This window comes from Microbacterium luteum (assembly GCF_015277875.1).
In the GTDB taxonomy this organism is placed as follows: Bacteria; Actinomycetota; Actinomycetes; order Actinomycetales; family Microbacteriaceae; genus Microbacterium; species Microbacterium luteum.
The window spans coordinates 343,679-399,819 of sequence record NZ_CP063814.1 but is presented as its reverse complement, the minus strand read 5'-3'; the positions used below and the strand labels follow the sequence as shown (position 1 = coordinate 399,819).

Below are 56,141 nucleotides of genomic sequence, written 5' to 3'. Positions count from 1 at the left end.
GGCGACACCTTCCACATGCTCCTCGAACGCCACGAAGTCCCGGATGGCCCGCGGGTCGAGTGGTGCGAGTATTGTCACATCCGCCAGCCGCGGTTCGTCGGCTTCGGAAACGTCGACCAACTGCTCCCCGACCGTCAGTGCGGCATGCAGTCCGGCGGCCAGCAGCCCTGCCGTGGTCACGCCATCAGGGAACGCGATGACGCGGTCCTCGTGCACGATTCCCTCCGCGGCCGCACCGCCGTGCTCCCATCGCGCGATACGCACGTCAGTCCTCCACGATCGCGACGGCGCGAGTCCAGCCGGCGGAGGCGCCGCGCACCTTAGTGGGAAAGCACGCCACGGTGAAGCCGGCATCCGGAAGGTCTTCGAGGTTCTGCAGCTTCTCGATCTGGCAGTAGCCGACGTCTGTTCCGGCCTTGTGCCCCTCCCACACGATCGATGGATCCCCGGTCTCCTCGAACAGCTTCCGGTTGATCGAGACGGGCAGATCCCAGCCCCAGGCGTCGGTCCCGACGACTCGGATCCCGCGGTCGGTGAGGTGCAGCGTCGCCTCACGGCCGAAGCCGATGCCGGTGTCGATGTAGTCGTCGCGCCCATACGCCGCAGAGGCAACGGTGTGCATCAGCACGATGTCGAACGGCGCCAGCTCATGGCCGGCGCGCTCGAGAGCCTCATCGATGTCGGCCGGTGTCACGAGGTGTCCGTTCGGGAGGTGGCGCAGGTCGAGCTTGACCCCGGGCCGGTAGAACCAGTCCAGCGGCACTTCGTCGATCGTCCATGCCTTCTCCCCGCCGTTCATGGTGGGGTGATAGTGCCACGGGGCATCCACATGGGTTCCGGCGTGCGTGGTGATGGTGACGGTCTCAGCGGCGAGCCCCTGCCCGTCGGGCAGTTGATCGGGTCGGATGCCGTACATGGCGTGCATGTCGGCGAGGCCGGCGATGTGATCCTTGTATTCGATCTTCGGCCGCAGGAACGGCGGGTCTACGGGGATAACGTCGTCCAACGGCATCGACAGATCGATGATGCGCATGCAGGCTCCTTCGCTCAGCGTGTCACCATCCTTCGCCGTCCGGTGTCTTCGCGACACCGGGCGGCGCGGATGCTTGGCATCGGCGAACACTAGATCCGGCTCTCGCCGCCGTCCACGAGGAGCGTCTGCCCCGTCATGAAGGCCGCGTCGTCGGAGGCTGCGAACGAGACGACGGCGGCGATGTCGCTCGGCTCGCCGGTGCGCGGAACAGCCTGACGCGACCGCACCGTCTCGAAGTGCTCCGGCGGCACGTCGTGCAGCGCATGCTTCGTCGCCGTCAGACCAGGGGCGACGGCGTTCACCGTGATGCCATCGGGCCCGAGTTCGGTCGCCAACGCACGCACCATGCCGGTGAGTGCGCCCTTGCTGGCTATGTAGTGCGTCATCCCCGGCGGCGGGGCGAACTGGCTCGACGACGTGATCATCACGATTCGTCCCCAGCCTGCGTCCTGCATGTCGGTCAGTGCTGCACGGACGACGTTGAATGCGCCGTCGACGTTCACGCGGAACGTGCGCGCCCACGACTCGGGATCGAGCCGCCCGAACGGAGAGATCACCTGATACGCCGCGCAGTGCACGACGATCGACACCGGGCCGGCCTCGGCGCGCACCCGCTCGATGGCGGATGCTACGGCCGACGGATCGGTGATGTCGCAGATCAGGTCGATGGTCCCTTCTCGGGGGCCTTCGGGTTCGATCACGTCCAGACTCGCCACGACGAGTCCGTCCGCGCGCAGTTGTAGCCGTATTGCTCCTGCGCCAGATCCATGAAGTGCAGGTGCGCTCGGTACTCGCCGTAGCCGATCTTCCCGCCCTCGCGGACGAGCTCCTGCATGACCCGGTAGCCGTCGGCCGTCGCTTCGACATCGTCGATGTCGAAGGTGATGCCGGCGACGCTGCACAGTGAGCGCTCATTGATGATGATGAGGTCAGCCGTGTGATCGAGGCCGTTGCGTTCGAACTGCGCCTTTAGCCACATCTGCATGTCGTACACCTGCCGACCCGACAGAGGCGCCACAGGTGCGAAGCTCATGTGCCCGCCGTGATGGCCGCCGCGCCATCCGGCCATCGTGTTCCAGTCCAGGTTCGGCACACCCGCGTAGACCCGGTCGGACGGGTCGGGCAGGTCCGCCCACTCGTCGCGGCCGGTCGTGGTATGCCGGATCACGGCGCCGGGGATCGCCCCGAATGCCTCGATGGCCTTGCGGAGCTTGATCTGCGCGATCTCCGGGTCGTCGTACAGCGCGAAGCGCAGGTGCCAGCGGCCGATGCCGATCTTCGCAGCGATCTCATCGATCACCTCGTCGGGGATCACGCCGTCAGTCGGCGCGTACCAGTGCTCGCGCGGCGCGATGGTGCTGGCGATCAGCAGGGTGTTGAGGATGCAGGGCACGCCGTCGATCGTCCCGTCCAGACGCAGGCGCCTGAGTGCGTCGACGAGCGGGATGAGATCCTCGTCGCGCGCCACATCGACGTGCACGTGGGTGATGGCCTCGGGCTTCGGCATCAACCACACCCCGAGCTTCGTGACGATCCCGAAGTTGCCCTGGAAGAACAGCGGCTCGATGGTCGGGCCGAGGCTGCGCCGGTAGAGGTTCCAGCTGGCGTTGCCCTCCATCGCGCCCATTCCGGTTCGCAGCAGTTCGCCGTCCGCGGTGACGACCTCCAGACCGCAGATGTTCCGCCAGTCCTTGCCATACGGCAGATAGGTCAGTCCGTTGTCCTGCTGGTTTCCGCCCATCGATCCCCAGCCGATGTCGGGAACGCTCACCATGAGCTCGGCGCCGGCGGCCTCGATCGCATCGTAGATGTCTTGGAAACTCGCTCCCGGCTCGATGAGCGCCACCCCGAGCTCGGTGTCGATCTCGATCACGCGGTTCATCCGGCGGAAGTTCACGGTGATGCCGCCCGAGACCCGTGGCGCGGCTCCCCCGTAGCCGTTGTTGCGCCCCTGCCCCTGCGCCCACAGCGGTACGCCGTGGCGAGCGGCGATGCCCACGATGTTCTGCACGTGCTCGCTGCTGCGGGGGAACACCACGCCGGCCGCGGCGAACGCGTCCCAGTCCAGGGGTTGGTACGGGTCGCGGAACTCGCCGCCGTCGCCGGTCATCACCTGGTCGACGCCGACGACTCCGGCGATCTCTGCCAGCGCCGCCTGTACAGCGCGTGAATCAGTTTCGGTACGGACAACGGGCAGGAAGTCCGGGGTCGCCGTAGTCATCTCTCTCCTTCGAGGCTTGGTGGCAAAACCATAGTGTTCGTTATGGTTCATCCGACACCCGCCTGCCCGTGGGGGCAACACCACATCTCCGATGCGAGGTATCGTCCGCCGGGGGCCGTCGCCGGCTGACTATCGTTGAGTCATGCCCGTCGACGATCTGCGCCCCCCGCAGCAGGAGCGCACGCACCTCGCGTGGGAGCGCATCCTCGACGCCGGCGTCGAGATCCTCGAGGAGCATGGGTATGCGGGCTTCACGATTGCCGCGATCTGCGCCCGCGCGCATGTGAGCGCACCGACGATTTACGCTCGTGCGCGCAACAAAGAGGTGCTGTTCGCCGCCGTCTTCGAGCACGGGTTCGAACCGATCCGCCGCCAGCAGGGCGAGGCGCTGGCCTCCGCAGGAAACTCGGACTCACCCGAGGACGCCATCCGCACAGCCGTGCTCGCGATCGCGACGACCTCCCTCGCCAACGATCTCTTCCTGCGCACCATCGTGCTGCGCGCCGAGGACGACGACGAAGTCGCCCGGATTACGCGAACGGCGCGCATGGAAGTCGCCGCCCGGTTCCGTGAACTGGTGCTGCGGCATCCGGAACACCTTCGCGATGCGTCGCCTGAGCGCATCGACGCATGTTTTCGCGTGGTGTTCGCCGCGCTGATGTCGCGCGTCGCCCACCGGCGCGCTCTCGACATCGGCCCCGAGGTCGACGATGAGCGATTCATCACCGACCTTCAGGACATCGCCGTACGAGCGCTGCTGCTCGAACGCAGGCTTGATCGATCAGGTATAACCCTTCATACTTGATGTATGAAGACAGCCATCTCCGTCCCCGACGGCGACTTCGAGCGCTTCGAACGCACTGCGCGAAAGCATGGCATGAACCGGTCGGAGTTCTACCGCCTCGCAGCCCACAAACTCGCCGATGCGCTGGAAGGGGAAAGCGAGCTCACCGCGATCGCCGACGCTGTCATCGGTCGCAGCGGGCAACCGGTCGCAGACGAGGACTTCCTGCGGGCCTCGGAGCGCACCATCGCGGATACCGAATGGTGATCGCGCGCGGCGATGTCGTCTGGGTCGATTTCGGTCACCCCCGAGGATCGGAACCTGCCAAGGCGCGCCCGGCGGTCGTCGTTCAGGAGGATTGGCTGCTGGCGTCGACGATCGCCACTGCCGTCGTCGTGCCGTTGACGTCGAACGTCGCGTTGGAGGCATTCCCCGGCAACGTCCTGCTTCCCGCCGAAGCGTCCGGGCTGGAGAAGCATTCGGTGGCCGTGGTCTCCCAGGTCGGCCCGGTGAGCCGACAGTTCATCGATCCGTACCCGGCGGGCCGGGTGCCCGCCTATCTGCTGAAGGAGATCGCGACGGGCATCCGGCTCGTGCTGGGCGTGTGAGCTCAGGCCGGGTTGCGTCCGACGAAGAACTCGCTGAAAGGATCCGTCGTCGGCTCGAATCCCGACGCGAGCAGCCCCTGCTTGAGCGTGTTCATCTGAGCGTCGTGGATGCGTTGCGTCGGCAGCCGCAGCGGGCCCCCGTTGTAGCCGCGCAGCCATCCCTGGAACTTCCACAGCTGTCGGTCGATGAAATGCCCGCCGTTGAGCTGCTGCGCCATGGCGCCCTTCGCCTTGCGAGCCGGGTGCATCTTCCAGTACAGCTCGGTCACCTCGTCGAATTTGCCCGCCTGCAGCAGACGCATCGCCTCGGGGATCGTCGGTCCCCAGAACTCGTGGTCGCTGGTGGCCGACAGCTGCAGCGGAATGAGCTGTCCGAGCGGGAGCAGCTCGCCCTCGATCGGGCAGGAGATGACGACCTCCTCGCCGAAGAGGCGATGAGCCTCGACGATGCCCATGATGCTCGGGAATCCGCCCTCGGCCTTGATGACCGCGATGTTGGGGATGTCGTCCAGCATCCGGCGGATGAGACGCGCGGGGATGTCGGACGGATGGATGCGGCTGCTGAAGCCCCACAGGAACATGGGGAACAGGATCACGGCGAGGTTCGTCGCATCGCAAACGGCCTTGGTGTAGTCGTAGATCTCCTGCTCGGACTGCGGGTAGAAGTTCGGCGGGTACGACAGCAGCACGAGCTCGGCGCCGGCCGCCTCGGCGCCCTTGACCGCCTCGATGTTCTGCTCGAGCGTGCTCCAGCTGCCGTGGTGCACGATCACGACGTCGCCCTTCGCCTCGTCCTTCATGATCTCCATGAAGTCGAGGTACTCGGGCAGGGTGATGTTCACCTCGGAGACGGCGAGGGATCCGAGGAAGCCGTGCTCCTTGGCGAGCCGTACGTCATGGCGGATGCCCTTCTCATTGATGGCGGTGAGGTCGGTCGTGAAGGACGGAATCGTGCAGTTCACCGCTCCGACGAGGCGCTCACGCGCCCAGTCGCGGGCCTCTGCTCTCGTGTACTCAGCCATGGTCTCTCTTTCGTGTCACTTGCGGATGGTCAGGATGCCGACGGGCAGCGGCGTGCCACGCCCCTGTTCGACGGCGAGGTCGTACAGCAGCTCGGCCAGGACGATGTCCTGGAAGCCGCTGCCGGTGGACTTGTAGATCGCGATGCCCTGCGGAGGCCTGGTCGCTCGCCCGCCCAGCAGGTCGTGCAACGAGATGGTGACGGCATCCGGGTCGAAGCCCGCTTCGCGCGCCACGATCATGTCTCCGCTGTCGTGCAGCACCTCCGCGAGGGCGTCGGCGACGATGAAGCCGGCTCGGCCGATGAGCGCGGGATCGAGCTCGCGCTGCGAGGGCGTGGTGGACCCCACCGAGACGACGGTGGCATCGTCGGCCACCCATTCGGACATCACGGTGGGCGTCTCGTCGCGTGAGCGTGCCGCCGCCAGAACCAGATCGGCGCCCTCAACCGCTTCGCGGGCGGAGCCCACCGCGATGACGTCGATGCCGAGCTCTTCGCTCAGCTCTGCGGCGAACCGCTCGCGGTTGGCGGGCGTCGGACTCGAAACCCGCGCCGCCGTGATCTCCGCGATGCGCGATGCGGCGCGCAACTGAGCCCGGGCTTCGAATCCCGATCCGACGACCGCGACGGTGATCGGCCGGGCGGGAAGCAGCGCGGTCAGTGCCGCGGCGGCTGTTGCGGCTGTGCGCAGGCCCGTGATGCGGTTGCCGTCGATCAGGGCCGCCAGACGCGAGTCCTGCTGGTCGAAGAGCGTGATGAGGTAGCTCGCCAGCCCGTTGCGCATCGACGCGGCGATCGTCTTCGATCCGGCGAACTTGGCGCCGGGAGGGGCGGAGGGCATGACCCGCTGCCAGCCTGCGGCGGTCGTGGCGACGGCGCGTTCCGGTGTTGACGATGGCACATCCTCGCGCGTGTACGCCTCGCGCAGCGCGGCGATCACGTGGTCCCAGTCGGCGAGCGCTGCGACATCCTCGTCCGTGAGGAACAGCGTCGCGGGTTCTGCTCGGAATCCGTCATCGGTCATGGGGGATCTCCATCCGGGTCTCGGCGACGACATCCGCGAGGAGGCCGTTGGGCAGGGTTCGGTCTCCGCCGCGCATCGCGATGCAGCTCTCCCACAGGTGCCGGCGCGTGGCGTCGCAGGCCGCGGAGGCGTCGCGTCGTGCACACGCTTCGAGGATCTCGGCGTGGAAAGCCTCGGCGGTTCCGTCGTTCACATCGACGTGCATGCGGATGCGGTCGGCTTCGTCCTGAAGGACCGCGATCAGGCGCGACAGGGTCGGCGAATCGGCGGCGTTGTAGATCACGGCGTGGAACTGGCGGTTCAGCGTGTTGAACGACTCGGCGTCCGAGTGCGGTCGCTCGAGGATCCGGCTGTGGATCCGTCGCATGCGCTCGATGTCGTCGTCGCTGAGCCGCGGCACTCCGAGGAGTGCGGCACGGCCCTCGAGGTCGATCCGCAGCGCGGTGATCTCCTCGAGGCGGTTCGGGTCGATTCCGGTGACGACGGTGCCGCGGTACGGCTGGCGGGTGACCAGTCCGAGTGCCTCGAGCTGCAGGATCGCCTCCCGCACCGGCGTCGGGCTGACGCCGAGCTCCGCGCACAGCTCGTTGATCTCGACGCGTGCACCGGCGGCGAGATCACCGGACACGATCCGGTCGCGGAGGACACGGACGACTTGGTCAGTCATCCGTCGGGGCTGCAATGCGGTCATGGCCCCATGTTGATCGAATATCAAATGTCGAACCAGCCTGTCCGAGCCATGCCAGTCATCGACATCCGCGATGGATCGGGCACGCCGCTGCGGCGTACGCTCACCGAGACGCCCGTTCACTCGAAGAGGAGCATCCCATGGCCATCGCGACGATCAATCCCTTCACCGGTAAGACCGAGCAGACGTTCGACGCCCATTCCGAAGAAGAGGTGGAGCGCCGCATCGCCGCGGCGCAGGACGCTTTCGAGGCGCTGCGGAGCACCACGTTCGCGCAGCGGTCCGAGTGGATGCTCGCAGCGGCGCAGCTCCTCGAAGACGACGTCGACGAACTCGGACGCCTCATCACCCTGGAGATGGGCCGGCCCATCAAGGCCGCCCGCGCCGAGGTGCTCAAGTCCGCCAAGGGCCTGCGCTACTACGCCGACCACGCCGAAGAGTTCCTCTCCCCCGAGCCGCTCGCCGACCCCTCCGCAGTCGGCGCCTCGGTCGCCGGCACGCGCTATGCGCCGATCGGGATCGTGCTGGCCGTCATGCCCTGGAACTACCCCCTGTGGCAGGTGCTGCGTTTCGCCGGCCCCGCGCTGATGGCCGGCAACACGGGTCTGCTCAAGCACGCGTCGAACGTCCCCCAGGCCGCCCTGTACCTCGACACGCTGTTCGAGCGCGCCGGGTTCCCCGTCGGCGCGTTCCACACGCTGCTCATCCCCGCATCCCGCGTCGAGGGCGTGCTGCGCGACCCGCGAGTCAAGGCGACCACGCTGACCGGCTCGGAGCCGGCCGGCCGGTCGCTGGCCTCGATCGCCGGCTCCGAGGTCAAACACGTGGTACTGGAGCTCGGCGGCTCGGACCCCTTCGTCGTTCTGGCCAGCGCCGACATCGAGCGCGCCGCCACCGTCGCGGTCACCGCGCGCAATCAGAACAACGGCCAGTCGTGCATCGCCGCGAAGCGCTTCATCGTGCACGCCGACGTCTACGACGAGTTCACGCGGCGGTTCGCCGAGAAGGTAGCGGCGCTGAAGGTGGGCGATCCGTTCGACGAGTCGATCGACGTCGGCCCGGTGGCGACCGCATCCGGGCGCGACGAGCTGGCGGAGCAGGTGCAGGATGCCGTCGGCAAGGGTGCACAGGTGCTCGCCGGTGGCCGTGTGCCCGAGCACGACGGATGGTTCTACGAGCCGACCGTGCTCGCCGGGATCACACCCGAGATGCGGCTCTACCTCGAGGAGGCGTTCGGTCCGGTGGCATCCGTCTACCGTGCGGAGAGCCGGGAGGACGCGCTGCGCCTGGCCAACGGCACGACGTTTGGTCTGAGCTCGTCCGTATGGACGAACGACGCCGATGAGGAGGAGTGGTTCGTGACGAACCTCGACGCCGGCGCCGTGTTCGTCAACGGCATGACGGCCTCATATCCCGAGCTTCCCTTCGGCGGGGTGAAGGACTCCGGTGTCGGCCGCGAGCTCGCCGCAGCCGGCATCCGCGAGTTCTGCAACCTCAAGACGGTGTGGAAGGCCTGAGAGCTCCGGCTCAGCACGAGAGTCGCGCCGGGACAGTCGAGATGCTCGCTGTCCCGGCGCGACTCTTCGGATCCTCCGGGTCGGATCTCAGGGGGTGATGACGATCTTGCCCGGAGCGTGCGCGGACTCCAACGCCTGGAACGCCGGAACAGCCTCGTCGAGCGTGAACGTGCGGGCGACGGGGAAGACGAGGCGACCCGCTGCGATGTCTTCGGCGAGACGGGCCAGGTTGCTCGCTGTGCGCGCTTCGCGCTCCACGTTCTGCACGCCCAGTTCTTCGATGGCGTCATACGCGGCGATGGCGACCATCCGTTCGACGGGCACCACGAGCTCCACGCCGGCGTCGAGCGCGTCACGTCCGTGGCAGTCGTAGACGACGGTGACCGACCCCAGCGCTCGCACGCGGTCGGCGAGCCCGTCGCCGTAGGATACCGATTCCACGCCGACAGATCGCAGCAGCCCGTGGTTGCGCTCGGACGCCGTTCCGATCACCCTCGCGCCCGCCCGGACGGCGAGCTGCGCGACGACCAGTCCGACCGCACCGGCTGCGCCGCCGACCAGCACTGTGTCACCGGCGCCGACAGGAACTGTCGCCAGAACCGAGACGGCGGTGAGACCGGCGACATTGAGCCCGCCGGCCGCTTCCACCTGCAAGCCGGCCGGGCACCGGGCGAGATCGGACGCCTTCGCGACGGCCAGCTCCGCGACGGAGCCCGCAGCGCGGCCCAGCACATCGTCGCCGACCGAGACCGGCGTACCATCCCAGTACTGCGCGTCCGCCCCCGTCGACACCACGAACCCCGCGACATCCGAACCGATGCGACGCGGGAACGGCGCATCGGAGGGGATGAACCCGCTGCGGAGCTTCGCATCGAACGGGTTCAGGCCGGCAGCCCGCACCCGAACGACGACTTCGCCCGCGCCGGGTTCCGGATTCGGAACCTCGACCAGGCTAAGCACCTCCGGCCCTCCGGTCCGCTGATATTTCACTGCCCTCATGCTGTCAACCTTCACTCGCTGTACTGCCGAGCGATCTGCTCCGGCTCCAGCTGCACTGCCCAGCCTTCGATGGTCCCGGAGTTCTCGTACTCCTCGATCTGCAGGATCCGCCGGCCGTGATCGACGACGTGGGCGAGCCCCGTCGTGACGAAGGCGTACGTCGTGAGCCACGCGGACTGCTCGTAGGCGTCTCCGCCCAGCACGAGGACGTTGGCGTCGAGGATGCTGCGCGTGGAGATCGCCACGTTGGGCGTCGTGGCGGGAACCGCGCGCGCGCCGTTGACCTTGTTCGCCGCGACGACGCCGGCGGCGGGCTCCTCGACGACGAGGACGGCGAAGGCGTCGGTGCCGGCATCCTGATCGTCGATCACCGCTCGTCCGACGCGGATGGCGTACACCGGGTAGTCGTCACCGGGATCAACCTCGTCGGCTCCGTGCCAGACGACGTCGAAGCCTGCGGCCTCGGCACGCTGGTGCAGTGCGCGGCCGAGTTCGTGGCCGCCATGATCGGCGGCGAGGTGGATGCGTGTCATGATTCCTCAACTCCTCGTTGATTCGGTGATGATTTGCTGCGGCGCGGGGCGGAACAGCAGCCACCCCGCCCACGCCACGACGGTGCCCAGGACGACCACAGCGGCCAGCGGCACCAGATCGCTCCCGCCGCCGAGGACGACCAGCGGGGCGACGATGCCCGCCACGACGAACTGAATGGCCCCGACGAGCGCGAGTGCGGTTCCGGCGACGGCACGCAGCCCCTGGACGGCGACCGCGAGCGCAGGGCCGATGTAGAGCCCGCAGGCGACGGCCAAGCAGAAGAATCCTGGCAGGATCAACCAGACCAATCGGACTCCGCCGAAGCCGGCGATGGCGACGAGGATCGCGCCGATGGAGAGCACGGACAGACCCAACCCGAGTATGCGGTGGTCGCTCCATCTGCCGGACAGACGCGCCGTGACCAGACCGCTGAGAATCAGACCGACCCCGTTCACGGCGAACGTGATGGCGAAGCCGGCGGGCGAGAAGCCCAGACCGGTCTGCAGCACGTGCGACGCTGCTGCGATGTAGCCGAAGCTGGCGGCGAACGCGGCCCACACCGTGACGGCTCCGCACCAGAATGCTCGGGATCGCGCGGCGGTCGCGACCGACCGCGGCACGGCGCGGAGTCCTCCCCGCACCCGGCGCTCAGCAGGAAGCGACTCCGGAACGGCGACGATCAAAGCGATGAACGTCAGCGCTGCGACGATCGCGACGCCGACGAAGATCCCCCGCCAGCCCCAGAGCGCCATGAGCAGCACACCGGCGACCGGGGCGACAACGGGCCCCACTGCCATCAGCGTGCCCAGCAACGCGAAGCCCCGCGTCAGTTCGCGCCCGACGGCGATATCCGAGATCACGGCGCGTCCCACCGTGGAGCCGGTCGCCGCGCCGCAGCCCATGAGGAAGCAACCCAGGATCAGCAGCCACAGTTGCGGCGCAAGCGCACAGGCCGACGCGAAAAGCGCCATCGCCGCGCTGCCTGCCAGCAGAGGGTGACGGCGCCCTACGGCATCCGAGATCGGGCCCGAGAACAATTGGCCGACGGCCATGCCGATCGTCACCGCGCTGAGCGCGAGCTGAGCGCGGTCTGCCGGTTCGCCGAATTCTCGGGCGATGGTCGGCAACGCGGGCAGGAAGACATCCGTCGATAGGGGCCCGAGCATCGCCAGCGTACCGACAGCCAGCAGGAGCCCTGCAGACAGGCCTCGCCCACTCCTCAGCACTGCCGGCGCCGATGTCTCACTCACCACGATCGCGTATCGCTCGTCGCCGCTCAGAGGGGCGGTGCGACGAACAGACCCTTGTCGATGTCGTTGAACGATTCACGGGCTACGAGTTCGCTCATCTCCGCCGCCGTCCCCCACTGATCCTGAGTGGAGAGCTGGCTGGTATCCATCCGCGAGGGGTGCCAGGTGTCCTCGTCGAGAACCGCCAATTCGGTGGTGTACTCGATCGTGTTGCCGGCCGGGGACAGGAAGTAGGCGAAGGTGTTGTCGCCGGCATTGTGCCGGCCGGGACCCCAGATCATGCGGGTTCCGGCGCGGAGGATCTTGCCCGAGCCGCGCATCCACTCCTCGATGCCGCGCATCTCGAACGAGAGGTGATGCAGGGAGTGGTGCGGGCCCTGCGCGATAGCGATCGAATGATGATTGCGATTGCAGCGGAGGAAGTGCATCAGATCGACGCCGTCCGGTCGCACGAGCGAGTCGGAGATCGTGAAGTCGAGATGATCGATGTACCACTGCGTGCTGGTGTTCAGATCACCGGAATTGAACACCACGTGCGAGAGCTTCACAGGGATGGGTTCGCGCTCACGGATCTTGCGGGATTCACGCAGATCGTAGTCCGTGGAGAACTCCAGCACACGCCCGTCGCCGTCGAAGACGCGGAACCCGTAGCCGCCCCCGGGCTGAGTCAGCTCCTGCGGTTCGTGGACGAACTGCACGTTCTCGTCGTGCAGTCTCGCGGCGAGCTTGTGCAGGTCTTCGCGGTTCTTCGTGGCGAAGCCGACGAGGTCGATGCGCTTCTCGTCATCGCGCAACCGCAGGATGAACGGTTCCGGAGAGCCCTCGGCTGCGAGGTGGACGACGCCCTCCTCGCTCTGCACGGCGGTGAGTCCCCAGTGCTTGATGAAGAAGTTCTTCTCCTCTTCGAAGTTGGGCACGGCCAGTGCCGCGTAACGCAGATGAGAGACCAGTCGCTCAGTCATCATCGACCTTTCCTCAGAGACGATAGGACGCGCCCGAAGCGACGCGATTCCCCGAGAGTACGTCCGCCTCAGGGACACGACCACGCCGCGAACCGAATACCATGCATCATGTGGCAGGCGGCGAACCCGATCTGAACCTTCTCGTCGCCCTTCGGGCTCTTCTCGAAGAGGCGAACGTGACGCGCGCCGGTGAGCGCATCGGCATGGGGCAATCGACGATGTCATCAGCGCTCTCCCGGCTCCGTGCGGTGTTCCAGGACGAACTGCTGGTCCGCATCGGCCGCGATTACGAGCTCACGCCTCTGGCTCGGCAGATCCTGCCGCAGGTGCAGCTGACGCTCCCCCTCATCGCGCAGGCCCTCAACAAGGAGGAGCGGTTCCATCCGGAGATCACGCGTCGCCGGTTCAGCATCCAGATGACCGACTACGCGTCGATCGAGCTGCGCCCCCTCTTCGGCATCGCAGCGGCCGCCGCAGGAGGAGTCTCATTCGATCTACAACGTCTGCCGACCGAGCCGACCGATGCCGATCGCGACCTCCTCGGTCACGATTTCATCGTCGCGGTGCCGGGGATCGGCATCGAAGCGGAGAGCATCGAACTCTTCCGCGACCACTATGTGGTGATCGCGGACCGCGCGAATCCCGTGATCTCAGGCGGCGCGATCTCGATCGACGATTTCCTGCGCAGCCCGCACATCCGCTGCGACTTCGGCCGCGCGCACGTAACGCCCGTGGAGCGGCGCATCCGCGAGCTGGATCTGCTCACCAACGTTCGGGTCACCACGTCGACCCTGCTCTCGATCCCGCTCATCGTCTCCGGCACCGACCTCATCGGCGTCGTGCCGAGCCGGCTCGTCGATCGCGTCGGCGGCCCCACCGCAACGGTCGCGGTGCCCACGCCATTCCCGCTGGTCGAACTGATCGAGCGGCTGTGGTGGCATCCGGCCCACACGCACGACGCCGCCCACACCTGGTTCCGCCGGCTCGTGGCCGAGGTCGTCCGCTCCGACGCGGTCTCCGCCTGACTCCGCGATAGCAGGCATCGTCACCGCCGTGTGGCGGCGAGTCGCAGCACCCCTTTAGCGTCGACTCACAGGATGTGAGGGCGCGAACCGTCGCCCGATGGATGTGAAGAGGCATCTGTGAGGAGAGTGGCAACGATGTCGGTCGACAAGGTGCTCATCGTCGGTGGAGGATTCACCGGCCTGACCGCGGCAATCGCCCTGGCGCAGCGCAACGTGCAGGTGACGCTCGTGGACAAGGCACCCGCCTGGGCGCGGGTCGGCCATGGGCTGACGATCCAGGGGAACGCGCTGCGGGTGTTCCGAGAGATCGGAGTTCTGGACGATGTGCTCGCCAAGGGTTTTCCTGAAGACGACGGTGTGACGCTGTACTTCGCGGACGGGCGAACCATGGCCCACCTGAACACGCCGCGCACCGGAGGTGACGATCTGCCCCCGACCATCGGAGCGCTGCGCCCTGACATCCACGAGACCCTCGTCGCGAAGGCCGAGGAGCTCGGCGTCGAGATCCGTCTCGGCACGGAGCTATCCTCGTTCGAGAACAGCGCCGAGTCGGCGACGTCACTGCTCAGCGATGGCACCACCGAGACGTGGGACCTCATCATCGTCGCCGAGGGCATCAAGTCGCAGACCCGCGCCAAGCTCGGCATCGTCGAGGATCGCGCACCCAGCGGGCTGGGCATCTGGCGCGCGGTCACCGATCGCAAGCCGGAGATGCTCGGCGGCATCGCCTTCCCCGACTCTGACGACGGCGGCGCCTACAAGGTGGGATACACGCCGGTGAGCGACACCCAGTGCTACGTGTTCGTGCTGTGCCGACCGCAGCGGGTCGACAACGGCCTGCCCGGCTGGCAAGAGGTCCGCCGCTTGATGCAGAACTTCCACGGCGACTTCGACTGGTTGCGGGAGTCGATCGATGAGAAAACATTCCTGAACTTCCAAGAGATCGAGTGGATCTTCGTCGAGGGCCCGTGGCACCGCGGGCGCGTGCTGGCCCTCGGCGAAGCCGTGCATGCCGTGCCACCGCTGATCGCACAGGGTGCGGCGCTGTGCCTCGAAGACGCACTGCTGCTCGCCGAGCACATCACCGAGGACGGCGACCTGGAGACGCAACTCACCGAGTTCCACGACCGGCGTGTGCCGCGGGTGAAGGGTGTCGTCGACGCATCGCTGCAGCTCGCGCATTGGGAGCAGAACCCCGGTTCACCGGATTCCGACCCCGGGCGGGTCATGAACGAATCGCTTCTCGCCCTGGTGGCCGCGCCGTGAACGCCGCCAACGCGTTCCGCGTACCGCGGCGCATCGTCACAGGCCACGATGAGCACGGCGTATCCGTCGTCATCAGCGATGGCCCGGTGCCGGTCACCAAGGAGCTCCCCGATGACGGCGTGACGTTCCACGAGGTGTGGCTGACGCAGACGGCGCCCGCCGAGATCCACGCCGGCCCGGAGGATCCGACGGCGGGAGCCGTCACCGTACCGCCGCCGACGCACGGCACGCGTATCCGCATCAACGAGTTCCTTCCCGGTCATCTCGATGATCGCGGGCTGCAGTCGCCCGTGCACCGGACTGAATCGATCGACTACGGCGTCATCCTCGAGGGCGAGATCACGCTCATCCTCGACGACAGCGAAGTCACCGCTCGGGCGGGAGACATCGTCGTCCAGCGCGGCACCGACCACGCATGGGCGAATCGAGGCGACGTGATGGCGCGAGTCGCGTTCATCCTCGTCGGCGGCGACTACCAGGACGATGTCCTCCGAGTGCTTCCCGACGACGTCCGGGACGGCATCATGCGCCATGGACCGCGCGACTGAGAAGGGACGCAGCATGCACATCGATCACATCGGGCTGTCCGTGGGCGACCTCGACGCCCAGCTCGCCTGGTACCAGAAGGCGTTCGGCTTCGAGTCCGCCAACCCGTTCGCCGTGGAGGCGCTCGGGCTGCGCGGGGCGTTCCTCCTCGGCCCGGATAGCGTGGCCGTCGAACTGCTCGAACGTCACGGTTCGACGCACCGCCCGCCGTCAGCGTCGGCTCCTGACGAGTTGCTGTCGCAGGGATGGGGCCACCTCTGCTTCCGCGTGGACGACATCGGATCCGTGTTCGAACGGCTCGTCGCCGCGGGTGCTGGGGTGATCAACGCGCCAGCCCCTTCGCCGGAGCCCGGAGTCCGCTTCGCGTACCTCACCGATCCTGAGGGCAACTTCATCGAGCTCGTGGATCGCGATCGGCCGGTGGGCGCGTGAGCGAGGTATCCCTTCCCGGCCTCTCGGGTGAGCTGTTCGTCGTGACCGGGGGTGCTGGCGGACAGGGCGCCGAGGAAGCACTGCTGCTCGCCCGCAACGGTGCACACGTGATCGCCGCCGACGTCCGGGATGCTGCACCCGAACTGCTCGCATCCGCTGCAGACCTGCCGGGCACGGTCGAGTACCGGCGCCTCGATGTCACGTCCGAAGACGAGTGGGCCTCCCTCGCCGCATCCCTCGCCGGACGCCGCGTGAAGGGCCTCGTCAACAACGCGGGGGTCACCCAGCGCACGAGGATCGGCGACGTCGTGCGCAGCGACTGGGATCGGGTGCTCGCGATCAACGTGACCGGTCCGATGCTCGGCATCCAGGCGCTGCTCCCCCTCATGCCCGAGGGCGCCTCGATCGTCAACATCGGGTCGGCAGCCGGTGTGACCGGCCACTACACGGCTGCGTACACGACCAGCAAATGGGCGATCCGCGGGCTCTCGCACTCGTGTGCGACCGAGCTCGGCCCGCGCGGCATCCGGGTCAATCTCGTCCACCCCGGCTACATCCACACCGAGATGACGGCGAGCGCGCCCTCCGCATTCCTCGATGCGAACATCGCGGTCTCTCCGCTGCACCGGGGCGGACAGCCGCAGGAGGTCGCGAACGTCGTGGTCTTCCTGCTCTCGGATGCCGCCTCGTACGTCACCGGCGCCGAGGTCGGTGTCGACGGCGGCCAGCTCCTGTCGGGAGTGGCGACTTTCCTGTCGGACGCCGTCCGGCCCCAGCAGCAGGCAGACCAGTCCTAGGAGGACACATGGACAACCAGAGGTTCAACGACTACATCGCGCGATTCAACCGGCGAGACGACACCGCCTTCGACGATTACCTTGCCGAGGACGTGCACGTGAAGAACGGCACGCTGGAGTACACCGGCGTTCAGGGAATGAAGGACCATTACGCGAAGATCTGGCCCACGTTCACTGAAGCGCTCGAACCCACCGACTTCGTCGGCTCAGACGCGAACGTCGCGATCCGCATGGTGACCTACTTCACCGCCGATCGCGACGATCCGGATTCCCTGTTCGGCCCTGTGGTGCACGGCGACCGATTCGAATTCCGCGGTGTCATCTCCTACCGGCTGAACGCGGAAGACAAATTCTCCGACATCCTCGTGGCATACAACTCGTTTACGAGCATCCGCGTCGACGGAACCGTCACCGAACTCGGCATCCCGCACTGATCACAAGCCCCGAGGAGCCCCATGTTCATGTACTTCCCCACCAACTACGTCTGGAGCATGTCGGTGGTCGCCACGCTCAACAACGGCGGCTACATCGACGAGGTCGACCGGGCGTGCAAGCCCGTCCTGCTCGCATCTCAGAACGGCGACGACGCCGGCACCGAAGAGCTGTACGCGTCGTGGTCGGCCGTAGCGGACCGGCTCATCGCGAAGGCACAGGACGACGCGGCGCGCGGCCGTCGCATCGGCGCGGGCGAGACGTACTACCGCGCATCGCTGTACACGTCGCAGGCCGAGCGGCTGCAGTCGCCGAAATGGGAGGGACGGAACGCCGCATATCAGAAATCGATCGACCTGCTGCTCAAGCACGTCGAGCTGTCGAGCGTGCCGTTGACCGCAGTCGACATCCCCTACGCACCGGCGGACGAGGGCGTGGACTCCGCCCTGCCGGCCTACTTCTATCGCGCCCGGGGAGAAGGCCCGCATCCCGTCGTCATCCAGTGGAACGGCCTGGATTCGACCAAGGAGATGATGTACTACTCGCAGTTCCCGCAGATGCTCGCCGAGCGCGGCGTATCGACCCTCATGGTCGATACGCCCGGGTCCGGCGAAGCGCTGCGCCTTCGCGGTCTGACCGCCCGTCATGACACCGAGGTGTGGGCCGGCGCGATCATCGACTGGCTCGAGGCGAACACGGCCGATCTGGGCATCGACCCGGAGCAGATCGGCATCGTCGGCTGGTCGCTCGGCGGCTACTACGCGCCGCGCGCGCTCGCGTTCGAGAAGCGGCTCAAGCTGGGCGTCGCCTGGGGCGCCAACCACAACTGGGCCGAAGTCCAGGAGGGGCGCCGTCAGCGCGAGGGTGAGAACCCCGTGCCGCACTATTGGGACCACGTCTTCTGGGTATGGGGGGCGACCGACATGGACGACTTCATCGAGAAGACGAAGGGGATGCACCTGAACGGCGTCGCCTCTGAGATCACCGCGCCCGTGCTGATCACGCACGGCGTCGGAGACCGTCAGATCAACGTCAAGTACGCGCACCAGAGTTACGAGGAGGCCGTGAACAGTCCCAAGCGCGAACTGCGGCTGTTCGACGACCCCGAGGGCGGCACGGAGCACATCTCGATCGACAACATGCCCTACGTCGCCGGCATCATCGCCGACTGGGTGGCCGAGACGTTCGCCGAAGGCGCGTGAGGCGGCGAGACGGATGACGCGACGCGCCGTGAATCCCGCAACTCTCCTGTCACCTCCTGGACCGTACTCTCAGGTGGTGCGCTCGACCGACGTGGCATTCGTCTCAGGACAAGTCGGCGCCGGGATTGACGGCGAGCTTGTCGGCCCCGGCATCGTGGAGCAGACCGTCCAGGCGGTGTCGAACATCGGCTCGGCGCTGACCGCGGTGGGGCTCGAACTGGCGGATGTCGTCAAGCTGACGATCTTCTTGGCATACGCGGACGACTTGGACGACCTCGTGCCATACATGGATGCGGCGTTCCCTGCGCTGTTCACGAAGGGGCTTCCCGCCAGCTCGCTCGTCTTCGTCAATCGGCTCTTCGACCCGTCACTGCGCATCGAGATCGAGGCGATCGCGCACCGGTAAGTCGTAAATCGCTGGCGGGCGCTCCCGACGTGCCAGTCAACCGAGCACCGAGCCTCCGCCGTCGACTACGAGGTTCACCCCCGTGATCCACGTCGCCTCGTCGGAGGCCAGGAAGACCGCCGCGTTCACGATGTCGTCCGGTCGACCGACGCGGCGGAGCGGGATGCGATCCCAGGTCTCCTTGATCGCTGGGGGCGGATTGTCTACGAGGAACTTGGTCGCGGGGGTCTCGATGAAACCCGGCGAGATGCACACGGCGCGGATGCCGTGCGGGCCGCCTTCGACGGCGAGTTGCTGAGTGAGGTTGATGACGCCGGCCTTCGCGGCGCCGTGCACGTTCTGCGGCATGAACTCCACCCCGCGAGTGCCTGCGATCGAGCCGATGTTCACGATCGTGCCGCCGCGACGCTTGAGGTGCTTCCAGGCCGCGCGGACGGCGTAGAAGACGATGCTCAGTTCGCCGCGCACGTTGAGCTCCCAGTCGTCCACCGCGAGTTCGTCGATGGGCGCGAAGCGCTGGATGCCGGCGTTGTTGTAGAGGATGTCGATGCCGCCGTAAACGGCCGCCGCGTCGTCGATCCAGCGTGCGGTCGTTTCGGCGTCGCTGAGATCGACGGGAGCATGGCCGGTGATCTCGCCGCCTTCGCCGCGGACGATCCGCACCGTCTCCTCGAGGCCTTCGGCATTCACGTCGCATCCGACGACCCTCGCACCCTCTGCCGCGAAGCGGCGCGCGGCTTCTCGGCCCATGCCACCGCCGATGCCGGTGATGACGGCGATCTTGTCCTGCAGGCGTCCCATGCTTCTCCTCCTCGAGTCTCTCCATCATCGCGAAAACGAACCATGCGAACCGTCCCGACGGCAGATGTCTGGTATCAATCCTGTGGTGTGCTGCGGAATCAGTGGCCTGCCTAGTCTCGGTCCAAGGCGGAGCGATCCACCCGCATGACTCTTGAGGAGATCGATGATGGCCCGAAAGCTGACCTTCGACGGACGCCTGGTGCTGCCTTCCGACTCCGATTGGGAGGATGCCCGCGTCGGTCGCGTCTTCAACGGTCGGCGTCCCGACCGCCAGCCCGCTGCGGTGTTGATCGCCAAGTCGGTCGACGACGTGCAGAAGGGCGTCCGCCTCGCGAACGAGAACGGATGGACGGTCGCCATCCGTTCGGGCGGGCACTCCTGGGCCGCGTGGAGCGTGCGGGACGGCGGGCTGCTCATCGACCTTGGCGCGTTGCGCGAGATATCACTCGACGAGGCGAGTGGAATCGTTTCGGCCGGTCCAGCCACGAAGGGCGGCGACGAGTTGTCGCCCTATCTGGAGGAGCGCGGCCGGTTCTTCAACGGAGGTCACTGCCCGTCGGTGGGCATCGGCGGATTCCTGTTGCAGGGCGGACAGGGCTGGAACCAGCGGGGCTGGGGATGGGCGGCGGAGTCGGTCGTCGCCGTGGACGTCGTCACCGCCGATGGCGATCTCGTCCGCTGCGATGCGGACCAGAACACCGATCTCTACTGGGCTGCACGCGGCGCGGGTCCGGCCTTCCCGGGGATCGTCGTCCGATTCCACCTCGACACGCGCCCGCTCTTCAGGCATCTCGCCCACACAGTTCAGGCCTACGAACTCGAGGACTTCACCGAGGTGATGACCTGGCTCTACGAGGCACATCACCGCATCCCGGACAACGTCGAGATCGTCGCGATCTCGACACCGGTACCTCTTCCCGACGGGACGGAGCGCCGCGTCTTCCTGGTCACGGGTGCGAGTTTCGACGACGATGAGCTGCACGCCCGCGCATCCCTCGCGGAATTCAACACGTGCCCGGTCATCGACCGGGCACTCTTCGTGCAGGACGCCGCCCCGTCGACGCTCGCCGAGCATCGCGCGCAGCAGGAGCTGCAGAATCCCGAGCACTGGCAGTACATCTGCGACAACGCCTGGATCGACGCAGAGAACTCTCTGGAAGGCGTTGCCGCGATGGTCGAGGGAATCCGACCGTTGTTCACGACGAACCCGACCGAGAAGGGCTTCGCGATCTGGATGAGCAACGCCCCTCGCCGGCCGCTGCCGGACATGGCGTTCTCGCTACACACGGATGCCTACGTCGCCGCCTACACCGTGTACGAGGATCCCGCCGAGTTCGCGCGCAACCGCGCCTGGGTGGACGAGGTGTTCGCACACGCTCAGCCGGTGACGGCAGGCCAGTACCTGGGCGACAGCGACATGACCAATCGTCAGCTGCGGTTCATGGCGCCGGAGAACTGGGAGAGACTGCAGCAGATCATCGCAGAGCGGGACCCGGAGGGCCGCTTCCACCGCTACCTCGCGGCTGACCACGCGACGCTCAACGTCAACCACTGGGAGCTCAGCAAAGCGTGAGCCACGCTAAGACCGGTGCTAACACCCCCGGCGCAGCGGCAACCCCGTCTCGCGGACGACGAGCGACAGCGCACCACCGTCGGGAACGGCATCCGAGCGGCTCATGCTGAAATACGCGGCGAGGATGTGACGTTGCGTGGCGATCCTCGCAGCGCCGACGTCGCCATCCCGGCAGGCTTCGATGATCGCTCGATGGTGGGGGTCGGCGAGTCCGTCGGCAGCGGGGAAGTGCAGCCGCATCCGATCCGCTTCAGCGTTGAGTCCCTCGATGAGGCGGACGAGCGTCGGTGCGCCTGCGGCGGCATAGAGCACCCCGTGGAACTGCGCATTGAGTTCGTTGAAGATGCCCGACGCATAGCCGGCCTCATGAGCCCGGATTTCGATCGTGTCCTGCAGTTCGGCCATCCGCGCGACACCGGCCTCGTCGATGCGCGCGGCACCCAGTTCTGCAGCGAGGCCCTCCAGTTGGATGCGGAGCGCCGTCACCTCTTCGAGCCGATCAGCATCGACACCGGTCACGATCGTGCCCCGGTACGGTACGCGCTCGACCATCCCCGTGCTGGCCAGCTGGAGAACCGCTTCCCGCACCGGCGTGCGCGAGACGTCGAGTTCGCGTGCCACATGATCGATCTCGATGCGTTCCCCGGGCTGGAGCTCTCCGGCGACGATCCGCGCATGCAGGATTCGGTAAACCTCGTCGGCCACTCGTCGGGCACCGCGCGGTGGTAACAGCGGGGTGCTCACGACGACACTGTAACCGGCCTCGCCCCGGCATGGGCGATCAAGCCGTGGATCTCCGCTCGAAGTGCGAGGAACTCCGGTGTCGCCTTCGTCGCGATCTGATCTCGCGGGGCACCCAGCGGCACAGGCACAGTTGCGGTCACCGTAGCCGGGCTGCCGGAGAGAACGATGACCTTGTCCGAAAGATACACCGACTCGTCGATGTCATGCGTGACGAGCACGATCGTCACGCCCAGCCTGTCGCGCAGATCGAGCATCAGATCCTCGAGGTCTGCCCTGGTCTGCGCATCGACCGAGGCGAACGGCTCATCCATGATCAAGACTTCCGGACGATATGCGAGCGACCGGGCAATGGCAACCCGCTGCTGCATCCCACCGGACATCTGCCAGGGGTACAGCCTGCCCGCATCGGGAAGTCCGACATCGACAAGTGCCTGCTGGATACGTTCTGAACGCTCAGCCTTCGACAGTCGACTGCGCAACAGCGGAAGTTCCACGTTCGCGGCGACCCGCATCCAGGGCATCAGCGACCGGCTGTAGTCCTGGAAGACCACGGCCATCTCCGAGGGCGGCTCTGTGACTTCTCGGCCGTCGAGCAGCACGCGCCCGCCGTCTGCAGGGCCGAGTTGCGCAAGAGCCCGGAGCAGCGTGGTCTTCCCGGCGCCGGACGGCCCGACGATGCAGACGAACTCGCCGGCGGCGGCGGTGAAGGTGACGTCGCGTAGGACCTCCTTCGGACCGAAGCTCTTCTGGAGGTGTTCGACGGACAAGATGATGCGCTGTTGGCTTTGCATGACTTGGGATTGTCCTTTCAGCTGCGCGACAGGCGATGCCAAGCGAGCACGGCGTGCTCGATCCTGGCGAAGATGACATTGAGGAGATAACCGATGATGCCGAGCAGGATCATGCCCGACCACATCTCCGGCAGCGAGAACTGACGCTGGGACTCAAGGATGAAGTAGCCCATACCCCGCGAGGATCCGAGCAGTTCGCTGGCGACCATGAGGACGACGGCGACGGCGAGGCTGGCACGGATGCCGGTGAAGATCTGCGGGCTCGCCGCAGGGAGCACGAGGCGGAAGATCCAGGTTGTCCAGCGCAGACGTGTCGATTTCGCGACATCGACGACCGAGGGGTTGATCGCCCGCACGCCGTCCATCGTGTTGAGCAGGATCGGCCAGATGGCACCGAGCACGATGATCGCGACTCGCATCTCCAGTCCGATGCCGATCAATTGGATCGCGAGCGGGAGCAGTGCCACGGCGGGCAGATAGCGAAGGAACTGCAGCACGGGGCTCACCATCTCGCTCGCGAACTTCGAAAGTCCGAGCGCGACTCCGATCGCGATGCCCAGGACGATTGACACTCCGAGGCCGACGAGGATGGCGACGATGCTCGGCACGACATGCACGGGCACCAGGTCGAAGACCCATAGATCGACGAAGACGCCCAGTATCTGGGAAAGCGGGGGGAAGTAGAACGACTCGGCGTTCTCGGTGGCGACCCACCAGAGGGCGACGGCGATCACAGGGAGGACGAGGGCGAGAGAGCCCCGACGCAGAGTGCGCATCAGTGCACCTCCCCGCGGAACGACGGATGCCAGTGTAGGGCAGCGCGCTCGATCGCGACGAAGATCGCGTTCAGCGCGATTCCGAGCACACCGCTGAGGACGATGTATGCGTACATCTTCGCAATGGCCCCACCGAGCTGGGCGAGAACGATCTGCTGCCCTATCCCGGGAGCCGCGATCACGATCTGGACGCTCAGGGTGAGTAGTAGGCAGATCGCGGCCGCCAGGCGCAGCCCGGTCGCGATGTACGGCGCCGCAGTCGGCAGGATGAGCCGGAGGATGACGTCTGAACGGCGGACTCGAAAAGATCGGAAGACGTCGCGGGCGACCGGATCTACATCCCGGACACCGTAGATCACCTGCAGCAGCACTGCCCAGACAGCGGCGAATGTCGCCAAGATGACCGTGCTCTCCATGCCCGTGCCGAACATGAGGACTACTAGCGGGATCAATGCCAGCGCGGGAATCGTGCGGCAGAAGTCCAGCAGGAAGACCGACATCCGGTAGGCGAGATCGCTGGCGCCGAGGGGGAAACCGAGAACGAGCCCGAGCATCGACGCGAGGATGAAGCTCACTGCCCAGGCGCCGAGCGTGATCGCCACCGGCATCCATACTGAACCGTCGACGAAGACCCCGATGAGGGCCTGAGCGACGTCTACCGGCGTCGGCACGGCACCGAGCGTTCCGGCAGAGGCGGCGATCTGCCACGCGATCACGATGGCGGCGATGAATCCGATCTTCGCGATCAGGTGACCCGATGTCGCAGAGTACGTCGATGTGTTCCGCCGCGCGCGGCCTTTCAATGCGGTCACTGCTGCCACAACAGCTCCGACGCGTCGTAGGACTCGGCGATGAAGCCTTGATCGAGCATCGTGTCCGCGTAGTACTGCAGATCACCGGAGGAGATCGAAGAGTCGAAGACCGGCAGCAGACTCTTGGCGAGGACTTCCGGATCCGTCTCAGTGTACGTGCCCATGATCTCGCGCACAGCATCGGGGTTCTCCGCCGCATAGGCGACGGCCTTCTCGATGGCCCTCACGAAACCGGCCGCGGTATCGGCGTTCTGGGACACGAACGCGTCCGCAGCGATCCAGGTGGTTCCCACTTCGCCCGCCAAGCCGTCGAGGAACGGCTGCCCGATCACCGACAGGCCTGCTTCTTTGACCTGGCTGAGGAACGGATCGACGACGACTGCAGCGTCAACGCGGTCCGACTGAAGAGCCGGCACCATGTCCGGGTAGGAGATCTCCACGAAATCGACGGTCGACGGGTCGACGCCGACCTTTTCTAGGGCGACGCGTGTCGCGAGTTCCGGTGCGGACTTCAGACCGACCACTGCGACAGTCGCGCCGCCGAGATCCGCCATATCGGTGATTCCGCTCCCTGCGGATGCGACCAGAGCGGCGGCGTCCGTCGCCGTCGCGTCCGGGTTGTAGTGGTCGTTGGCGGCGACCACCCGCACAGGCAGACCTTTGGATGCAGCGGTGATGGTGGGCACAGCAGACACGAGAGCGAACTGCAACTCGTCGTTGATCAGCGACGGGATCGCAGCTGCCGCAGCCTGGATCGTCGTCGGGGTGACTTTCAAGCCCTCGTCCTCGAAAAAGCCTTCTTGAATCGCGAGGTACACCGGGGCCGCGTTCGCGATCGGCGTCATGCCGACAGCGATGCTGGTGAGCTCGGCTTCACCATCAGCACTCGACTGGCTGCTACTACCTGCGCATGAGGTCAGCATCAGTGCGGCAGCAGCCACGATGGCTCCGAGACTGAATGGGCGCGAGATCAACATCTGGGTCTCCCTACTTCTTTGGAGGGTCTAATGCGGAAGGATTATCGAATATCCAACGTCCTTCATCCGACTTCGGCAACGCTGCAGATCCGATACCACCCATCGAGAAGCGGCATAGTGCGCAGTCGCGCCGCAGCCGGGAGGGCGCGAAACACAGCTGGGAGAGACATCACATCGGGGCGGCCTTCTTCCCCGCGTCGGGCTCAGGGCCGGGATCCTATTGCTCCTGCCATTTCCACTACCGCCGGGACAGTGATGCCCAGCGTCATCTTGCTCGTGTCGAGCGGCCGGTCCGCCCGGAGACTAGACGATGAGCGTTCGGTCCCCTTGAGGCTGGGGCCTTGATTCGCGTAAGCGGGTTGCCAGCCGTTGGGAGGGCTGGTCAATTCGACAGGCGAATGGAGGCCCCAGTTGAGTTCTCAGCGGAGAAGCGTTGGGCTGAATGTGCACTCTGGAGCGTGGCGGCGGCCGGGATCGATGAACGGGCCGGGGAAGTGATCCGGCGACGATTCGGATATGAACCTGCGGGCGTGGTGTCGTGGGTGATTTGCGCTGCCGCAACCCGCGGCGGCGGCGCACGAGGCCGGTCCGACGGGGTTCGCGTTGGCGAGGCTATTCGCTGCGGCGGGCATCACGTTCCTGGTCGCGGCTCCGTCGAAGCTGCAGCGTACGACCGGTGATCGGGTAAAGGCAATGCTCGGGACGCGTCGCACTTGGCTCGCCTGCTGCGGCTGGACGAGATCGTAGCGGTGCGTGTGCCGTCGCTGGCGCAGGAGACCGCTCGAGATCTGGTTCGTGCGTGGGAAGACAATCGGGGCGAACTGATGGCGGCACGGCACCGGCTGTCGAAGCTGCTGCTGCGGCACGGGATCATGTACGACGGCAAGCGGGCCTGGACGGGTGCCCACGACGCTTGGCTGCGACGTCACCGATTCGAGCAGCCCGCGTCCCACGCCGACTACGAGGCCGTCCAGCAGGTCGGCGCCCGCAAGGACCGGCTCGACACGCTCATCGAACAGACGGCCGCGACCAGCGAATATGCGAATACCGTCACGCGTCTGGGATGTATACGAGGCATATCGACGTTGACCGCGTTTGCATTGGCGGTCGAGATCGGCGACTGGGAGAGATTCACCGGGTCAAGCATCGGCGCGTTCACCGGCCTCATGCCGCCGGAGTACTCATCCGGTCAGTCTCGGGTGCAGGGATTGATTACGAAGACCGGCAACACCCACGCCCGCCGACTGCTGGTCGAAGCAGCCTGGCATCACCGCGAACCTAACGGCCCGGCGCGGTCATGCAGGCCCGGTGGGCGCAAGCATCCCGGATGGCCGTCGCCCGCGGCGATGCCGGCAACCGACGGCCGCATCGCAAGTGGCACGGTCCACCGCCCGCCACAAGTGGAGATTCCCGTGACGGTGTCGGCCGGGTCCTCAAGCTCACGAGACAGTCCTACTACCGGTGGAGAGGCGACCGGGTCCGCGACGCGGACGTGCTCCGCGCGTATCGGATCAACGCGCTCCACGACGACCCGACGTTCGGATACCGCTACCTCGCCGACGAAGCCCGCCGGGCGGGCTGGCGGATGAGCAGGCGCACGGCGTGGAGGCTGTGCTCGCAGGCCGGGATCCTCTCGTCCGCGCAACGCCGGCGGCGCGGGAAGGGGAAGAAGGCCGGCCCTCCTTCCCCGTGATTCAACTGATGCGGTCTTCGGAGACCATCGCCCCATAGACCTCGTCGAAGTGCGCGGCGATCTCTCCCATTGTCAATCCTCGCGCAGTCAGCGACAACCACGATCTGGTCGACTCCGTCGCCGCTTGCGCTTGGGGACGATCACCGGTTCGGACGACCCACCGCGATCCCTCGGGACCTCGATCTCAAACAGCCCGATCGCGGTGAGCACGGTCTTCGTCCGGTTGCCGTTGCGAATCTTCTCACCCAGCGCTGTCCCGCTGTGCTCATTGCCGGAGATGTCAGGGCTCGCCTGCGTGGTTTCCCGGGACGTTCTTCGTGAACTGGCTGAGCAGCCCACCCGGCCCCGTCGGACTCACGCTCTGTTCCTTCGCCTGCGCGGGCAAACGCTCCGCAAGCTCCTTCTGATCGACGATCTCCCCGTCGCCGTTCGCGATCGCCGACTCGGAGAGAATCCCGTCCGCGGCATCAAACTGCCACGGAAACAGCCGAAGCGACGCGTGTACCTGAGTCATCGACAAGTAGAACTCCTGGCAAGTGAGTCCCGCCATCCCGAAATCGTCACGTTCCTCGGGTATACCGGGCTCCGGTGGGGCGAGGCGACCGGGCTGCGGGTCGGTGACGTGGATTTCCTTCGACGGCGGGTGCACGTTCAGGAGAACGCCGTCATGGTCAATGGCACGGTTCGGACAGGAACACCAAAGTCACACGCGAGCCGTTCGGTCCCCTACCCAGACTTCCTCGACTCGCCGATCCGACTCAACGCTCGAGGCAAGAGCTCAGATCAACTCCTTTTTGGAGGTGGCGATGAGCACATGAAGCTCCCCAGCTCACAAGATGGCTGGTTCGCGGCTGCCGTACGAAGGTGCCGGAAAGCGGACCCAGACTTCCCCCAGATCTCTCCGCACGATCTCCGTCACACGGCTGCGAGCCTGGCCATCAGCGCCGGAGCCAAACGTCAAGGCAGTTCAACGAATGCTCGGGCACGCGAGTGCTGCGATGACCCTCGACACCTACGCCGACCTATTCGACGATGATCTCGACTACGTCGCTGAAGCACTCAGCCGCGCCCGCGGCCAGCAGCAGTCGCGGCGGCTCTAGGTGTACTGACCCGGATCGTTGTTGACGTAGGAGAGGCCTCCGGGGTCGAGTTGGAGCTGTCTAGTTCCCCGGCTCTTTCCCACGGAGGCCTCTCATGTCCCACGGTAATGCCCGGCTTGCTCCGGCCGGCAGGTTGATCCTCGTTCAGCGCATCCAGTCCGGGCGTGCGGTCGCGCACGTCGCCGCTGAGATGGGAATCTCACGCACGACCGCGTGGCGGTGGTGGCGCAGGTTCAGAGAGCACGGCTCTGCCGGTCTCGTTGACCGGTCCAGCGTCGCCCATTCCCACCCTCACCGGACGGCGGCGTGCGTCGAGGCGCGCGTGCGAATCATGCGTCACCTCACCCGCCGCGGCCCGGTGTTCATCGCCGACGAGCTCGGATTACAGGCCTCGACGGTGGGGCGGGTGCTGCGCCGCCACCGGGCCCCGCTGCTGCGAGAGCTGGACCCGGTCACCGGGACGGTGATCCGAGCGACGCGGCGGTCTGCGCAGCGTTACGAGCACGACCATCCCGGCGCCCTCATCCACGTTGACGTGAAGAAGCTCGGCCGCATCCCGGACGGCGGCGGCTGGCGTTTGCACGGTCGCAGCGAACGTCCGAAGCACAAGCGGGGCCTGGGCTACGACTACGTCCACACCGTCATCGACGACCACTCCAGAGTCGCTTACGCCGAGATCCACAGCGACGAGAAAGGCGCCACCGCCGCCGGTGTGCTCGACCGCGCCATCGGCTTCTACGCCGATCTCGGGGTCAGAGTCGAACGAGTGATCAGCGACAACGCATTCGCCTACCGGCACTCGACCGCGTTCCGCGCGGTCATCAACGCACACGGGATCACACAGAAGTTCATCCGCCCGCACTGCCCATGGACAAACGGGAAGGTCGAGCGTCTGAACCGCACCCTCGCGGCCGAGTGGGCATACGCCCGCCCTTGGACCTCCAACGATGACCGAGCCGCCGCCTTGACGGCCTGGATCGACCACTACAACCTAGAAAGGCGACACCTCGGCATCGGAGGCAAGTCCCCCATCGACCGAATCAACAACGGTCGAGGTCAGTACATCTAGACTCCGGTCGGCGCACGCATCGCCGAGCACTCAGATCGGTTCACGCAGGGCGCCACAACAGGTGAGCTAACCGTTCCCGACGACGACGAAACCACGTCACGGGAACGGTTTTACTCATTCCTTACCCACATGGCGTCGTCAACGAAAACGAGACCCCCGCCATCCCGGTGTTTTCAAGGGATCTGCGGGGGTCTCAGCTGGCGGTGACGGTGGGATTTGAACCCACGGTAGGGGTGAACCTACACAACATTTCGAGTGTTGCACCTTCGGCCGCTCGGACACGTCACCGCCGACCAGTTTACGACAGGTTCACCTCACTGGCCAATCGAGCCGGCGAGCGACCGGTCCCGCGGGCAACGACGGCTTGCTTCGATGTCGAGAGACCCCCTCCCCACCGCTCACCGAGCCCCGCCATACTGGCCTCATGAGCGTGATCGAGAACTCGAAACTCACCGTCGTCGGCGCGGGCAGTGTCGGTGCGAGCACGGCCTACGCGGCCCTCATCCGAGGGTCCGCCCGACACGTCGCCCTCTACGACATCAACGCCGCCAAGGTCGAAGCGGAAGTGCTCGACCTCGCCCACGGCACGCAGTTCACCGGCTCGAGCGACATCGTCGGCTCCGACGACGTCTCCGTGGTCGAGGGCTCCCAGGTCGTCGTGATCACCGCGGGCGCCAAGCAGAACCCCGGCCAGACGCGCATCGAGCTCGCCGGCGTGAACGCCGGGATCATGCAGAAGATGATGCCGCAGCTGCTCGAGGTCGCCCCCGACGCCGTCTATGTCGTCGTCACCAACCCGTGCGACGTGCTCACGGTGCTCGCGCAGGAGTCCACGGGGCTCCCGTCCGAGCGATTGTTCGCCTCCGGCACCGTTCTCGACACCTCGCGCCTGCGCTGGAAGCTCGCCGAGCGCGCGGGGGTCTCGCGGTCGAGCGTCCACGCCTATATCGTCGGCGAGCACGGTGACACCGAGTTCCCGCTGTGGTCGAAGGCCACCATCGGCACGGTGCCGATCCTCGACTGGGTCACCCCTCGTGGCGACAAGATGACCGTCGACGAACTCGACCAGATCGCCGACGACGTGCGAAACGCCGCCTATAAGGTGATCCAGGGCAAGGGCGCCACCAACTACGCCATCGGCCTGTCCAGCGCCCGCATCGTCGAGGCGATCCTCAACGACGAGCACGCCGTCATGCCCGTCTCCCCCGTCCTGCACGACTTCCACGGCGTCGACGGGGTCGCCCTGTCGGTTCCGTCCGTCGTGAGCGCATCCGGTGCGCGCCCCATCCGCGAGACGACGTTCGCGCCGAACGAACTCGAGCTGTTCCACCGTTCCGCCGAAGCGCTTCGCGACGTGGCGTCGTCGCTGCGCTGATCACACTCCCGGATGCCGTGCCGCGACGAGGTCTGCACTCCCGCCGGCGGTGCGGCATCCGGTGCTCCGTGTGCCGCTGACCGCCCTCAGCCCGCGGAGACCCCGCCGCCGGGGATCGCGCTCAGCAGCTCACGGGTGTAGTCGTGCCGGGGATCGGCGAAGATGTGCTCCGCCGTGCCCTGCTCGAGGATGACCCCGCGACGCATCACCGCGACCTCGTCGGAGATCTGCCGGATGACGCCGAGGTCGTGCGAGATGAACAGGTACGTCAGACCGTGCTCGGCTTGCAGATCCACCAGCAACTGCAGCACCTGCTCCTGCACCGAGACATCGAGCGCCGAGACCGGCTCGTCGAGGATGATCATCTCGGGCCGCAGGGCGAGGGCCCGCGCGATCGCGACCCGCTGACGCTGACCGCCCGAGAGCTGGGCGGGCCGCCGGTCGGCGAGGGCGGGGTCGAGTCGCACGTCGGCCATGAGATCACGCACGGCGGTTGCGCGCTGGGCACGCGATCCCATCCCGAACGCACGGAGCGGCTCGTCGATGATCGCCCCGATCTTCATGCGCGGATCGAGGGAGCCGAAGGGGTTCTGGTAGACGACCTGCAGACGACGGCGCAGCTGTCGAAGCGCCGCGCCCCGCAGCCGGGTGATGTCGGCCCCGTCGAAGAGCACCGTCCCGGCATCCGCATCCACGATCCTCGCGACCATGCGCGCCGTCGTGCTCTTCCCCGACCCGGACTCGCCGACGATCGCGAAGGTCGTTCCCCGCGCGATGGAGAAGTCCAGAGCGTCGGCGGCGACGATCGGAGCGGCCGACGATCCGTACGTCTTCGACAGTCCCGCCACGCGCAGGAACGGCTCCACCGCATCGGCCGCCCGTCGGGCGCCCGATGTCGGCTCGAGCCGGTGACTGCGCAGGCCGGGAGCGGCGGCGACGAGGCGACGGGTGTACTCGTGGGTCGGGTCGGCGAGGACCTCGGCGGAGGTGCCGCGCTCGACGATCTCCCCCTTGTTGACCACGACGATCCGGTCCGCACGGTCGGCGGCGACCCCGAGGTCATGGGTGACCAGCAGCACCGACGTGCCGTGCGCCTCGCGCATCTTCTGCATGCGGTCCAGCACGTGCCGCTGCACGGTGGCATCCAGGGCGCTGGTGGGTTCGTCGGCGATGACGAGCTCGGGGTTGCACGCCCACGCGATGCCGATGAGCACCCGCTGCCGAAGACCGCCGGAGAGCTCGTGCGGGTACTGCCGGGCACGCTGGGCGGGTTCGGGCACGCCGACCTCATCGAGGATCTCGATCGCCCGTGCCGCGGCGGCGGGCGGCGTGAGACCCCCGTGACGACGAATGACCTCGGCGATCTGCTCGCCGATGCGCAGCACGGGATTCAGGCTGTGCGAAGGATCCTGCGGGACGAACCCGATCCGAGCGCCGCGGACGCGACGGAGAGCCCGCTGGGACAGCGACATGATGTCGACGTCGTCGAAGCGGATGTCGCCGCCGACGATCGTCGCCTCCTGCGGAAGAAGCCGCACCAGCGCATGCGCGATGGTGCTCTTGCCCGATCCGGATTCACCGACCACCGCGACGACTTCGCCGCGGGCGATGTCCAGATCGACGCCCCGCAGAGCGGGATTCACACCGGTGGGTGTCGCGTAGTCGACGCGCAGGCCTCGGACAGAGAGCAGAGGTTCGGGGCTCATCGCTCTCCTCCGATGTAGCGGGCGATGCGGTTCACGGCGAGCACGACCACCAAGATGACCACACCCGGGAGGATGCTCAGCCACGGCGCGATCGCCACGAAGTCACGACCCGCCGAGACGAGCGCTCCCCACTCCGGTGCGGGCGGCTGCGCGCCGAAGCCGAGGAAGCTCAGCGCCGAAACGGCGAGGATCGCGACGGCGAGCTCGAGCGCGGCCATCGAGATGATCGGACGGGCGGCATTCGGCAGCACGTGGCGTACGAGGATCGTCGGCCCCCGCACCCCCAGGGTGCGCGCCGCTTCGATGTACTCCTCTGCACGTACCCGGATCACCTGAGCGCGCATGACGCGGGCGAAGGCCCCGGAGGTCCCCAGGCCGACGCCCAGTCCCACCGCAACGGGTCCGAAGCCGAGCGAGGCGACCACGATGAGGGCCAGGAGGATGCCGGGGATCGCGATCACGACGTCGACGAAGCGCATGACGACCGCATCGACGACACCGCGCAGGTAACCGGTGATCAGGCCGATGATCGCACCGAGCGTCACGCCGGCGACGACCGCCAGCCCCGCGGCCGACAGCGACAGCCGGGCGCCGTAGACGACGCGGGAGAAGACATCGCGGGCGAGATGATCCGTGCCGAACAGGTGCTCCCAGCTGGGCGGTGCGAGCCGCATCGCACCCACCGACTCGTACGGGTCGTAGGGGGCGAGGAGTGCAGGTGCTGCCACGGCCAGCGCGGTCAGGGCGAGGAGCAGGATCGAGACGACCATGCCGGGGTAGCGGAGGATCCTCATGAGCGCGCCCCCGTCTCATCCTCCGACCTCGCCGGATCACCGGCGGGCCCACCGAATGCCGCGGGGACGGGGGCCGAGCCGCCGAACGTCGAGGCGACAGGATCACCGTCGACGGGCGCTTCGGCAGCCGGGCGCGCGCCGACCACCTGCGTGCGCGTGCGCGGATCGATCACGCCGTAGAGCGCGTCGACGACGAGGGTGACCACCGCGTAGACGCTCGCGACCACGACCACGACGCCCATCAGCACGTTGATGTCTCGGGCGAGGACGGCATCGACGGTGAGTCGACCGATGCCGTCGCGCGAGAAGACGGTCTCGACCACCGCGGTGCCTCCGGCGAGGTACCCGACCTGCAGGCCGATGATCGTGATGGCGGGGAGCATCGCGTTGCGGAGCACGTGCCGGAAGACGACCGTGGACTGCGACAGCCCCTTGGCGTTGGCGGTGAAGACGAAGGGGCTCGCCCCCGCGTCGAACACCGCGGCGGAGAAGACCTGGAAGAAGATGGCCGCCGTCGGCAGGGCCAGGGTGATGCCGGGCAGGACCACGCTGGCGAATCCGGTCGCGCCGGAGGCGGGGAACCACCCCAGTCCGAACGAGAAGACCGTGATGAGCACGAGGCCGGTGAGGAAGGCCGGGATGGCGATTCCGAGCGGGGGGATCTGCACGATGACGTTGCGCACCCAAGCCGGGCGTGCAACGTAGGCCCAGACGGTGAAGCCGAGGGCGATGAGGAAACCGACGACGAGCGCGAAGCCGGCGAGTGCCGCCGTAGGACCGGCGACACGGAGGATCGTGTCGGTGACCGGGAGGCCGGTCGCGATGGAGACGCCGAGGTCGCCGCGGAAGATTCCGAAGAACCCGACGAGGTACTGCTGCCACAGCGGCCCGTCGAGGCCGTAGCGGGCACGCAGCTCGGCGAGCGCCTCGGGATCGGTGGTGGTCGCGTCCCCGCCACGGACGGCGAGGGCGGCCAGGACAGGGTCGCCGGGCAGCGCGTGGATGAGCAGGAATGCCACGGTGTAGGAAGCCCACACCACGAACAGAGCCTGAGCGATCTTGGGAAGCAGGAACCGTGCGGCGGTCCCCGCCTTCGCTCTCCTGCCCTTCGCGTCCACGCGCTGCACCGGCGATGCCATCAGTCGGAGGTGACGACGGCGTCGTAGAGGTTCAGACGCGAAGCCGAGTCGAAGGTGATGCCCTCGACACCCGCACGCGAGGCGTGCAGCTGCACGGTCTCGAGCGTCGGCATGACGTACGCGCGCTCGGCGACGATCTGCTGGATCTCGTCGACGATCTCCTGGCGTGCGTCGACGTCGGCGGTCTCGCGCTGCTCCTGGAGCAGCGCCTCGAGCTCGGCGTCCTCGACGATGCCCCACCGCGAGGGCGAGTCGACCGACAGCAGCACGCGGAGCACGTCCGGGTCGGTGCGGGTCAGCCCGGCACCGAGCATCTCGTAGTCGCCGGTGGCGATGGCGCCGAAGAAGTCACCCGCGGTGACCATGTTCAGCTGCAGGTCGATGCCGACCTCGCGCAGCTGCTGCTGGGCGGCTTCGAGCACGTCCTGGGCGTAGAAGGCGGTGACCGTGACGGTCAGCGTCTCGCCGTCGCGCTCGTAGATCCCGTCGGATCCCAGCTCCCAGCCGTCGGCCTCGAGGAGCTCGGTCGCACCCTCGGGGTCGTAGGCGAGGGTGTCGCCGAGGTCGGTGAAGCCGGGGGTCGACGAGGTCAGCACGCTCGTGGGGGCGGATCCGCTGACCGAGCCGGCGATGACGTTGATCTGCTCGCGGTCGAGACCCTTGGTCATCGCCTGACGCACGATCTCGTCCGACATGAGACCCTGCGTGGTGTTGACCACGAAGCCGTTGGGCACGCCAGGGTTCGCCTTGGCGTACAGGTTGTACTCGTCGGTGGTGAAGCGGGCCTCGTCGATGTAGGGGAGGTCCTGGATGACGTCGTACTCCCCCGAGGAGAGCCCGCCGGTGCGCACGCTCGCCTCGGTGATGATCGGGAACGTGACGGTCTCGAGGTAGGCCTCGCCCTCGTGGCCGCGCAGCTCCGACGGCCAGTCGTAGCCCTCGCGGCGGTCGATGACGATCGAGTCGTTCACGACGTAGGAGTCCAGCACGAACGGTCCGGAGCCGATCGGGGCGGCGCACCGCTCTTCGGCGGTGGCGGTGGCCGAGGCCTCCGACAGGATGCCGAGCGACATGGTCGTCGCACCCTGCAGGAACGCGACGTTCGGGGTGTCGAACGAGACGATGAACTCGGTGTCGCTGACGACCTCGGTCCCGGTGTAGCCCTCGAGGTAGGCACCGGCGAGCGACGCCGATCCGCCGAGTTCGATGATGGCGTCGAAGTTGGCGGCGACGACGTCGCTGGTGAGCGCGGTGTCGTCGCTGAAGGTCACATCGTCGCGGAGGGTGAAGGTGTACGACGTGAGGTCGTCGCTCACCTCCCAGCTCTCGGCGAGCCACGGCACGATCTCGCCGGTCTCGGGGTCCTGGTCCAGGAGCGAGTCGGTGAGCTGGCGGCCGACGTTCAGCGCGGTGGTGACCGAGGTCTGCTGCGGGTCGATGCAGCCGGCGTCTTCCTTGATGGCGAAGACGACCTCCTGCGCGACGTCGGCGGCGGGGGTGGGCGAGCTGTCCGCGTCGCCGGCGCAGGCCGACAGGGCGACCGCCGCGACGGCGATGCCGGCCGGCGCGACGACCCAGCGGGCCGTTCGGGTTCGGGTGATCACAGGGTTCTCCTTCGGAGTGGGGGGCTACGGAGGTGGTGCGTCAGTCCGGCAGGGAGCCGGCCACGAGCTCACCACGGGCGACGACGGCCACGATGTTCTCGGTGGTCAGGGTGTCGATGTCCTCCCACGGGCGACCGCGGACGACGACGAAGTCGGCGCCGAGACCCGGGAGCAGGCGCCCGGTGGTCTTGCCCATGCGGATCGCGTCCGCGGCGTCGGAGGTTCCGGCACGCAGCGTGCGCTCGGCGCTCCAGGCGAAGCTGCGCGCCATGAGACGCATCTCTTCGAGCTGGTCGCCGAAGGCGATCATGACGCCGTTGGCGTCGGTTCCCAGCACGAAGCGCACACCCGCGGCGGCCGCCCCGACGAAGTTCGCGTCGCGCTCGGCGACGACCGCCTGCGCCTTCTCGCACGCCTCGTCGCTCACGGGGAAGCGACGTTCGGCGATCGCATCGTTGATGAGCAGGGTGGGGGCGACCGGGATGCTCCGCTCGATGAGGGTGTCCCAGTGCCGCTCCTCGATGCCGGTGCCGTGCTCGATGGAATCGACCTCGAATTTCAGCGCGAGGTCGATGCCCTCCGCGTTGTGCGCGTGCGCGGCGACGAGCATGCCGAGCGCGTGCGCCTCGTCGACGGTGGCCGCGATCTCGGCCTCGGTCTGGTTGCGCCACCCGACCTTGTCGCCGACGGAGAGCACGCCGCCGCTGGTGTAGATCTTGATTCCGTCGGTGCCCGAACGGGCCCACTGGCGCACGAGTTTGCGGCATTCGTCGGGCGAGTCCGCGGTCGGCGGACGATGCGGATAGAGGGGCGGCGTGAAGAGGTCGCCGTGTCCGGCGGTCATCCCCACCGGGCAGTGCACGCGGATGCGCGGACCCGGGATGAGCCCGGCCTCGAGAGCGCGCGCGGCGGCCAGCTGCACCGGCGACCCGCCGAGGTCGCGCAGCGTGGTCACGCCCGCAGCAGCCGCGCGACGGGCGTGGGCGACGACGTGGAGCGACCGCTCCTCGGCAGGAGTGATCAGCGGCCAGGTCATCCAGTCGACCGATCCGGAACCGGCGTAGGCGTCGAAGTGCACGTGCGTGTCGACGAGGCCGGGGATCACGCTGTAGGAGGCGTCAGCCCCGGAGTCGGGCTCGCCCACGTCGGAGATCACGCCGCCCTGCCACGACAGAGAGCGCGCACCGCGGTCGGCGTCGCCGTCCCACAGTGAGATCGCTGCGATCCGCTTCTCCGTCTGCGCCACGCGGGGCCCCTCTCCTGCTGCCGTCCTTCGGCACACGAGTGGTCACACTACCCACTGAAGATCACGGAAAGATCAACAAGTTACGTCCCGAGACAGGTTTTACAGGTCGGAAACAAACAAAGAACGCTGATTTTGCGGCCGATGAGGAAAGCTGGGGGCATCCCGACCGACGATCTTGTCGATAAGTCGGGAGTCGAGAGGGGAACACGATGCGCACGGCAGCGCTGGAAACAGGGCGGCGGATCGCGGTCTCGCTCGAGCCGGGGGACGATGTCCTGGGGTCGATCGCGGACGCGTGCTCGCAGTACAGGATCGCACAGGGCGTCATCGTCACCCTCAGCGGAGCCTTCCGCGACGTCGAGCTCATCGCCGCGCAGACGCCGTCGGCCGACCCCGAGCCGCCCCTGCCGTCGAGCGTTCGCATCCCCTACACCGAGGGCATCGGCTCCGGAACGATCACCTCCGACGACGACGGACCAGCCGTGCACGTGCACCTCGCCGTCGGCCGCAAGGACTCCGGAGCACGCGGCTTCGCCGGACACGTGCTCGCAGCCGAAGCGCACTACGTCGTCGAGATCGTCATCGACGAGATCCTGCACCCCCGCATGACGCGCACCGCGACCCCGGCCGCCTTCGGCCTCGCGACCCTCGGCTTCGCTGCAGAGACGGAGGGATCACGATGACCACCTCGCTCCCTCTGCCCTCGTCCCATGGCGACCGTGCCGCGCTACGCGTGCAGCACGAGCTGCTGCGCTTCGTGCGCGAGGCCGCCGACAGCGGCGCCCCGCTGCCCGGAGAGCTCGAGCTGACCGCGCGCCTCGGCTGCACGCGCCAGCAGCTGCGCAACGCGATGTCGTCCCTCGAGGCGCAGGGCATCGTCAGGCGCCGCCAGGGGACCGTCACGACCGTCGATCCCGTGGCCCTGCGCCTCAGCGTGCGCCTCGAGGAGCAGTTCGAGCACACCGATCTGCTCGACCGCCTCGGTTACCGCGCCCGCGTCGAGGTGCTGAGCTCCGGAGCATCCACCCTGCCCCCGCAGGCCGCGGCCCTCATGGAGTACCCCGCAGCGATGCCGGCGATGTGCGCGCGCAAGCGGTGGCACGCCGACGATGCCATCGCGATGGTCGCCGACGACGTCGTGCCGCTGAAGGATGACACAGAGACGCGCGAGGGCGAGTCGATCTTCGACCTCGCCCGGCGCGTGTGGGGCGAGCCGGTGATCTGGGAGGTCAGCACGCCGGGCGTCGCCCTGCTCGATGTCGAGATGGCGTCGATCTTCGCGCTGCCGCCGGGCACGCCGGTCATGACCTTCGAGCTCGTCGGCGTCGGCGCGAGCGGACGCCGCCTGATGTACAGCCTCGAGTACCACAACCCCGCGATCGCGTCGTACTCCATCGTTCGCACCGTGCGTCCACCGTGGCACGGTGCCTGATCTACGACGCGGCGCCTGATCTACGACGCGGCGCCTGATCAACGACGCGGCGCCCGACCAGACGCGCACACGACGTGTCCTCTTGTAGACAAGTCGGGCCACCTGCTCGTCGACTGTGCACGCCACCGGCCGGAAAGTCAGGCAAGCATTTCCGTCGTGTTACATGTTCTCTCGCCGTGGGCTCTCACTTGTCAACAAGTGCTTCTTCTCGGCTAGGGTCGTCAGCGTTCCCCCGAAAGGTCGTCATGCTGCATCCGCTCTCCACCGCCCCCCGGATCGACGAACAGCAGATCCGAGCGCTGCCCAAGGCGGAAGTCCACGTGCACCTGGAGGGCACCTTCTCGCTGATCGACCTGCTCGCGCTCGCGAAGGAGAACGGCATCCCTCTCCCGGGTCCGGCAGCGACCATCTTCGACATCTCGACGCACGACGGATACACCGCTCCCGACGAGACCTCGGGAGGCGGATCCGGCGCCGGAGCGGCGGGCCTCACGGGCTTCCTCCGCTTCCTCGACTGGCAGTGCGGCCTCGTGCGCACGCCGCAGCAGGCCGCTCGCGTCGCCTACGCCTTCGCCGCCCGGCAGACGGCAGCCGGCGTGCGCTACAGCGACGTGATCGTGAACCCGACGCATTGGAATGCGTGGCGGGGCCGCGAAGGGGCCCTCCTGGCCGCACTCGCGGCCGGATTCGACGAGGCTGAGCAAGACGGTCTCTGCCGCGTGGGGATCGCGTACTCGCTCCTGCGCTCCCAGAGCGCGACGGAGGCCGAGGCGATCGTGACGGATCTGACGACCATCCGCCCACACCGGCTGGTCGCGCTGTCCGTCGACGGGGATGAGAAGGTCGCCGGTCGCACGGGCGAGAAGTTCCGCGGCGCGTTCGGGATCGCCGCGCGCGCAGGGCTCCACCGCACCGTTCACGCGGGGGAGTCGAGCGGCCCCGACGGCGTGTGGGACGCGCTCGATCTCCTGCAGGCCGAGCGCATCGACCACGGCGTGCGCGCCATCGAGGACGACGCCCTCCTCGCACGACTGATCGATGACCGCATCAGCCTCGGCGTCTGCCCCCGATCGAACGTGACGCTCGGCATCTACCCCGACTGGGCGTCGCATCCCATCCGGCGTCTCGTCGATGCCGGCGTGCTCGTCACCCTGAACACCGACGACCCCGCCCCGCTCGGCACGACCCTCGACGTCGATTGGGCCGTGACCGCCGACCGCTTCGGATTCGACCTCGCCGACATGGTCGGCTTCGCCCAGCGCTCGATCGACGCGTCCTTCGCCGACGTCGATCTCAAGCGTGATCTCACCACCGAGCTGCTGACCGTGAGCGCCGCACTCCGGTGACCCCGAGCCGGCTGTCGCCATCGTGTCGACCCCCCGCGACACGATGGCGGCAGTCTTCCCCTCAGACTGGATCAGGATGAGCCCCGAGACGAAAGCCCCCGGCACGAGAGCGGAGGAGAGATGACCGACAAGGCGGAGCTTCTTCCGACGACCGCCGAACTCCAGCGACTGCGCGAGGTCGCTGCCGGCCTCGAGGATCCCGATGTCATCGTGCGCGGAGGTCTCGTGCTCTCCCCGGGCACCGAGGAGTGGCTCGAACGCGACATCCTCATCGTGGGGCGGCACATCGCGGCGCTCACGCCGTGGGACCACGTCGCATCCGGCACGAGCGAGGTCGACGCGCGAGGCGCCTGGGTCGCGCCCGGCTTCATCGACGCGCACCTGCACGTCGAATACACCAACCTCACCCCCGGTCAGCTCGCCCGCGTGAGCGTTCCGCGTGGGACGACCACCGTGCTCACCGACCCCAACGCCGCAGCGAACGTCTGGGGCCCGGAGGGCATGGACTATCTGCTCACCACGCGCGCACCGTTCAACATCTTCCAGCAGGTCTCCCCCACCACGCCGGCCTCGACGACGCTCGAGCGCGGCGGCGTCGTCATCCCGGAACAGACCGTGCTCGACCGCCTGCACGACGACGTCACCGCGACTCTGGGTGAGGGCAACCCGTTCGACCTGGGCGAGGTGTCCACCGCCCGCTACCGCGAGGCGCTGATCGCCGGGCGCCGCATCACCGGCCACACCGCGGCGCAGACCCACGAGTCACTCTGGAGCTACCTGGCCGCGGGGGTCGGCGACGATCACAACTCCGCCACCGTCGACGAAGCCCTCGAGCGCACCCGCCTCGGCGCGATGATCACCGTCATGGGCTCGTCTCTCGCCGACAACACCGTGCCGCTGTTCGCCGACCTCGACGCGATCGCGCCGGCGCTGCGACACATGTGCTTCTGCGCCGACGACAAGCACGCGCTCGATCTCAGCACCGAGGGTCACATCGACCACCACGTGCGCCAGGCGATCCGCTTCGGCGTCGATCCCGTGCTCGCCTACCGCATGGCCACCGCTCAGCCGGCGCATTACTACCGGCTCGACCAGGTGGTCGGACTCCTCGCACCGTCGCGCCTGGCCGACCTGCAGATCATCCCCGACCTCGCCGACGTGCGCCCGTCGACGGTGATGGTCGCCGGATCCGTCGTCGCTCGGAACGGGACCGCGAGCTTCGAGGTCGACGACGACGTTCCGGAATGGACGCGCGACAGCATCCGTCTGCCGGAGACGCTCGACGCCGATCTGCTGCGCGTGAGCGCCGACGGACCCCGCGCGCATGTTCGCGCGATGGAGATGTACAACGGATACTTCAAGCGCGCGTTCGACACGGAGCTCGCCGTCGAGGGCGGCAGCGTGCAGTGCGACACCGGCACCGACGTGCTGAAGATCGCCGTGATCGACCGGCACCACGCCGAGCCGCTCGCCGGAGTCGGGTTCGTGCGCGGGTTCGGACTGCGCCGAGGGGCGATCGCCATCTCGATGAACTGCCCGAACATGAACATCGCCGTCGTCGGTGCCGACGACGCCTCGATGCTGCGCGCCGTCGAGGAGATTCGCGCCATGGGCGGCGGATTCGTCACGGTCGACGGCGACGAGGTTCTCGCCCGCGTGGAGCTGCCGGTCGGCGGCATGATGAGCGACGCCCCGTTCGAAGACACCGCCGCCGCCCTCGCGCACGCGCACGCCGTGACCGCGGAGCTCGGATGCCCGATCCCTTCGCCGTACATCATCCTGTCCTTCGTCGGCCTCTACGTCGTGCCCGATCTCGGCGTCACCGAACGCGGACTCGTCGACACCCGCACACAGCAGTTCGTCGACGTGCTGCTTCCCGGTCCCGTCGACGCGTGCGGCCACGTCGACCCCGCACATCCCTGACCCGGAAGGATCCCGATGCTCACCCGCCCCTCCCCCGTCGCCGTCCCCGCCGACGAGCAGCACTGGATCGACACCGTCACGACACTGGCGGCCGACTTCGCCGAGACCGTCGCCGAAGACGACACCGCAGCACGCCTTCCGATCGAGCACCTGCGCGCACTCGCTGACAGCGGCCTCGATGCCGCCTTCCTTCCCGTCAGCCACGGCGGTCAGGGGCTCTCCTACGCCACGCTGGGGCGCATCGTGCAGATCCTCGCCCGGTCCCATCCGGCCGTCGCCACGGTCTGGCTCATGCACATCGGTGCCGCGCATGCCCTGGTGACGGCCTCGCCCGACAAGGCCGCGGCATACTTCGCCGACGAGCTGCGCGCCGGCAGGCGCTTCGCCAACGCGCTCAGCGAGCCCGCCGGCGGCAACCACTTCCTGACCTCGCAGCAGGATGCGACGGCGACCGACGGCGGATGGAGCCTCACCGGCCGCAAGCTGTTCGTCTCCGGCTCGGAGGCCGCCGACCACCTGTTCCTCAACGCGCGCGTCGACGGAGGCCCCGCCTTCTTCGGGGTGACGATCGACGACACGGTTTCCTTCCCGCCGATCGACGAGACCATGGGCATGCGCGCGACCCGCAGCCGCACGATCGTCTTCGACGGCACGCCGCTGCCGGCCGCCCGCCGATGCGGTCCGCCCTCGCCCGAGTACGCCAACCTCATCACCGTCGGGTTCGCCTTCACCTCGCTCGGGATCGCCGAGTCCGCGCTCGACGAGCTGGCCGCAGCCGCCCGCCGGGCAAAGGGCGGCGCGGTGCTCGCCGACCAGCAGTGGGTCAAGCACGAGACCGGCATGGCATGGGCGCAGGTGACCGCCGCGCTCCTCATGGCAGAGCGCACCGCGTGGCTCGCAGACGAGAAGAACCCGGAGGCGATGGCCGCGGCGACCGAGACGAAGATGCTCGCCAACGAGGTGGCCAAGTCCACGGCGGCGCTCGCCTTGCGCATCGGTGGTGGCGGCGCCTATCTCGTGCGCTCGCCCATCCAGCGGATCGTGCGCGACGCGCAGGCCGGCGCGCTCATGGCCTACTCGGTGCCGTTCAGCCAGGAGGTCGTCGGCGCGGCGGCGCTCGCATCCGGAGCGTGACGCCGGGCACCGCGGAGGGCCGATGTCGGAGGGTCCGCGTAGCCTTGCGATGATGGCCACCAGACGCACCACCCAGACCGCCCCGTACCGGTGCACCGAGTGCGGGTGGACGACGATCAAGTGGGTCGGGCGGTGCGGCGAGTGCCAGCAGTGGGGCACCGTCGTCGAGGCCGCCGAGCAGACCGGCATCGTCCGCTCGGTCACCGCCGTCGCCCCGCCGCCGCAGCGAGCTGCGCGTCCGATCACCGACGTCGACACCCGCGACACACCCCGGCGCACGTCCGGCGTGGCGGAGTTCGATCGCGTTCTCGGCGGCGGAGTCGTTCCCGGTGCCGCCATTCTGCTCTCGGGCGAGCCGGGCGTCGGCAAATCGACGCTGCTCCTCGAGGTGGCGGCGCAGTCGGCCCGGGCCGGCCGACGCGTGCTCTACGCGAGCGGCGAGGAGTCCACGGCGCAGGTGCGCCTGCGCGCCGAGCGGACCGGCGCCCTCCACGACCAGCTCTACCTCGCGAGCGAGACCGACCTCGCGACGATCCTCGGACACATCGACGAGGTCTCCCCCGATCTGCTCATCGTCGACTCCGTGCAGACCGTCGCGTCGTCGCTGAGCGACGGGATGGCCGGTCATCCGTCGCAGGTGCGCGAGGTCGCGTCGACCCTGATCCGGGTCGCCAAGGAGCGGCACCTGCCGGTGATCGTCGTCGGTCACGTCACCAAAGACGGATCGATCGCCGGCCCCCGACTGCTCGAGCACCTCGTCGACGTCGTCTGCCACTTCGAGGGCGACCGGCAGACGTCGCTGCGATTCGTGCGCGCCCTGAAGAACCGTTTCGGTCCCACCGACGAGGTGGGATGCTTCGACATGACCGGGGAGGGCATCGAAGAGGTTCCCGACCCCAGCGCACTGTTCCTCGGACACGGCGATCCCGTGCCCGGCACGTGTGTGACGATCGCCCTCGAGGGCCGCCGCGCGCTGCCGGTCGAGGTGCAGGCGCTCACCATCGGCACGGCCGCACCGAACCCGCGCCGCGTGGTCAACGGCGTCGACGGCGCGCGCGTGGCGATGATCCTGGCCGTTCTCGAGAAGCGCGCCCGGCTTCCGCTCTCGCAGCACGACGTCTACGTCTCGACGGTGGGCGGGGTGCGCCTCGTCGAGCCCGCGGCAGACCTCGCCATCGCCGTGGCGATCGCCAACTCGTTGAAAGACCGTGCCCTCGCCCGCGGCACCGCCGCGATCGGAGAACTCACCCTGTCGGGCGAGATCCGGCCGGTCGCCCAAGCGGCCCAGCGCCGCACGGAGGCCACACGTCTGGGCTACACCACCGTCGTGGATGCCGAGCAGCGCACGGTCGCAGCGGCTCTCCGCACGATGGAACGGCACGCAGCGCCCGCGCCGGCAGAGCCGCCGCCGCGGTTCTGACCGCGTGCGTCAGGCGTCGAGGGCGGCGATCAGATCGGACGGCGAGGCCTGCATCGGATGCGGGCCCGCGATGTCGAGGAAGACCGTCGTGATCTCCTTCTCGTGCGCGGCGAGGAAGGCGCGCAGCCACTGCGGCGACTGCAGCGCCACACCGGGCGGCAGCGTCTCGGGCTTGTGGGCGGCGTCGCTGAACAGCAGAAGCGCGACGTCTGCCGTGTTGGGGTCGCGGTAGGTCCAGACCTCGCCGACATCGAGCGGATCATCACGATCGCCGACCGTCATGAGCGGCACGACCGTGGGGCCGTGCCGGAGGGCGAAGGCGACGGCCGCCATGTCCTGGGTCTGCAGCGCATCCGTCAGCTGGGTGTTGCGGAAGTCCACCGGCTCGGATGCCTTCGCGCGCTTCTTGCGTGACGCCATCGCTCCAGCGTAATCGGCGCCGGCAGCAGCCGGAAAAAAGGGGGGACGTGGGGACGAGGCGAACTGGGGGATCGACTCGGCCCCACGTCATGCTCACGACCGAGGCCGGAGCAGGCTTCGGGCCCGCTGGGTGATCCACTGGGAAGGATCAGCTGCTGGGGACAGTTCCAGACGTACACCGAAGCCTGTTCAGTCTAGCCCGCGCGCGGTAGTGTATCTGTCCCCTTTTCGGGGGACACGCTGATATATCGGCCGCCAGTTTCTTCCTCAGTACAGGAGGAAGTACGCGGGTTCCGTCGAGCCGATGCCGCCGATCTCGACGTCGAGGTAGTACGACGCGCCGCCGCCGGGCGCACCGGGTCGTCCGGCATCCGAGCAGGTGTCCACCGACGACCGCGTGCGGTCCCACTCCACCGGGGTGGAGCTCTCCACCGTCTGCCCCGCCTCCAGCAGCACCAGCATGTCGCTCGGCTCGCTCTGGCAGTCGGTCGACCGCCACCACGTGTCGGATCCGCTCGTGACGGTGAAGGCCTGCGCAGCGGTCCCGACGTTGAGCGTGCAGTCGGCGCCGTTGTTCGTCAGCCGGATCGACAGCAGCGGATTCTCCCCCGCAGCGTACTCGGACTTGTCGGTGACGGCCTCGACGGTCAGGTCGCGCGCGACGCACGGCGTGGCGGTCGGCGTCTCGGACTCCTCCGGCTCCGGGGTCTCCGCGGCCGGCGTGGTCACGGTCGTCGTCGGATCAGGTGTCGACGTCGGCGTCGCGGACGAAGCGGCCGGTGTCGGCGCCGGCGCCTCCTCGGATGCCGCCCACGCCTGCCACGGCTGTGCCACGAACAGCCACACCAGGCCGGCGACGATGAGCAGCGCGAGCAGCAGCACGGCCAGCCGCCGGCGACGATAGACCGCCGGTGAGTGTCGCCGCCTGCGCGGGGTGTCGCCGCTCATGCTCTCCAGGGTACGCACGCACGCCGTGCGAGCCCTGTGGGCGCGCCCAAGGGGTTTGCCGTCAGAGGTGCTTGAGCATCCGGGTGTTGCCGAGCGTATTGGGCTTCACGTGGGCGAGATCGAGGAACTCGGCGACTCCCTCGTCGGGGCTCCGGATCAGCTGCGAGTAGACATCGGGGTCGACTACCTGTTCGCCGATCACGTCGAACCCTCGACGGGAGAAGAACTCCACCTCGAACGTGAGGCAGAACAGGCGGGTGAGACCGAGCTCACGCGCCTGCGTCTCGAGAGCGTCGACGATCGCCGTGCCGACCCCCTTGTGCAGCCACTCATCCGAGACGATGAGGGTGCGCACCTCGCCGAGCTCCTCCCACATGACGTGGAGGGCACCGCATCCGATCAGGTTGCCGTGCGCGTCCTCTGCCACGAAGAACTGCTGCACCGCCTCGTAGAGCACCACGAGGTCTTTCCCGAGCAGAATCCGCTTCTGGACGTACGGCTCGAGCATGGTCTGGATCGGCCGCACGTCACGGGTTCGGGCGGGACGCACGACGTAATCGGCCATCCCCCCACCTTACTTCGCGCGATCCGCATACGACGAAGGGCGGATGCTTCGCCTCGACCGCACATTCTGGTCGAGGCGGAGCATCCGCCCTCGTTCGTCGTCAGTTGGAGGCGGCGATGTCCGGCGTCGCGGTGATCTCACCGGCGGTGCCGACACCGACGGCGACCTTCTCACCGCGCGGACCGTGCTCGAACTGGAAGACGCCGTTCTCGGCATCGACCTTCACGTGGTCACCGGGGTTGAGCTCGCCGTGCAGGATCTTCTCCGACAGGCGATCCTCGATCTCGTGCTGCATCGCACGGCGCAGCGGGCGGGCACCGAGTGCGGGGTCGAACCCCACCTCGATGAGACGCTCCTTCGCCGGCATCGACAGCTCGATCGTCATGTCGCGGTCGAGCAGGCGCTCGCTGAGACGCTTCGTGAACAGGTCGACGATCTGGATGAGCTCGTCGCGGTTCAGCTGCGGGAACACGATGATGTCGTCGACGCGGTTCAGGAACTCGGGCTTGAAGTGGCGCTTCAGCTCCTCGTTGACCTTCCCCTTCATGCGGTCGTACGACGTCGACGTGTCACCCTCGACCTGGAAGCCGACCGGGCCGCCGGCGATCGCCTGCGAACCGAGGTTCGTGGTCATGATGATGACGGTGTTCTTGAAGTCGACGATGCGACCCTGACCATCGGTCAGGCGACCTTCTTCGAGAATCTGCAGCAGCGAGTTGAAGATGTCGGGGTGGGCCTTCTCGATCTCATCGAAGAGCACGACCGAGAACGGCTTGCGGCGCACCTTCTCGGTGAGCTGCCCGCCCTCTTCGAAGCCGACGAACCCGGGAGGGGCGCCGAACAGCCGCGAGACGGTGTGCTTCTCACCGAACTCCGACATGTCGAGGGAGATCAGCGCACCCTCGTCGTCGAAGAGGAACTCGGCGAGCGCCTTGGCGAGCTCGGTCTTTCCGACACCGGTGGGACCGGCGAAGATGAACGAGCCCGAGGGCCGCTTCGGGTCCTTCAGCCCTGCGCGCTGACGACGGATGGTCTTCGACAGCGCGGCGATGGCCTCTTCCTGGCCGATGACGCGCTGGTGCAACGCCTTCTCCATGAAGACCAGGCGGCTGGACTCCTCCTCGGTGAGCTTGAACACCGGGATGCCGGTCGCCTGCGCGAGCACCTCGGCGATCAGACCCTCGTCGACGACCGCGTGGCTCGCGACATCGCCGGAGCGCCACTGCTTCTCCAGGCGCAGGCGCTCGGCCAGCAGGGACTTCTCCTCGTCGCGCAGCGACGCGGCCTTCTCGAAGTCCTGCTCCTCGCTGGCGGTCTCCTTGTCTTCGCGGACCTTCGCGATCTTCTCGTCGAACTCGCGCAGCTCCGGCGGGCTCGACAGGATCGACAGGCGCAGGCGTGCTCCCGCCTCGTCGATCAGGTCGATGGCCTTGTCGGGCAGGAAGCGGTCGGCGATGTACCGGTCGGCGAGGTTCGCGGCGGCGACGATCGCGCCGTCCGTGATCTGCACCTTGTGGTGGGCCTCGTAGCGGTCGCGCAGCCCCTTCAGGATGTTGATGGCGTGCGGCAGAGCCGGCTCGTTCACCTGGATGGGCTGGAAGCGACGCTCGAGGGCGGCATCCTTCTCGAAGTGCTTGCGGTACTCGTCGAGCGTGGTCGCACCGATCGTCTGCAGCTCGCCACGGGCGAGGAGCGGCTTCAGGATGCTCGCGGCGTCGATCGCACCCTCGGCGGCTCCGGCACCGACGAGGGTGTGGATCTCGTCGATGAAGACGATGATGTCGCCGCGGGTGCGGATCTCCTTCGTGACCTTCTTCAGGCGCTCCTCGAAGTCACCGCGGTACCGCGATCCGGCGATGAGCGAGCCGAGGTCGAGCGAGTAGACCTGCTTGTCCTTCAGCGTCTCGGGCACATCCCCCTTCACGATCGCCTGGGCGAGGCCCTCGACGACGGCGGTCTTTCCCACACCGGGCTCGCCGATGAGGACGGGGTTGTTCTTCGAGCGGCGCGAGAGGATCTGCATGACCCGCTCGATCTCCTTCTCGCGCCCGATCACCGGGTCGAGCTTGTTGTCGCGCGCGGCCTGCGTGAGGTTGCGACCGAACTGGTCGAGCACCTGCGAGCCGCCTTGAGCACCGGACTGCGCCTGCTCGCCGCTGCCGGCGGCGACGCCGGCGGGCTCCTTGCCCTGGTATCCGCTGAGGAGCTGGATGACCTGCTGGCGCACCTTGTTCAGGTCGGCGCCGAGCTTGACGAGCACCTGTGCGGCGACGCCCTCGCCCTCGCGGATGAGTCCGAGCAGGATGTGCTCGGTGCCGATGTAGTTGTGGCCGAGCTGGAGCGCCTCGCGCAGGCTCAGCTCGAGCACCTTCTTCGCGCGCGGCGTGAAGGGGATGTGGCCGGTGGGCTGCTGCTGCCCCTGGCCGATGATGTCCTGCACCTGCTCGCGCACGGCGTCGAGCGAGATGCCCAGGGACTCGAGCGCCTTCGCGGCGACGCCCTCCCCCTCGTGGATCAGACCGAGCAGGATGTGCTCGGTGCCGATGTAGTTGTGGTTGAGCATCTTCGCCTCTTCTTGGGCGAGCACAACCACGCGACGGGCACGGTCGGTGAATCTCTCGAACATCGTTCACTCCCTCGGCGCTTGGGGTGCAGGTCGCACTGCTGCGCGATACATCGAGGTTAGCCAGCGGGGGGATGCCACGGGCCGCTGTTCGCCAGGGGCATATCCGGTGCCCGTCCCGCGCGCCACGCCTCGCCCCTCCGCACTCCGCGCGCGACGCCTCGCCCCTCCGCACTCCATCGCTCCGCAGTCACAATCTGCGGGCCTGCCGCCGCGCGACCCGCAACTCCTGACTGCCGAGCAGCGCCCGGATTCGCTCCGCAGTCGCGAAGTGCGGGTCTGCGGCGTCAGGACCCGCAGATTGTGACTGCGGAGCGGACGGGTCAGATGGTGCGCGAACGGATGGCGCGCCGCACGCGCTCGACGAACGCACGCGGCTCCGCGAAGACGTCGCGCTTCGTGACCCGGATGACGACCCACCCGAGCTCGGCCAGACGCTCGTGCCGCCGGATGTCGCGCGCCCACTGCTCCGGGTCGCGCAGATGATGCTCCCCCTCGTACTCGATGGCGATCTTGAGCGTCGGGTACGCCAGGTCGACGCAGGCCACGAAGAGTCCCAGAGGATCGAAGACGTCCACGTTCAGCCCCGGCTCGGGAAGGTGCGCGTCGATCAAGAGCAGGCGGCACCGCGTCTCCATCCGCGACGCCGACCGCGTGCGCACCCGCTCCAGGGCTTCTCGCAGCGCGGGTCCTCCGACGCGGCGTCCCGCCTGCACCGCCGCGCGCAGGTGTTCGAGAGTGGCGAGGGGTGGCGGGTCGCCGTCGAACATCGGCTCCCGCACGGTCGCGTCTCCCGCGGCGACCAGATCATGTCCATCGAACAGCACACTCCCGAGCATCGCCCACGTGCTCGCCGGCGACGCGAGCCGAACGTTCAACATCGGATGCACGACGACATGGGCCAACGACGCCCTCACCTGGTGCCCGGCGACACCCGCATGCCTCGGATGCCGGAGCGGCGCGAAGACGCCGACATCCAGCGCACGGAGGTGCAGTTCGGGGTCGATCAGCGCGGATCCCGGCAGGGGTAACCCCCACAGCACCGCCGCCGTGACGTGGCTGAAGAACTGGGTGTCGGGCATCGTCCGCGCAAGCAGGAGGGCGCGAGCCTGCATTTCGTCAACAGCGGCGGCCGCGGTCGGGCTCAGGTCTGTCCCGCGGACGTCGGGGTCCTTCGCGCCGACCGACACCGAGGTGCGCAGTCCGCGGTACGGGCGATGAAGGTCGGCGGCACGCAGTCGCGACGGGGACACACCGATGTCGCGCGCGTGCGCCACGGTGAAGGTCGATCCGAGCCCGGCGGGAAGCGGCGAGCGGTGCATGCCACGAGCGTGGCACTTCGCGTCGCGGCCAGCGTCAGCATCCACCTGAGCTGTGGAAGCAGCATCCACGAACCGCCCTGTGAACGATGGGTGGTCGGCGCCGATTCGGCCACTCGCCGCCCCGGCCGGCCGTCCCGCTGGTCTCACCGCTCGGCCGGCTTCACAGCTCCGCAGTCACTTCCTGCGGGTGCCAATCCCGAAGACCCACAGGTTACGACTGCGGAGCAGGGGCTCCCCCGCTCAGCAGTCACAAAGTGCGGGTGTGACCGCGAGTAATTCGCAGAAGGTGACTGCGGAGCGGGCACGGGGCGACCGCCGGAGCGGGCCGGGGCGAGGCGGATGCGGGTCACCGCCGGTGGGGACGGCCGCGGATGCGGGTCACCGCCGGTGGGGACGGCCGCGGACCGGGGTCAGCGGGAGCCGGCGATGGGGATGCGCACCGCGTCGTACTCGTCGCCGGCGAGCACTGCCTCGACGCGCTCGTCGGCGTCGTCATCCAGACCCTCCACGGCGATCACCGAAACCCGCGGACCGAAGTCGGCCGTGCAGACCTGGTCGGCGGGGAGCGGATCGATCGTGACGGTCACCTCGGTGGGGGTCGTCGCGACGGCTCCCGAGATGAGCGGCGGGCAGGTGGATGAACCCCACGTCAGCAGCAGGAAGATCTCCGCGGTGGCCCAGCCGGCGCTGGGAGCGGCCTCGTCGAGCCCGCCGCCCTTGCCGTCGAGTGTGGCATCGCCGGCGATCTCGGTCTGCCCGCGGTACGAACCGGTCACGACCACCTCGAGGTCATCGGCCGGGTCGACCCCCTCCGGGAGCGACACGTAGGTGGCGCGCGCCACGAGGTCCCGCGTGCAGACGACCCCGTGGGGATCGGTGAGCTCGACGGTCACCACTCCGTCGTCGTACGACGGGTCGCCCGCCGTGGGAAGGCACGTGGAGCTGCCGAAGGTGAGGATGCCGACGGCGCTGCCGTCGTCGAGCCACGCGGCGTCGATCTCGGCGTCGAGGCTCTCCGCGTCGTCGGTCGAGGGCACGGGCACCGGGGTCACCGCCGGCGCCGCTGCGCCGCCGCACCCGGCGATGAGGACCGACGAGACGGTCAGCGCGATGCCGGCGACGGCAAGGCGAGCACGGAGCATGAGGTCATCTTGCTCCGTGTCCCCGAACGATCGCGACACGTCTGGTCACAGCGGAATAACGAAATCTGCCCGTGGCGTCACTGCAGCGCCGAGGTGAGGCGCGCGAGGTTGTCCAGGACGGTGGAGCGCAGCGGCTGCTTCTCCCACTCGTCGCGGGTGAGCTCCCGGCTGAGCGAACGGTACTCGGCCTCGACCTCGCGCATCTCGGTGATGAACTCCTCACCGCGCACCAGCATCGAGATCTCCATGTTCAGACCGAACGAGCGCATGTCCATGTTGCTCGACCCGATCACGGCGACCTCGTCGTCGACCGTCATCGACTTCGAGTGCAGGATGAACGGCTTGCGGTACATCCAGATCTTCACCCCCGCCTTCAGCAGCACTTCGTAGTAGCTGCGCTGCGCGTGGTAGACCATCGCCTGGTCGCCCTCCTCGGAGACGAACAGCTGCACCTCGACGCCGCGGTGGCACGCGCTCGTGATGGCCAGGAGCATCGCCTCGTCGGGAACGAAGTAGGGGCTCACGATGATGAGCTTGCGCTGGGCGGCGTACATGAGGGCGGCGAACAGGCGCAGGTTGTTCTCGAAACGGAAGCCGGGACCGGAGGGCACGATCTGGCAGTCGAGGTCGCCGGGACCGGCCTTCAGCTCGTCGAGGTCGGTCTCGGTGTAGAGCACCTCCTGCGTCTCGGCGTACCAGTCGCTGAGGAACACCGCGTTGATCGACGCGACGACGGGACCTTCCAGGCGCACCATCAGGTCGACCCAGTGCAGGCCGCGTCGGATGTTCTTCTTCAGGTTGTAGGTCGAATCGGTCACGTTCTGCGAACCCATGAACGCCACGAGACCGTCGACGACCAGGAGCTTGCGGTGGTTCCGCAGATCGGGTCGCTGATACTTGCCCTTCAGCGGCTGGACCGGGAGCATCAGCTGCCAGTCGGCGCCCATGTCGCGCAGACGCTTCAGCGTCTTCTTGTAGAACGGCTTGCCGCGGTTGGCCCAGTGGTCCAGGAGCACGCGCACGGTGATGCCGCGCGCGCACGCCTCTTCGAGCGCGCGGAACAGGTTGTCCGTCGCGTCGTCGGACTGCAGGATGTAGAACTCGACGTGCACGTAGCGCTGCGCCCCGCGAACGGCGTCGGCCATCGCATCCAGGCTGGCCTGATAGTCCGAGATCAGGTGCGCGTCGTTGTCCCCCGACAGCGGCATCGCCCCGAGGTTGCGGTTGAGGGTGACCAGCGAGGTGAACCAGTCCGGCGCATTCGGACGCAGACTCCCGAAGTCGAGCGCCTCGCTGGATTCCCGGATGTACGCGTTGATGTCGTCCTGCATCTTGCGTCGCTTGCGGGGGAGGCGGGGATTGCCGATCACGAGGAAGAGCAGCACCCCGACGAACGGGATGAAGTAGATCGCCAGCAACCAGGCGAGGGCCGAGGTCGGACGCCGATTGCGCGGAATGACGATGATCGCGGTGATGCGGATGATGAGGTCCACGACGAAGAGCGTCACGACCCACCAGCTGGGCGGGGTGAACACGAAGGTGACGGCATCCTCGGCCACGGTGGTGTCCCCCTGACTGGCCCGCATCGCGATCGACGGGCGCGTTGCGTCCAGGCTATCGGGACGCGGTGTCAGTTCCCGGACGCGGGAGCCTCGGGTGCCGGCGGCAGCCCGCGACGGGCACGCTCCTTCGCCTCGAGTCGCGCGTAGGCGCGGCGCTCGTTGCGGTCGGCGCGGATCATGCTGCGGATGACCCAGAAGAACAGGAGGCTGACGACGAGGGTGGGCAGGATCGCCCATGCGGCCGCGAGCCAGAAGTCATCCACCCCTCCAGGATACGCGCCCTGTCGCGGGGTTCGCTGGGAGCCGGCGTCCTGCCCCCGACGAGCCTGTGGACAACGTCGAGTTCCCCCATCGCGCCGATCTCGTCCCCACGGCCGCGATCGCGCGATGACGGTGGATCCATGACCTCGATCGTGAAGGCCGCCAACGCGGCGCAGTTCCTCGCCCTCGTCCCTCGGCTGGCCGGATATCAGCCCACCGAGAGCCTCGTCCTCGTGCCGTTCGTGGGCACCCGCACCACCGGCGTCATGCGCGTGGACCTCCCCGTCGGCGCTGATGCCGACGAGGTCGACCGCTGCGCGGCGACGTTCCTCGGGATGATCTGCCGCCTGCCCGAGGTCGACGGGTTCGCGGCGATCGTCTACACCGCCGCGAGCTATCGCGATGGGATGCCGCACCGCGCGCTGCTCGAGGCGCTCGCCGTGCGGGCCGACGCGGCCGGGCTCCGGGTGAGCGACGCCCTGTGCGTCGCCGCGGACGGATGGGGCTCCACGCTGGACCCGGAGTCTCCCGACGGCGGCTGGGATCTGGATGAGATCGAGCGGGGCGCGGAGGCGATGCCCGAGCTTCCCGCGCCGACCGGAGATCAGGCATCCGGCGCGACACTCCCCGCACCCGATCTCGCCACCAAGGAGCGCGTGGCGCGCGCCCTGACGCAGCTGGACGCGGCGATCCGCGCCGTTCTCGGCACCCCGACGAAGGAGCGCATCGATCCGCAGGCGGTGGCCGCCATCGACGCGCTCGACGACGTCCCCTCCCTGTTCGAGGAGGTCGTCGAGGCGGAGGCCGACACCGCCGCGGAATTCGACCTCGCACTGCTGACGTGGTGCCTGTCGCGCCCCGCGCTGCGCGACGTGGCCCTCGTTCAGTGGTGCGGAACGCTCCTCGACGGTGATGACGCGCTCGATGCGCAGGCGCGGTGGGAGAACGGCGAGGCGTATCCGCCCGACATCGCCCGGCGAATGTGGGGAGAAGGCCCCATGCCCGATGTCGAACGTCTGACCCGAGCACTGGATGCGGCGCGCGCGGCAGCCGCGGCGGCTCCGCAAGCGCGCCGCGCCGGGGCCCTCGCGACCTGCGCGTGGCTGTCGTGGGCGTTGGGGCGCTCCACGCACGCGGCGGCCTTCGCTGAGATGGCGTTCGCGATCGAACCGGACCACGGCCTCGCGGGCATCGTCCTGACGATGGTGAACGCCGGACACCTTCCGGAGTGGGCGTTCCACCGGCCGCGTCCGGGCGAGTCGGCGGGAGACCGGGGTCCGGACCCTACTTGACCAGCGGGAAGAGGATGGTCTCGCGGATGCCGAGGCCGGTGATGGCCATGAGGAGCCGATCGATCCCCATGCCCATACCGCCCGACGGCGGCATCCCGTGCTCGAGGGCGCGCAGGAACTCCTCGTCGATGCGCATCGCCTCCACATCGCCCTGCGCGGCGAGCTTCGCCTGCTCGGTGAAGCGCTCGCGCTGGATCACCGGGTCGACGAGCTCGGAGTATCCCGTGGCCAGCTCGAAGCCGCGCACGTACAGGTCCCACTTCTCGACGACGCCCGGAATGCTGCGGTGTTCGCGCACGAGGGGGCTCGTGTCCAGCGGGAAGTCCATGACGAAGGTCGGCCGCTCGAGGCCGCCCTTGACGAAGTGCTCCCACAGCTCCTCGACGAGCTTGCCGGGGATCGCGTGGGAGGGCACCTCGACCTCGAAGCGCTCCGCGATCGCGATCAGCGGCTCGAGCGGGGTCTGCGGGTCGATCCTCGGCGCGGCGCCGTCGGTCCACGCCTCGGCGAGGGCCGCGTTGAGCGAGTCGTACATCGAGATGCGGTCCCACTCTCCGCCGAGGTCGTAGACGGTGCCGTCGGCCCACGTCACCTCGGTGGTCCCCGCCACGGCGATCGCCGCATCCTGGATGAGGGTCTGCGTCAGATCGGCGATGCCCCGATAGTCGCTGTAGGCCTCGTAGGCCTCGAGCATCGCGAACTCCGGGCTGTGGGTGGAGTCGGCGCCCTCGTTGCGGAAGTTGCGGTTGATCTCGTAGACGCGGTCGATGCCCCCGACGACGGCGCGCTTGAGGTAGAGCTCCGGCGCGATCCGAAGGTAGAGATCGGCGTCGAACGCGTTGGAGTGCGTCACGAAGGGGCGGGCGGATGCGCCACCGTGCTGCACCTGCAGCATCGGCGTCTCGACCTCGACGAAGCCGCGCTCGGTGAACGTCTGGCGCAGGCTCTGATTGACCTTCGCGCGGGCGAGCACGGTCTCACGCGCACGGTCGCGCACGATGAGGTCGAGGAACCGGCTGCGCACGCGGCTCTCCTCGCTGAGGTCGCTGTGCAGGTTCGGCAGCGGCAGCACGGCCTTGGATGCGATGCGCCACTCGGAGACCATGATCGACAGTTCGCCGCGACGCGAGGAGATGACCTCTCCCGAGACGAAGACGTGGTCGCCGAGGTCGACCAGTTCCTTCCAGGCCGCCAGCGACTCCTCGCCGACGTTCGCCAGCGACACCATCGCCTGGATGCGGCTGCCGTCGCCGGACTGCAGCGAGGCGAAGCAGAGCTTGCCGGTGTTCCGGCTGAAGACCACGCGGCCGGCGACCGCGGCCACGGTGCCCGTCTCGGCGCCCGCCTCGAGGTCGCCGTAGCGCGCCCGCAGCGCCGGGATCGTGTCGGTGACGGGCACGCTCACCGGGTAGGCGCCGCCGGCGGCGTCGGCGCGATCGGCGATGAGGCGTTCGCGCTTGGCCAGCCGCACCGCCCGCTGCTCGAAGGTGTCGTCGGCGGACTGCTCGGCCGCGTCTTCGGGCGCAGCGGACGTGTCTGTCATGTCGGGGGGCTCCTCGCGAAAGTCGCCGCCCAGTCTAGCCGCGGCGGCAGGACGAGCCGGATGGGCTCAGCCGATGTAGATCTCGACGTTGTCGATGAAGCGGTGGCCGGCCACCGTGGCCGCGATCAGCGCGAGCGCCGGCCCCGCGTGCCCCTCGTCGACGGGCAGGAACGTGGCCGGGTCGACGACGTTGAGGTACTCGAGGGCGATGCGCGGTTCGCCCATGAGGGCGCCCTGCGCCGCCGCGATGCACGCGTCGAC

The 56,141-nt window shown here is 68.0% G+C and carries 57 protein-coding genes, 1 tRNA gene and 1 pseudogene (2 of these 59 running past the window's edge); 25 read left to right on the top strand and 34 right to left on the bottom strand.

Annotated elements, in window-relative coordinates; all coding sequences use genetic code 11:
- The 4 genes from IM777_RS01945 to IM777_RS01930 all read right to left on the bottom strand — a co-directional run.
- Window positions 1-264, bottom strand: the start of a protein-coding gene (locus IM777_RS01945) for a fumarylacetoacetate hydrolase family protein (protein WP_194384430.1). It extends 714 nt beyond the left edge of the window; the window shows 264 of its 978 coding nt (coding positions 1-264); it begins with the start codon at window positions 262-264; its stop codon lies beyond the left edge, outside the window.
- A gap of 1 nt (window position 265) precedes the next feature.
- Complete coding sequence (locus tag IM777_RS01940; RefSeq protein WP_194384429.1) at window positions 266-1,033, bottom strand: cyclase family protein; 768 nt, start codon at window positions 1,031-1,033, stop codon at window positions 266-268.
- Between the two features lie 89 nt (window positions 1,034-1,122).
- Window positions 1,123-1,749: an SDR family NAD(P)-dependent oxidoreductase gene (locus IM777_RS01935; RefSeq protein WP_194384428.1), complete on the bottom strand. Its 627-nt coding sequence runs from the start codon at window positions 1,747-1,749 to the stop codon at window positions 1,123-1,125.
- Window positions 1,731-3,254 carry an FAD-binding oxidoreductase gene (locus IM777_RS01930; protein WP_194384427.1) on the bottom strand — a complete coding sequence of 508 codons (1,524 nt, stop codon included), beginning with the start codon at window positions 3,252-3,254 and terminating at the stop codon, window positions 1,731-1,733. Before IM777_RS01930 ends, IM777_RS01935 begins: the two co-directional genes overlap by 19 nt.
- Window positions 3,255-3,396: 142 nt before the next feature.
- On the opposite strand from IM777_RS01930, the gene IM777_RS01925 reads away from it, so the two are divergent.
- From IM777_RS01925 to IM777_RS01915, 3 genes are read left to right on the top strand one after another with little or no spacing between them, the layout of a single operon-like run.
- Window positions 3,397-4,059, top strand: a complete 663-nt coding sequence (locus tag IM777_RS01925) for a TetR/AcrR family transcriptional regulator (RefSeq protein ID WP_194384426.1) — start codon at window positions 3,397-3,399, stop codon at window positions 4,057-4,059.
- 3 nt (window positions 4,060-4,062) lie between these two features.
- Window positions 4,063-4,305 (top strand): CopG family transcriptional regulator, encoded by a 243-nt coding sequence (locus tag IM777_RS01920; RefSeq protein ID WP_194384425.1) that lies wholly within the window; start codon window positions 4,063-4,065, stop codon window positions 4,303-4,305.
- Window positions 4,299-4,646 (top strand): type II toxin-antitoxin system PemK/MazF family toxin, encoded by a 348-nt coding sequence (locus IM777_RS01915; RefSeq protein ID WP_194384424.1) that lies wholly within the window; start codon window positions 4,299-4,301, stop codon window positions 4,644-4,646. The genes IM777_RS01920 and IM777_RS01915 overlap by 7 nt, the downstream gene beginning before the upstream one ends.
- Before the next feature lie 2 nt (window positions 4,647-4,648).
- On the opposite strand, the gene IM777_RS01910 is transcribed toward IM777_RS01915, so the two are convergent.
- The 3 genes from IM777_RS01910 to IM777_RS01900 are packed head-to-tail and all read right to left on the bottom strand — an operon-like array spanning window position 4,649 to window position 7,358.
- Window positions 4,649-5,668 carry a dihydrodipicolinate synthase family protein gene (locus IM777_RS01910; RefSeq protein WP_194384423.1) on the bottom strand — a complete coding sequence of 340 codons (1,020 nt, stop codon included), beginning with the start codon at window positions 5,666-5,668 and terminating at the stop codon, window positions 4,649-4,651.
- 15 nt (window positions 5,669-5,683) lie between these two features.
- Entirely contained in the window at window positions 5,684-6,691 is a 1,008-nt protein-coding gene (locus IM777_RS01905; RefSeq protein ID WP_194384422.1) for an ornithine cyclodeaminase family protein, read from the bottom strand.
- Entirely contained in the window at window positions 6,681-7,358 is a 678-nt protein-coding gene (locus IM777_RS01900; RefSeq protein WP_194384421.1) for a GntR family transcriptional regulator, read from the bottom strand. Before IM777_RS01900 ends, IM777_RS01905 begins: the two co-directional genes overlap by 11 nt.
- 161 nt (window positions 7,359-7,519) lie before the next feature.
- On the opposite strand from IM777_RS01900, the gene IM777_RS01895 reads away from it, so the two are divergent.
- Window positions 7,520-8,896, top strand: a complete 1,377-nt coding sequence (locus tag IM777_RS01895) for an NADP-dependent succinic semialdehyde dehydrogenase (RefSeq protein ID WP_194384420.1) — start codon at window positions 7,520-7,522, stop codon at window positions 8,894-8,896.
- A gap of 87 nt (window positions 8,897-8,983) precedes the next feature.
- On the opposite strand, the gene IM777_RS01890 is transcribed toward IM777_RS01895, so the two are convergent.
- Genes IM777_RS01890 through IM777_RS01875 form a run of 4 tightly spaced genes read right to left on the bottom strand, consistent with a single transcriptional unit; the run spans window position 8,984 to window position 12,644 of the window.
- Window positions 8,984-9,895: an NADP-dependent oxidoreductase gene (locus IM777_RS01890; protein WP_194384419.1), complete on the bottom strand. Its 912-nt coding sequence runs from the start codon at window positions 9,893-9,895 to the stop codon at window positions 8,984-8,986.
- An 11-nt stretch (window positions 9,896-9,906) separates the two neighbouring features.
- Entirely contained in the window at window positions 9,907-10,428 is a 522-nt protein-coding gene (locus IM777_RS01885) for an RpiB/LacA/LacB family sugar-phosphate isomerase (protein ID WP_194384418.1), read from the bottom strand.
- A 6-nt stretch (window positions 10,429-10,434) separates the two neighbouring features.
- Window positions 10,435-11,655: a multidrug effflux MFS transporter gene (locus tag IM777_RS01880; protein WP_228481187.1), complete on the bottom strand. Its 1,221-nt coding sequence runs from the start codon at window positions 11,653-11,655 to the stop codon at window positions 10,435-10,437.
- A 50-nt stretch (window positions 11,656-11,705) separates the two neighbouring features.
- A complete protein-coding gene (locus IM777_RS01875) occupies window positions 11,706-12,644 on the bottom strand; it encodes a VOC family protein (RefSeq protein ID WP_228480905.1) in 939 nt (312 codons plus the stop codon).
- A 107-nt stretch (window positions 12,645-12,751) separates the two neighbouring features.
- Between IM777_RS01875 and IM777_RS01870 the strand changes: the two genes are divergently transcribed.
- From IM777_RS01870 to IM777_RS01835, 8 genes are all read left to right on the top strand, one after another.
- On the top strand, window positions 12,752-13,666 hold the full coding sequence (locus tag IM777_RS01870; protein ID WP_194384416.1) for a LysR family transcriptional regulator: 915 nt from the start codon (window positions 12,752-12,754) through the stop codon (window positions 13,664-13,666).
- Between the two features lie 135 nt (window positions 13,667-13,801).
- Window positions 13,802-14,932 (top strand): FAD-dependent oxidoreductase, encoded by a 1,131-nt coding sequence (locus IM777_RS01865; RefSeq protein ID WP_194384415.1) that lies wholly within the window; start codon window positions 13,802-13,804, stop codon window positions 14,930-14,932.
- Window positions 14,929-15,480: a cupin domain-containing protein gene (locus tag IM777_RS01860; protein ID WP_194384414.1), complete on the top strand. Its 552-nt coding sequence runs from the start codon at window positions 14,929-14,931 to the stop codon at window positions 15,478-15,480. Before IM777_RS01865 ends, IM777_RS01860 begins: the two co-directional genes overlap by 4 nt.
- 13 nt (window positions 15,481-15,493) lie before the next feature.
- A complete protein-coding gene (locus IM777_RS01855; protein ID WP_194384413.1) occupies window positions 15,494-15,910 on the top strand; it encodes a VOC family protein in 417 nt (138 codons plus the stop codon).
- Window positions 15,907-16,707 (top strand): SDR family NAD(P)-dependent oxidoreductase, encoded by an 801-nt coding sequence (locus IM777_RS01850; RefSeq protein ID WP_194384412.1) that lies wholly within the window; start codon window positions 15,907-15,909, stop codon window positions 16,705-16,707. The genes IM777_RS01855 and IM777_RS01850 overlap by 4 nt, the downstream gene beginning before the upstream one ends.
- Window positions 16,708-16,715: 8 nt before the next feature.
- On the top strand, window positions 16,716-17,141 hold the full coding sequence (locus IM777_RS01845; RefSeq protein ID WP_194384411.1) for a nuclear transport factor 2 family protein: 426 nt from the start codon (window positions 16,716-16,718) through the stop codon (window positions 17,139-17,141).
- A gap of 21 nt (window positions 17,142-17,162) precedes the next feature.
- Entirely contained in the window at window positions 17,163-18,341 is a 1,179-nt protein-coding gene (locus IM777_RS01840; RefSeq protein ID WP_194384410.1) for an alpha/beta hydrolase family protein, read from the top strand.
- 13 nt (window positions 18,342-18,354) lie between these two features.
- Window positions 18,355-18,747 carry a RidA family protein gene (locus IM777_RS01835; RefSeq protein WP_228480904.1) on the top strand — a complete coding sequence of 131 codons (393 nt, stop codon included), beginning with the start codon at window positions 18,355-18,357 and terminating at the stop codon, window positions 18,745-18,747.
- 36 nt (window positions 18,748-18,783) lie between these two features.
- Here the strand turns inward: IM777_RS01835 and IM777_RS01830 are convergent, their stop codons facing one another.
- Window positions 18,784-19,548 (bottom strand): SDR family NAD(P)-dependent oxidoreductase, encoded by a 765-nt coding sequence (locus tag IM777_RS01830; protein WP_194384408.1) that lies wholly within the window; start codon window positions 19,546-19,548, stop codon window positions 18,784-18,786.
- 163 nt (window positions 19,549-19,711) lie between these two features.
- On the opposite strand from IM777_RS01830, the gene IM777_RS01825 reads away from it, so the two are divergent.
- Complete coding sequence (locus IM777_RS01825) at window positions 19,712-21,121, top strand: FAD-binding oxidoreductase (protein WP_194384407.1); 1,410 nt, start codon at window positions 19,712-19,714, stop codon at window positions 21,119-21,121.
- 18 nt (window positions 21,122-21,139) lie between these two features.
- On the opposite strand, the gene IM777_RS01820 is transcribed toward IM777_RS01825, so the two are convergent.
- The 5 genes from IM777_RS01820 to IM777_RS01800 are packed head-to-tail and all read right to left on the bottom strand — an operon-like array spanning window position 21,140 to window position 25,185.
- Window positions 21,140-21,865 (bottom strand): GntR family transcriptional regulator, encoded by a 726-nt coding sequence (locus tag IM777_RS01820; RefSeq protein ID WP_194384406.1) that lies wholly within the window; start codon window positions 21,863-21,865, stop codon window positions 21,140-21,142.
- A complete protein-coding gene (locus tag IM777_RS01815) occupies window positions 21,862-22,656 on the bottom strand; it encodes an ABC transporter ATP-binding protein (RefSeq protein ID WP_194384405.1) in 795 nt (264 codons plus the stop codon). Before IM777_RS01815 ends, IM777_RS01820 begins: the two co-directional genes overlap by 4 nt.
- 17 nt (window positions 22,657-22,673) lie before the next feature.
- Window positions 22,674-23,432 (bottom strand): ABC transporter permease, encoded by a 759-nt coding sequence (locus IM777_RS01810; protein ID WP_194384404.1) that lies wholly within the window; start codon window positions 23,430-23,432, stop codon window positions 22,674-22,676.
- Window positions 23,432-24,253: an ABC transporter permease gene (locus IM777_RS01805; protein WP_194384403.1), complete on the bottom strand. Its 822-nt coding sequence runs from the start codon at window positions 24,251-24,253 to the stop codon at window positions 23,432-23,434. The genes IM777_RS01810 and IM777_RS01805 overlap by 1 nt, the downstream gene beginning before the upstream one ends.
- On the bottom strand, window positions 24,241-25,185 hold the full coding sequence (locus IM777_RS01800; RefSeq protein ID WP_194384402.1) for an ABC transporter substrate-binding protein: 945 nt from the start codon (window positions 25,183-25,185) through the stop codon (window positions 24,241-24,243). Before IM777_RS01800 ends, IM777_RS01805 begins: the two co-directional genes overlap by 13 nt.
- A gap of 749 nt (window positions 25,186-25,934) precedes the next feature.
- On the opposite strand from IM777_RS01800, the gene IM777_RS01795 reads away from it, so the two are divergent.
- The gene (locus IM777_RS01795; RefSeq protein ID WP_194384401.1) at window positions 25,935-26,810 is read left to right on the top strand and encodes a transposase; all 876 of its coding nucleotides are present in this window, start codon (window positions 25,935-25,937) and stop codon (window positions 26,808-26,810) included.
- Entirely contained in the window at window positions 26,714-26,914 is a 201-nt protein-coding gene (locus IM777_RS17540) for an IS3 family transposase (RefSeq protein WP_390178876.1), read from the top strand. Before IM777_RS01795 ends, IM777_RS17540 begins: the two co-directional genes overlap by 97 nt.
- A gap of 4 nt (window positions 26,915-26,918) precedes the next feature.
- Here IM777_RS17540 and IM777_RS17535 read toward each other — a convergent pair.
- Window positions 26,919-27,350 (bottom strand): annotated as a pseudogene (locus tag IM777_RS17535) (transposase); the annotation flags it as partial.
- A 63-nt stretch (window positions 27,351-27,413) separates the two neighbouring features.
- Between IM777_RS17535 and IM777_RS01785 the strand changes: the two are divergent.
- Together IM777_RS01785 and IM777_RS01780 are read left to right on the top strand one after the other, a co-directional pair.
- Window positions 27,414-27,950, top strand: coding sequence for a tyrosine-type recombinase/integrase (locus IM777_RS01785; protein ID WP_228480903.1), 537 nt, complete (start codon window positions 27,414-27,416; stop codon window positions 27,948-27,950).
- 158 nt (window positions 27,951-28,108) lie between these two features.
- Window positions 28,109-29,083, top strand: coding sequence for an IS481 family transposase (locus IM777_RS01780; RefSeq protein ID WP_194384399.1), 975 nt, complete (start codon window positions 28,109-28,111; stop codon window positions 29,081-29,083).
- 198 nt (window positions 29,084-29,281) lie between these two features.
- Here the strand turns inward: IM777_RS01780 and IM777_RS01775 are convergent.
- Window positions 29,282-29,371, bottom strand: a tRNA-Ser gene (locus IM777_RS01775).
- Between the two features lie 136 nt (window positions 29,372-29,507).
- Here IM777_RS01775 and IM777_RS01770 point away from each other — a divergent pair.
- The gene (locus IM777_RS01770; protein WP_194384398.1) at window positions 29,508-30,458 is read left to right on the top strand and encodes an L-lactate dehydrogenase; all 951 of its coding nucleotides are present in this window, start codon (window positions 29,508-29,510) and stop codon (window positions 30,456-30,458) included.
- A gap of 86 nt (window positions 30,459-30,544) precedes the next feature.
- On the opposite strand, the gene IM777_RS01765 is transcribed toward IM777_RS01770, so the two are convergent.
- The 5 genes from IM777_RS01765 to IM777_RS01745 are packed head-to-tail and all read right to left on the bottom strand — an operon-like array spanning window position 30,545 to window position 36,947.
- Window positions 30,545-32,164, bottom strand: coding sequence for a dipeptide ABC transporter ATP-binding protein (locus IM777_RS01765; RefSeq protein WP_194384397.1), 1,620 nt, complete (start codon window positions 32,162-32,164; stop codon window positions 30,545-30,547).
- Window positions 32,161-32,958 (bottom strand): ABC transporter permease, encoded by a 798-nt coding sequence (locus tag IM777_RS01760; protein WP_194384396.1) that lies wholly within the window; start codon window positions 32,956-32,958, stop codon window positions 32,161-32,163. The genes IM777_RS01765 and IM777_RS01760 overlap by 4 nt, the downstream gene beginning before the upstream one ends.
- Window positions 32,955-34,097 (bottom strand): ABC transporter permease, encoded by a 1,143-nt coding sequence (locus tag IM777_RS01755; RefSeq protein ID WP_194384395.1) that lies wholly within the window; start codon window positions 34,095-34,097, stop codon window positions 32,955-32,957. Before IM777_RS01755 ends, IM777_RS01760 begins: the two co-directional genes overlap by 4 nt.
- Window positions 34,097-35,701 carry an ABC transporter substrate-binding protein gene (locus IM777_RS01750; protein ID WP_194384394.1) on the bottom strand — a complete coding sequence of 535 codons (1,605 nt, stop codon included), beginning with the start codon at window positions 35,699-35,701 and terminating at the stop codon, window positions 34,097-34,099. The genes IM777_RS01755 and IM777_RS01750 overlap by 1 nt, the downstream gene beginning before the upstream one ends.
- Window positions 35,702-35,741: 40 nt before the next feature.
- Window positions 35,742-36,947 (bottom strand): amidohydrolase family protein, encoded by a 1,206-nt coding sequence (locus tag IM777_RS01745; protein WP_194384393.1) that lies wholly within the window; start codon window positions 36,945-36,947, stop codon window positions 35,742-35,744.
- A gap of 209 nt (window positions 36,948-37,156) precedes the next feature.
- On the opposite strand from IM777_RS01745, the gene IM777_RS01740 reads away from it, so the two are divergent.
- The 6 genes from IM777_RS01740 to radA all read left to right on the top strand — a co-directional run bounded on the left by IM777_RS01740 (window position 37,157) and on the right by radA (window position 44,202).
- Complete coding sequence (locus IM777_RS01740) at window positions 37,157-37,630, top strand: PPC domain-containing DNA-binding protein (protein ID WP_071045113.1); 474 nt, start codon at window positions 37,157-37,159, stop codon at window positions 37,628-37,630.
- Window positions 37,627-38,379 (top strand): GntR family transcriptional regulator, encoded by a 753-nt coding sequence (locus IM777_RS01735; RefSeq protein WP_194384392.1) that lies wholly within the window; start codon window positions 37,627-37,629, stop codon window positions 38,377-38,379. The genes IM777_RS01740 and IM777_RS01735 overlap by 4 nt, the downstream gene beginning before the upstream one ends.
- Window positions 38,380-38,624: 245 nt before the next feature.
- Window positions 38,625-39,725 (top strand): adenosine deaminase, encoded by a 1,101-nt coding sequence (gene add / locus IM777_RS01730; protein WP_194384391.1) that lies wholly within the window; start codon window positions 38,625-38,627, stop codon window positions 39,723-39,725.
- A 120-nt stretch (window positions 39,726-39,845) separates the two neighbouring features.
- On the top strand, window positions 39,846-41,648 hold the full coding sequence (locus IM777_RS01725; RefSeq protein WP_194384390.1) for an adenine deaminase C-terminal domain-containing protein: 1,803 nt from the start codon (window positions 39,846-39,848) through the stop codon (window positions 41,646-41,648).
- 15 nt (window positions 41,649-41,663) lie between these two features.
- Window positions 41,664-42,782, top strand: coding sequence for an acyl-CoA dehydrogenase family protein (locus IM777_RS01720; protein WP_194384389.1), 1,119 nt, complete (start codon window positions 41,664-41,666; stop codon window positions 42,780-42,782).
- Window positions 42,783-42,834: 52 nt separating this feature from the next.
- Entirely contained in the window at window positions 42,835-44,202 is a 1,368-nt protein-coding gene (gene radA / locus IM777_RS01715) for a DNA repair protein RadA (RefSeq protein WP_194384388.1), read from the top strand.
- A 9-nt stretch (window positions 44,203-44,211) separates the two neighbouring features.
- Here radA and IM777_RS01710 read toward each other — a convergent pair whose 3' ends face one another.
- From IM777_RS01710 to IM777_RS01675, 8 genes are all read right to left on the bottom strand, one after another.
- On the bottom strand, window positions 44,212-44,622 hold the full coding sequence (locus IM777_RS01710) for a dehydrogenase (protein ID WP_071045119.1): 411 nt from the start codon (window positions 44,620-44,622) through the stop codon (window positions 44,212-44,214).
- A 267-nt stretch (window positions 44,623-44,889) separates the two neighbouring features.
- The gene (locus IM777_RS01705) at window positions 44,890-45,570 is read right to left on the bottom strand and encodes a hypothetical protein (protein WP_176759436.1); all 681 of its coding nucleotides are present in this window, start codon (window positions 45,568-45,570) and stop codon (window positions 44,890-44,892) included.
- Window positions 45,571-45,631: 61 nt separating this feature from the next.
- A complete protein-coding gene (locus IM777_RS01700; protein WP_071045120.1) occupies window positions 45,632-46,135 on the bottom strand; it encodes an amino-acid N-acetyltransferase in 504 nt (167 codons plus the stop codon).
- 100 nt (window positions 46,136-46,235) lie between these two features.
- Window positions 46,236-48,761 carry an ATP-dependent Clp protease ATP-binding subunit gene (locus tag IM777_RS01695; protein WP_071045121.1) on the bottom strand — a complete coding sequence of 842 codons (2,526 nt, stop codon included), beginning with the start codon at window positions 48,759-48,761 and terminating at the stop codon, window positions 46,236-46,238.
- A gap of 320 nt (window positions 48,762-49,081) precedes the next feature.
- Window positions 49,082-50,080 (bottom strand): endonuclease domain-containing protein, encoded by a 999-nt coding sequence (locus IM777_RS01690; RefSeq protein WP_194384387.1) that lies wholly within the window; start codon window positions 50,078-50,080, stop codon window positions 49,082-49,084.
- A 410-nt stretch (window positions 50,081-50,490) separates the two neighbouring features.
- Window positions 50,491-51,222: a hypothetical protein gene (locus tag IM777_RS01685; protein ID WP_194384386.1), complete on the bottom strand. Its 732-nt coding sequence runs from the start codon at window positions 51,220-51,222 to the stop codon at window positions 50,491-50,493.
- 77 nt (window positions 51,223-51,299) lie between these two features.
- Window positions 51,300-52,808 carry a cardiolipin synthase gene (gene cls, locus IM777_RS01680; RefSeq protein WP_194384385.1) on the bottom strand — a complete coding sequence of 503 codons (1,509 nt, stop codon included), beginning with the start codon at window positions 52,806-52,808 and terminating at the stop codon, window positions 51,300-51,302.
- Between the two features lie 44 nt (window positions 52,809-52,852).
- The gene (locus IM777_RS01675) at window positions 52,853-53,047 is read right to left on the bottom strand and encodes a hypothetical protein (RefSeq protein ID WP_071045123.1); all 195 of its coding nucleotides are present in this window, start codon (window positions 53,045-53,047) and stop codon (window positions 52,853-52,855) included.
- 138 nt (window positions 53,048-53,185) lie between these two features.
- Between IM777_RS01675 and IM777_RS01670 the strand changes: the two genes are divergently transcribed.
- Entirely contained in the window at window positions 53,186-54,337 is a 1,152-nt protein-coding gene (locus IM777_RS01670) for a DUF4192 family protein (RefSeq protein WP_194384384.1), read from the top strand.
- Here IM777_RS01670 and lysS read toward each other — a convergent pair.
- Both lysS and IM777_RS01660 read right to left on the bottom strand, forming a co-directional pair.
- Window positions 54,330-55,880 (bottom strand): lysine--tRNA ligase, encoded by a 1,551-nt coding sequence (gene lysS, locus IM777_RS01665; RefSeq protein WP_194384383.1) that lies wholly within the window; start codon window positions 55,878-55,880, stop codon window positions 54,330-54,332. The two genes, IM777_RS01670 and lysS, sit on opposite strands and share 8 nt — an antisense overlap.
- Window positions 55,881-55,946: 66 nt before the next feature.
- Window positions 55,947-56,141: the 3' end of a 4-phosphopantoate--beta-alanine ligase gene (locus IM777_RS01660; protein ID WP_194384382.1), read on the bottom strand. Its footprint extends 651 nt past the window's final position; 195 of the gene's 846 nt are visible here — the last part of the coding sequence; the start codon falls outside the window, past its right edge; its stop codon occupies window positions 55,947-55,949.

Bases quoted from the DNA above. Each gene is read 5' to 3' on its own strand.
- IM777_RS01885 (WP_194384418.1), bottom strand. From the start codon at position 10,428: ATGACACGCATCCACCTCGCCGCCGATCATGGCGGCCACGAACTCGGC.
- IM777_RS01735 (WP_194384392.1), top strand. From the start codon at position 37,627: ATGACCACCTCGCTCCCTCTGCCCTCGTCCCATGGCGACCGTGCCGCG.
- IM777_RS01910 (WP_194384423.1), bottom strand. From the start codon at position 5,668: ATGGCTGAGTACACGAGAGCAGAGGCCCGCGACTGGGCGCGTGAGCGC.
- IM777_RS01780 (WP_194384399.1), top strand. From the start codon at position 28,109: ATGTCCCACGGTAATGCCCGGCTTGCTCCGGCCGGCAGGTTGATCCTC.
- IM777_RS01930 (WP_194384427.1), bottom strand. From the start codon at position 3,254: ATGACTACGGCGACCCCGGACTTCCTGCCCGTTGTCCGTACCGAAACT.
- IM777_RS01830 (WP_194384408.1), bottom strand. From the start codon at position 19,548: ATGGGACGCCTGCAGGACAAGATCGCCGTCATCACCGGCATCGGCGGT.
- IM777_RS01900 (WP_194384421.1), bottom strand. From the start codon at position 7,358: ATGACTGACCAAGTCGTCCGTGTCCTCCGCGACCGGATCGTGTCCGGT.
- IM777_RS01840 (WP_194384410.1), top strand. From the start codon at position 17,163: ATGTTCATGTACTTCCCCACCAACTACGTCTGGAGCATGTCGGTGGTC.
- IM777_RS01720 (WP_194384389.1), top strand. From the start codon at position 41,664: ATGCTCACCCGCCCCTCCCCCGTCGCCGTCCCCGCCGACGAGCAGCAC.
- IM777_RS01725 (WP_194384390.1), top strand. From the start codon at position 39,846: ATGACCGACAAGGCGGAGCTTCTTCCGACGACCGCCGAACTCCAGCGA.
- IM777_RS01895 (WP_194384420.1), top strand. From the start codon at position 7,520: ATGGCCATCGCGACGATCAATCCCTTCACCGGTAAGACCGAGCAGACG.
- IM777_RS01905 (WP_194384422.1), bottom strand. From the start codon at position 6,691: ATGACCGATGACGGATTCCGAGCAGAACCCGCGACGCTGTTCCTCACG.
- IM777_RS01705 (WP_176759436.1), bottom strand. From the start codon at position 45,570: ATGAGCGGCGACACCCCGCGCAGGCGGCGACACTCACCGGCGGTCTAT.
- IM777_RS01685 (WP_194384386.1), bottom strand. From the start codon at position 51,222: ATGCTCCGTGCTCGCCTTGCCGTCGCCGGCATCGCGCTGACCGTCTCG.
- IM777_RS01915 (WP_194384424.1), top strand. From the start codon at position 4,299: ATGGTGATCGCGCGCGGCGATGTCGTCTGGGTCGATTTCGGTCACCCC.
- IM777_RS01875 (WP_228480905.1), bottom strand. From the start codon at position 12,644: ATGATGACTGAGCGACTGGTCTCTCATCTGCGTTACGCGGCACTGGCC.
- IM777_RS01710 (WP_071045119.1), bottom strand. From the start codon at position 44,622: ATGGCGTCACGCAAGAAGCGCGCGAAGGCATCCGAGCCGGTGGACTTC.
- IM777_RS01695 (WP_071045121.1), bottom strand. From the start codon at position 48,761: ATGTTCGAGAGATTCACCGACCGTGCCCGTCGCGTGGTTGTGCTCGCC.
- IM777_RS01755 (WP_194384395.1), bottom strand. From the start codon at position 34,097: ATGGCATCGCCGGTGCAGCGCGTGGACGCGAAGGGCAGGAGAGCGAAG.
- IM777_RS01865 (WP_194384415.1), top strand. From the start codon at position 13,802: ATGTCGGTCGACAAGGTGCTCATCGTCGGTGGAGGATTCACCGGCCTG.
- IM777_RS01920 (WP_194384425.1), top strand. From the start codon at position 4,063: ATGAAGACAGCCATCTCCGTCCCCGACGGCGACTTCGAGCGCTTCGAA.
- IM777_RS01740 (WP_071045113.1), top strand. From the start codon at position 37,157: ATGCGCACGGCAGCGCTGGAAACAGGGCGGCGGATCGCGGTCTCGCTC.
- IM777_RS01760 (WP_194384396.1), bottom strand. From the start codon at position 32,958: ATGAGGATCCTCCGCTACCCCGGCATGGTCGTCTCGATCCTGCTCCTC.
- IM777_RS01855 (WP_194384413.1), top strand. From the start codon at position 15,494: ATGCACATCGATCACATCGGGCTGTCCGTGGGCGACCTCGACGCCCAG.
- IM777_RS01690 (WP_194384387.1), bottom strand. From the start codon at position 50,080: ATGCACCGCTCGCCGCTTCCCGCCGGGCTCGGATCGACCTTCACCGTG.
- add (WP_194384391.1), top strand. From the start codon at position 38,625: ATGCTGCATCCGCTCTCCACCGCCCCCCGGATCGACGAACAGCAGATC.
- IM777_RS01670 (WP_194384384.1), top strand. From the start codon at position 53,186: ATGACCTCGATCGTGAAGGCCGCCAACGCGGCGCAGTTCCTCGCCCTC.
- IM777_RS01925 (WP_194384426.1), top strand. From the start codon at position 3,397: ATGCCCGTCGACGATCTGCGCCCCCCGCAGCAGGAGCGCACGCACCTC.
- cls (WP_194384385.1), bottom strand. From the start codon at position 52,808: ATGCGGGCCAGTCAGGGGGACACCACCGTGGCCGAGGATGCCGTCACC.
- IM777_RS01940 (WP_194384429.1), bottom strand. From the start codon at position 1,033: ATGCGCATCATCGATCTGTCGATGCCGTTGGACGACGTTATCCCCGTA.
- IM777_RS01810 (WP_194384404.1), bottom strand. From the start codon at position 23,432: ATGCGCACTCTGCGTCGGGGCTCTCTCGCCCTCGTCCTCCCTGTGATC.
- IM777_RS01835 (WP_228480904.1), top strand. From the start codon at position 18,355: ATGACGCGACGCGCCGTGAATCCCGCAACTCTCCTGTCACCTCCTGGA.
- IM777_RS01815 (WP_194384405.1), bottom strand. From the start codon at position 22,656: ATGCAAAGCCAACAGCGCATCATCTTGTCCGTCGAACACCTCCAGAAG.
- lysS (WP_194384383.1), bottom strand. From the start codon at position 55,880: ATGACAGACACGTCCGCTGCGCCCGAAGACGCGGCCGAGCAGTCCGCC.
- IM777_RS01890 (WP_194384419.1), bottom strand. From the start codon at position 9,895: ATGAGGGCAGTGAAATATCAGCGGACCGGAGGGCCGGAGGTGCTTAGC.
- radA (WP_194384388.1), top strand. From the start codon at position 42,835: ATGGCCACCAGACGCACCACCCAGACCGCCCCGTACCGGTGCACCGAG.
- IM777_RS01845 (WP_194384411.1), top strand. From the start codon at position 16,716: ATGGACAACCAGAGGTTCAACGACTACATCGCGCGATTCAACCGGCGA.
- IM777_RS01825 (WP_194384407.1), top strand. From the start codon at position 19,712: ATGATGGCCCGAAAGCTGACCTTCGACGGACGCCTGGTGCTGCCTTCC.
- IM777_RS01770 (WP_194384398.1), top strand. From the start codon at position 29,508: ATGAGCGTGATCGAGAACTCGAAACTCACCGTCGTCGGCGCGGGCAGT.
- IM777_RS01700 (WP_071045120.1), bottom strand. From the start codon at position 46,135: ATGGCCGATTACGTCGTGCGTCCCGCCCGAACCCGTGACGTGCGGCCG.
- IM777_RS01765 (WP_194384397.1), bottom strand. From the start codon at position 32,164: ATGAGCCCCGAACCTCTGCTCTCTGTCCGAGGCCTGCGCGTCGACTAC.